Below are 57,671 nucleotides of genomic sequence, written 5' to 3'. Positions count from 1 at the left end.
CTTTATCATTCAAGCTATGCTTCCGGTCATGACTCAGACCTCTATTTTGGCTAAAGCCTATCAGGCAGATGCAGAATATGCTGCGATCATGACGACGATAACCACAATTGCATCGATTGCTGTAATCCCAGTATATATGTTGATTTTTCAGTATTATCTTTAAGCGAGTATAGTGGGTACGGAAGGTTTAATTTTAATATTTCGACTATTTTAAAAGGGTATTGCACCTCTAAAAAATATGTGCTATACTCAGCTCAAGTTCATAGGCAGGAAGCAATGAAGCTTACGAGTGGTTTTTAAACCCTTGTGAGCTTCTTTGCCTTTTTGCAAAAAAAATAAGTACATGAGCAATGGAGCTTATAAACGCATTTTCGTTTATAAGCTCCATCTGTGTTTTTCTTATTATATAAGGAGGTGGTTTTATAGTATATGTGTACAGCTTTCCTGAAAGGAAAAAATGCTTTATGGATATTTGCGGTATCCATAAAGCGTGGCAATCTTTACATTCCCCAGCAGACACCAGGGCTTATTCGATGTACCTAATCTTTATTATAATTCAAAAAAATATACTTTTCAACTATAAAGATTAGGGAATACAGATTAAGGATTAAATCCTTAGTAAATGTGTAATAGAGAAAATTGTTTACAAATATAAGGAGGTTTTTGTTATGAGACAGATTGCAATATATGGTAAAGGCGGCATTGGTAAATCTACCACAACTCAAAATACAGTAGGTGCTTTAGCAGAGGCAGGTAAGCATATTATGGTAGTAGGCTGTGATCCAAAAGCGGACTCCACTCGCTTATTACTTCATGGATTATGTCAAAAAACAGTGTTGGATACCTTACGTGATGAAGGTGACGATATTGATTTAGAAGATATCTTAAAACCGGGTTTTGGCGGTACTTTGTGTGTAGAATCAGGCGGCCCAGAACCAGGCGTAGGATGTGCAGGCCGAGGGATCATCACCTCAATTAATATGCTTGAGTCATTAGGCGCTTATACGCCAGATCTTGATTATGTATTTTATGATGTACTAGGGGACGTTGTATGCGGTGGTTTTGCAATGCCGATTCGTGAAGGTAAAGCAGAAGAAATTTATATTGTTGCTTCTGGTGAATTGATGGCTCTTTATGCAGCGAATAACATTGCCAAAGGTATTCAGAAATATGCGGTAAACGGTAAAGTAAGACTTGGCGGCATTATTTGCAACAGCCGTAAAGTTGATAAAGAGTATGAGCTGTTAAAGGCTTTTGCTGAAGAAATTGGCTCCCAATTGATCTATTTTGTTCCTCGTGACAATTTGGTTCAACGTGCTGAAATTAACAAAAAGACAGTTGTTGACTTTGATCCAGAATCAGGACAGGCCAATGAATATCGTGCGCTGGCTAAAGCCATCGATGGTAATAAGATGTTTGTTATTCCTAAACCAATGACGCAAGACAGACTAGAAGAAATCATGATGCAATATGGCTTTATGGATCTGTAATTCTAACCTGAGATAGAAACGAAAATATTGGAGGGAAAACAATATGTTATTAGTTAGAGCCATAATCAGACCGGAAAAAAAAGATGAAGTATTGGCAGAGTTATCAAGAGCTGGTTTCCATGCAGCAACCGTTGTGGATGTAGTTGGTCGCGGTAAGCAAAAAGGTATTAAAATATCAGGAATCATCTATGATGAAATTCCTAAAGCATTATTGATGATGGCAATCCGTGATGAGGATAAAGAGGATATGGTTCGTTTGATTCTAAAATATGCAAAAACAAGCGAGCAAGGTGCTTATGGTGACGGTAAAATTTTCATAAGCTCCATTGAAGAAGCGTATACCATTTCTAGTGGAATCCCAAGTCTATAAGAAGGAGGGATAAGGATGAAAGAAATTATCGCTATAGTGCGTATGAACAAAACGGGCGCTACCAAAAAAGCCTTAGTGGAAGCTGGCGTAGCTGGTTTTACGGCTTTTAAAGTAGAAGGTCGCGGTAAAATAGTAACCAATCCTACATTAATTTTGGAAAGAAAGAAAGAACTCCTTCTTATGGCTGGAGAGGATCAAACAGGGGAAGCAGAAAAACTAATAACTGATTTTTTAGTTGGTACCAGCTTGTTTCCGCGAAGGTTGTTTACCATCCTTGCTCATGATGATGAAGTGAGCAAGATTGTAGATGCTATTATTCAAGCAAATAAAACTTGTAATAATGTTGGTGACGGTAAGATTTTTGTTTTACCAGTTATGGATGCAATACGTGTCCGTACTGGGGAAACAGGCGAAAGTGCAGTTTAAAGGGAGGTAAGGGAACATGGGAATGAATGAAGCTAAACTTCAGGAAATACTAGATCAATATCCACCTAAGGTACAAAAAAATCGTAAGAAACATATATTCATTAAACGATCTGATGTGGAAAGTCAGCAGATCGAAGCCAACACCCGGACCATTCCTGGTATTATTACCAACAGAGGCTGTGCGTATGCCGGTTGTAAGGGCGTTGTGTTAGGTCCGATTAAAGATATGGTGCATATTGTTCACGGACCAATCGGTTGTGGCTATTATGCGTGGAATACGAGACGAAATAAAGCAAAATCTGACGATCCAAAACAGAATTTTATTAATTACTGCATATCTACAGATATGCAGGAAAGTGATATCGTTTTTGGCGGAGAAAAGAAACTGGCTAAGGTAATTGATGAAGTTATGGAAATCTTCAATCCTAAGGCTATTACTCTTTCTGCTACTTGCCCTGTAGGATTAATTGGCGATGATATGGGGGCTGTTGCTAAAGCGGCAGAAGCAAAGCATGGCGTGCAAGTACTGTCTTTTAGTTGTGAAGGCTATAAAGGGGTTAGTCAATCCGCAGGTCATCATATTGCCAATAACATTTTAATGGAAAAAGTCATTGGTACCGGGGAACAAGAAGAAGCTCCTGCTAAGTTCCCAATTAATCTTCTTGGAGAATACAACATTGGCGGAGATGGCTGGGAAGTAGAACGTATCCTCAAAGAAATCGGCTACCATGTAGTATCGGTTATGACAGGGGATGGCTCTTATGAAGCAATTAAAAATGCGCATACTGCAGAACTGAATTTGGTGCAATGCCACCGCTCCATTAACTATATTGCTGAGATGCTAGAAACCAAATATGGTACACCTTGGCTTAAAGTTAACTTTATTGGAATTGAAGGGACAATTGAATCCTTGCGTAATATGGCCCTATATTTTGATGACAAAGAACTGACTCTTAAGACAGAAGCAGTAATTGCCAGTGAATTGGCGAGAATTGAACCTATCTTTGACCAATATAAGAAGATTTGTGAAGGTAAAACAGCTTTTTGTTTTGTTGGCGGATCTCGTGGTCATCATTTCCAAAACTTATTTAGTGAACTTGGCATTGAAACTTTATTAGCAGGTTATGAATTTGCTCATCGGGATGATTATGAAGGACGTGAAGTCATTCCTACCATTAAAACAGATGCAGATAGTAAGAATATTCCTCACTATACAGCAGAAGTTGATGAAAAACGCTTCCGCTTGAAAGTTTCACCTGAAAAGCTGGAAGAGCTAAAAGCAAAAATACCTCTAGGTCAATATAATGGCATGCGCTTTGATATGAAAGATGGCAGCATCATTGTTGATGACTTAAATCATTTTGAAACAGAAGAATTTATAAAAGTATTGAAGCCAGACATCTTCACTTCCGGGATCAAGGATAAATATGTCATTCAAAAAATGGGTATTAACTCGAAACAATTACATTCCTATGATTACAGCGGACCTTATGCTGGTTTCAATGGTGCTGTTAAATTTGCTGAGGATATCAGCATGGGATTCGCCTCACCAACTTGGAACTTTATAACCCCACCATGGAAAAATCAACCTTTACTAGAAGGGTCAGTAACTGAGGAAGGAGTGGCATAGTATGTTAGATTGTACACCAAAGGATATAACAGAACGTAAAAGCGGCGGTATTATTAACCCTGCCAAGACTTGTCAGCCAATTGGCGCTATGTATGCTGCTCTCGGGATTCACAAATGTCTGCCTCATAGTCATGGATCACAAGGGTGCTGCTCTTACCACCGTATGCACTTAACCCGTCATTTCCGTGATCCGGTTATGGCTTCCACTAGCTGTTTCACAGAAGGATCATCCGTATTTGGCGGTGGTGCTAATTTAAAAGCATCGATACAAAATGTTTTTCACATCTATAAACCAGATGTTATGGCCATACACACGACTTGTTTAACGGAAACCATCGGCGATGATGTTTCCAGTATTATTAAAACAGCAGAAATTGCGGAGGGGAAGCTAGTCATTCATGCGAACACTCCAAGTTATGTTGGGTCTCATATCACAGGGTTCTCCAATATGACAAAAGCGATGGTGAGCTATTTAGCAAAGAGTACGTCACCAGAGAAAAAAGAACAAGCCAATATTATTCCTGGCTTTGTCAATCCTGGAGATATGCGGGAAATAAAACGCTTGGTAGAAAGTATGGGTATTGAATATATTATGTTCCCTGATACATCAGGGGTTGTCGACTCACCAATGACGGGAGAATTTGAAATGTATCCTGAAGGTGGCACAACTGTGGAACAGTTACAGGATACAGGAAACTCTCAGATCACATTGGCTCTTGGTCGCTTTGCCTCTAGTGACCCCGCTGATCTTTTAAACAAAGATTATAAAGTTCCTGTAGCTACTCTTAAAACACCCATTGGAATTAAAGCTACAGATGCGTTATTAATGACCTTGCGTAATAGTTTTGCCCGTGAAATTCCTAAAGAATTAGAAATAGAACGAGGTCAGTTGGTTGACATTATGACCGACACTCATTTCCATTTTCATGGGAAAACCGTAGCAATATTTGGCGATCCTGATATTGTAACCGGCATAACTGAGTTTGTATTAAGCTTAGGAATGGTTCCTCTTCATGTGCTTACGGGCACACCGGGCGGATCATCCAGTTCTGCAGCAGGAAGCTTTGAAGATGACATTAACGGTATGCTGAAAGGCGCTGGAATTGAGGCTAATGTAAAAAGTGCAGGAGATTTATTTACTTTGCATCAGTGGATTAAGAATCAGCCTGTAGATCTATTGATTGGCAATACCTATGGAAAATATATTGCCCGTGCGGAAGATGTTCCTTTTATGCGAGTCGGGTTCCCGATTTTAGATAGAAGTGTTCATTCCTACTTGCCGATTGTTGGTTATCGAGGCGGCATGAGGCTAATTGAGATGATCAGCAATGCGCTATTAGACAGAGCCGACCGTGATGCCAAAGATGAAGACTTTGAATTGGTAATGTAAATAGAGACTCTCTGAAATCTCTTGAATGATTGAACCACAGAGGTATGGAGAACACAGAGAAGTATTTTCTAGCCTCATAGTTAGCTTTTCTCTGTATCCTCTGTGCTTCTGTGGCTTTTCAAAATGAGTTTTTATTTTCTTTACAAATTGTTTTTTCGCACAGTTTTTAGGAGAGGAGTGAGATTACTATGGCTGCAGATCTTGCAGAAAGCATTATAGAACGAGACGAGTTTATTGTTACGAAAGGTAAGAATAAGAAACAGCTTAAATGTGATGCGGACAGTTCTGCCGGCTGTGTAAGCCAAAGAGCTTGTGTGTATTGTGGAGCCAGAGTTGTGCTCAATCCAATTACAGATGCCATACATTTGGTACATGGACCAATTGGCTGTGCCACCTATACTTGGGACATTCGCGGCAGCTTGAGCAGTGGTGCTGAATTATATCGGAATAGCTTTTCTACCGATTTAAAAGAACAAGATATTATTTTTGGCGGCGCAAAAAAATTAGCAGCAGCCATAGATGGACTGGTGGAAAAATATCAGGCAAAACTAGTATTTGTATATTCAACCTGTATTGTCGGCGTAATTGGTGATGACTTGGAAGCCATTTGCAGCGCCGCCTCTCGAAGACATAATATTGAAGTGATACCAGTAGAGTCTAGCGGATTTATTGGTAATAAGTCCGCAGGCTACAGAGCTGCAGGAGATGCATTGCTTCGTTTGATAAAACCCTTTGAGTCTACAGTAGTCGAAAAGAACAATAGTATTAATTATTTAGGGGATTTTAATCTGGCTGGTGAAGCTTGGATCATTCAAAATTATTTACGGCAGATGGGGGTAGAATTAAACGTTACATTTACAGGGGATTCCCATTATACAGCCTTGAAATCAGCCCCTAACGCTAGGTTAAACATCATACAGTGTGCTGGATCGATGATTTATCTTGCAGGAAAAATGGAAGAACTCTATCAGATTCCTTATATTCAAATATCCTTTTTAGGTATTGAGGATACGGCTGCCTCATTGCGTAATATTGCGGCTGCTTTAGGAGAAGAGTCTATGATTGTTAAGGCTGAAGAGTTGATTGCTAAAGAGACGGCTAGAGTAGAAAACATTATCAAAGGATATAGGGCTAAGCTCGAAGGTAAAAAGGCTGCTATTTTTGTTGGTGGAGGATTTAAGGCCATTTCTCTAATTAAGCAATTTCGGGAAATTGGTATTGATGTAGTGATGATTGGTACGCAAACCGGCAGAAAAGAGGAATATGAAATCATGAATGAGCTAGTGGATGACGGTACGGTGATTCTAGATGATGCGAATCCTGCTGAACTGGAAAAATTCATGATGGAAAAAGGTGCCAATTTACTAGTAGGCGGAGTTAAAGAAAGGCCTTTGGCTTATAAATTGGGTATTGCCTTTATTGATCATAATCATGATCGCAAACATCCGTTAAGTGGTTTTGAGGGTGCCGTTAATTTTGCTGAAGAAGTATATTCTACCGTCTGTTCTCCTGTATGGAAGAGCCTTACCTCATTGGGAATGGGAAGCGGGGTGGAAAATCATGGCTGAAAAAAACAAAGAGAATGTCTATTTTCGGAATGTGAATGAGAATCCCTGTAATATGTGCATGCCAATGGGCGGCATATTAGCATTAAAGGGAATCGAACAGTCTATGGTTATTGTTCATGGGTCCCAAGGTTGTAGTACCTACATGCGCAGGCATATTGCCGAACATTTTAATGAACCTGTTGATGTAGGATCTTCTTCATTAAATGAAAAAGGCACCATATACGGAGGGGAAAAGAATCTTAGACAAGCTTTGGACAATATTAGAAAGGTATATCATCCCAATTTGATTGGTATTGTAACGACTTGCTTAGCAGAAACCATTGGTGAAGATATTGAGAGAATTACGGGGCAATATCTCATTGATAAAGAGATGGAAGAGTTTCCGATTGTTACGGCTTCCACGCCTGGCTATGGCGGAAGTCACTTTGAAGGTTATTTTTTTACTCTAAAAAGAATATTGATGCAGCTAACAGAAGCTGCAGAAAAGAATAATAAAATAAATATTATTATTCCGAATATCAGTCCTGCTGATATTCGTGAAATAAAGCGTATGTTAGCTCTCATGCAAATTGAATATGTCTTATATCCTGATTTTTCCGATACTCTGGATCGCCCTTTTGCAAAGCCTTATACCAAGATGAGCAATGGTGGGACCAAAATTACGGAAATACGATCTATGGGTGGTGCTGTAGCGACCATCCAAATGGGAATCACCATAGAGGATGGGATTTCTCCAGGAAAATATTTAGAAGAACAATTTGGTATTCCTCTATATAATATAGCCATACCTATGGGTGTGGAAAGTACAGATGCATTTATCAATACCTTAGTAGAAATTACTGGTAAGAAGGTTCCGGAAAGTATGAAACAAGAGCGTGGACGTTTGTTAGATGGGATGATTGACTCTCATAAATATAATTTTCAAGGAAGAAGTGTTATTTTTGGTGAGCCGGAAATGGCTTATGCGGTAACCAAAATTTGTGTAGAAAATGGCGTTTTTCCAGCAGTCGTGGCTACCGGCAGTCAAATTGGGAAGTTCAATCAATTAGTAACAGCAGCAGTAGCTGATTGTCCAGAACAAAGTAAGATATTAATTGAAACAGATTTTTCTCATATCTTAGCTGCCAGTAAGGAAGGAAAAGTCAATATTGGAATTGGTCCTTCCGATGGTCGATATCTTACAGAAAAAGGTGGTATTCCTCTCGTAAGGCTGGGTTTTCCCATTCATGATCGGGTAGGAGGACAGAGACTTTTATCTGTAGGCTATACGGGTACAATGATGTTGTTGGATCGCATCACTAATACCTTGCTGGAAAGCAAATATAAATCATATCGAAGCTCTATGTATGAAAAATTCTATCAGCAAGGATAGCTGGCTGTAGTAAAGTGAAAAATTACCCTGCAATGCTAGGGGAAATTGAGGTGAAGGGTATGGAAGAGAGCAAACATCCTTGTTATAATGCGGATGCTCATCATAAATATGCGCGAATGCATTTGCCAGTGGCACCCCAGTGTAATATTAGCTGTAATTATTGCAATCGTAAATTTGACTGTGTAAATGAAAGCCGGCCAGGAGTAACGAGTGAAGTGCTGACACCAGAGCTTGCCAGCCAAAAATTTTCCTGGGTCAAAGAAAATATTGAAAATTTAAGTGTAGTAGGGATCGCCGGTCCTGGAGATGCTTTGGCAAATTGGGATGTTACCAAAAAATCCATTGAATTAATTCAGGCTAAAGGTGAGGATATTATCTTTTGCTTGTCAACGAATGGCTTAATGTTGCCTCACTATGCAGCAGAGCTTGTAGAACTGGGTATAAAGCATATTACCGTTACGGTGAATTGCCTTGATCCTAACATTGGGGCGCGGCTTTATAAAGTCGTGAATTATGAAGGCAAAAGCTATACCGGAGTAGCTGGGGCTGAATTGATGATTCAAAATCAATTGCAAGGCATTGCCTATTTGGTGGAGCATGGAGTGCTGGTTAAAATCAACATTGTCATGGTAAAAGGAATCAATGATCAGCATATTCCGGAAGTCGTAAAGAAAATGAAAGAATTAGGGGTCTTTATCACGAACATTATGCCGCTGATTCCGGCTCCCGGAAGTGCGTTTGAAAAATTTCCGCAAACCAGCATGAAAGAAATTAATGAAATGAGAGATCTCTGTCAGCTTGAAATGCAGCAGATGAGACACTGTAAGCAGTGCCGGGCTGATGCAGTTGGACTCTTAGGCAATGACAGGTCTAATGAGTTTCGTATGACTAAGCCAGAACCAGAAAAATCCGTGTTGCCAACTAAGCAGATTGGTAAAGAGTATAGGATTGCAGTTACCTCCAAACATGGAAAATTAGTTGATCAACATTTTGGGCATACGACAGAATTTTTAATTTACCAGGTAAATGATGAATCCTTTACCCTTATGGAAAGACGCAAAGTGGAACAGTATTGCTCTGGTGCTTCAGAATGTGATGATTCAGATTCTAAGGAGGGACAAAAGAACGCAGCAATTCAAGCGATTGAGGATTGTGATGCCGTTTTGACCATGCGTATTGGTTATCATGGACAACAAAGGCTATTAGAGCATGGCATTGTGAGTGTGGAATATTGTTATACCGTGGAAGAGGGCTTGTCTTATGTAGTAGAACAGTTAACGATGAAAAAAGCGATTTGAAAGGAAGGGTCTAATCATGATGAATAAACCAAAGTTTCATATTTTCGTATGTACCAGCTCGAGAGCAAATGGTCAACAGAAAGGTTACTGCCATACGAAGGGCGGCGTGGAATTGGTGGCAAAATTCATGGAGGAAATTGAGGATCGGGATTTAGGCGGTGAAGTATTTGTGAATAATACAGGCTGTTTTGGCATCTGCGAACAAGGGCCTGTGGTTGTTGTATATCCCGGTGGTACATGGTATAAGGGGGTCACTCCTGATGATGTAGAAGCCATTATGGAGGAGCATATTGAAGGTGGTAATATAGTAGAACGTTTAGCACTTTAATAGAAAGTAGGATCTTAGTTGTGAAAGAAAGGGGGAGGAGCTGCAATGTATCCAGAAGTCGCAGTCTGTATAAATGATGATGGCGTAACCAGTTCTTTCGATGAGGCAAAAGCTATAGTCATTTATCAAAAAGTACAGGGGTCGTGGAAGATTATCAGAGAACAAAAATTTTCATTAGACAAAGAAGCTGGATTGGTTGGTTTGCGTCGGCAGATGGCTGAAATCATTTTGTTTTTAGACCAATGTAAGATTTTTGTAGGCTGTGCTGTTGTTGGTGTACCTTACTTTGAATTAGAAAAAATTCAGTGCAGTATTTGGGAATTTGAAGGAAAGCAAAAGCCGTTATCATTTCTAGATTATGTGGCAATGCAAGAAGAAAACAAGGAAGAGGAGGAGCAATTCCAAGGCAATAATGTAATTCCTTTGCCCATAGAAAGAGGGAAGGGCGAATATTATATATCCATCAAAGAGATTCAGGAGAATTCTGGTGGGATGAGTTCTAAACAAGTGCTGCTGCCGTTCTTGCGGCAAGGGAAATTCTATCGTCTAGAGGTCCTTTGCAATCACATTCCTCCTTGGCTGGAAACAGAATTGACAGGTGGTAATTTAGTTGGTGAAATAGAAAAAACAGCACCTGCCGAAACTCACGTTTATATTAGTAAAAGAGTTTGTGAAAAATGATTTGGGCTGATCAAACGATACAAGAAGGTCTGCGAAGAGGAATGGACAATGGACAGATAAATCTCTTGCTTGAGCTTTTGCAAAAGCTTCCAGTGGATGTTGTTGATTGTAAAGTAGCTGACTGGGAGAAACATAGTTTGCCGAAGTTGGATATGTCTCAGCAAAAATATATACGCGGGAAAATTAATGGCACGTTAGCGGAAGTCACATTGGCTGACAAGTTAGGGTTTAAAAACGTTATTATTACTTGTACTCCACATTTGGGGCAAGGTCTCACAAGTACTGTTTGTACAGCCCTTTTTACTGCGCAGCGGTTAGGTATGAATATTGGATTTTGCATAGACAATGCTTCCCAATTTTCAATAGAAGAACTTTGCTTTCTCTGGAGAGATATTCCCATTGATGGAATCGATACGTTTATATATGGGGATAAAGAGAGTCTTTTGGATCCGGTAGCAGCTTCGAGAATTCTAACTGCTTTATTGATTAAGATACCTGCTTGTTTAGAATTTCATGGGCATAATGCCTATGGCCTGGCTACCGGTAATGCACTAGCTGCCTTACAAGTTGGTGTAAAACGAATTGCAGTAGCAGTAGCTGGTATCGGTCTGCAGGGGCATGCTGCTGTGGAAGAAGTTATCATGGCGCAAAAACGATTGCTAGGAGATGCAAGTAAGGAAACAAGGCATTTAGCGTTGATTTGTTCTCAAATCTTGTCTGCTATGGGGCTAATCCTGCCGAAGACAAAAGCGATCATTGGGCAGGATATTTTTGCTCATGAGTCAGGAATTCATGTAGATGGAGTAATTAAAAATCCTCAGATGTATGAAGCTTTTTCTCCAGAAGAGGTTGGGTTGACCAGACAACTAGTAATTGGCAAGCATTCAGGAAATGCATCTATCCAAGCTAAGTTTCGGCAGTGGAATGTTAGCATGTCTGATAATCACGCTCAAATTTTATTAAAACAGGTTCGAAGAATGGCAGTGAGGCAAAAGAAGCAAATAGATGATCCCGTATTATGGGAGTTGTATCAAGCAATACAGGCAAAGCAGGAAGGATAGATGATTATGAAGGATGCAAGAACAATTGAGATTGTGGATACAACTCTTCGAGATGGAGAACAGTCTCCAAGCATTGTTTTTTCTGCTCAGGATAAATTAAATATTGCTAAGGCTCTAGATAAGGCGGGAGTCACCTGGATTGAGGCAGGGGTACCTGTTATGGGAGAAGAAGAGCAAGAAGCGATGAAGATGATTTTGTCTGCTGGACTGAAAGCGAATGTAATTGCTTGGAATCGTGCCCTTAAAAATGATATTTTGTCTTCAGTTTCTTGTGGTTTTTCCCAATTGCATATTTCTGTCCCTGTTTCTGATTTGCATATTGAACAAAAATTAAAAAAAAGCAGAGAATGGGTACTGGAGAATTTAAAACAATCCATATTGTTGGCACAAAGCTTTGGCTGCATGGTTTCTGTGGGAGCGGAAGATGCTTCACGAGGGGATCGGGAGTATTTCCTGCAAGTTGCAAATATAGCGGCAGAATTAGGAGCAGTTCGTATACGTTATGCGGACACGGTAGGTTGTCTAAATCCATTAGCGGTGCATTCTATTTTTCAGGAATTGATTCCTCGCTGCCCATTGCCGGTAGAAGTTCATATGCACAATGATTTTGGTTTAGCCAATGCCAATACCTTAGTAGCACTTGCTGCCGGCGCTGAACTGGCAAGTACAACGATCGGGGGGATTGGCGAACGGGCGGGAAATGCGGCATTAGAGGAAGTGGTCACTGCATGGCAAGTGGTATATGGCATGAAATGTCATGTTAATAGAACTGATTTACCCCACTTAGGGCATTTGGTGATGCAGGCTGGCAGCAAGGATGTATTTGACTATAAGCCAATCATTGGCAATGCTTTTACTGACGCTCATGCTAATAAAATAGCTTAGTAGTCTAGTGTTTAGAAAAACTCCAAGATGACTTGCGATATGCAAGGAGTCTTGGAGTTTTTCTAATCGTCTGGAAAGTATAAGTTTGTAAGTAGAGAAATATAAGATTTATAAACCATAAAGGCGCAAGACTGTTTCCTTTGCGTCTTTGTGGTTCAAAATGGCTATGTTTTAAAGAATGCATAGCTTTTGGTTGTGCAGGAATTTGTGAATTTGGTATGGAAGTAGGGAAGGGCGATTTTGTAGAATAGGATGAAAAAGAAGCAATGGGAGTAATTATATGAAAAAAAATGATGTGTTATGTACTTCTCATAAAATACAACGGTGTGGTTGGGTAACGTCTGATGCTTTATATCAGAAATATCATGACACCGAATGGGGAGTGCCTCAATATGATGATGATAAATTGTTTGAATTTCTGCTGCTAGAAGGCTTACAGGCAGGGTTAAGCTGGATTACTATATTAAAGAGGCGTGAAGTTTATCGTGAAGTGCTGGATGGATTTTTGGCAGCCAAAATTGCTGTTTATGATGAGGAAAAAATGTTACAATTGATGTCTGACCCAAGATTGATTCGTAATTCACTAAAGATGACAGCGATTGTTAAAAATGCTAAAGCTTTTTTGCAAGTACAACAAGAAACAGGCAGTTTTTCAACGTATATTTGGCAGTTTATTGGTGGTATGCCTAAAATAAACAGATGGTCTTCTCTGGAAGAGGTTCCCACGGAGACGTTAGAATCAAAGGAAATGAGCAGGGCTTTGAAGAAAAGGGGCTTTTCTTTTGTTGGACCGACGATTTGTTATGCCTATATGCAGGCAATTGGAATGGTGAATGACCATATAATCCATTGTTATCGTCACAAAGAATTGCTGAAAGAGTAATAGAGCAAGGAGTAAATCGAATGGACGTATTAAATATTTTTGAAGTGATTGGAACCGTTGCCTTTGCTGCGGCAGGAGCTTTGACGGGGATACACAAACATTTAGATCTATTTGGCGTGTTTATGTTAGCGCTAACTACAGCAGTTGGCGGAGGTATTGTACGGGATGTTTTAATTGGGATTAATCCTCCTACGGCCTTTGTCTATCCCTTTTTTACTATTATCAGTTTGGTTACAGCTATTATTGTAAGTATCAATTATCAGTGGATTAATAAATTCAACAATGTGATTTTAATCTGTGATGCAGTAGGGCTGGGTGCCTTTACGGCAGCCGGTGCTAATATGTCATTTTTATATGAGTATCATCGGTTGTTTATCACCGTCATGATGGCCGTACTAAGCGGTGTAGGCGGTGGTGTGATTCGAGATGTATTTGTGCGGGATATTCCGTTTATTTTTCAAAAAGAAGTATATGCAGTAGCCTCTATGGTAGGCGCGATTTGTTTTTTTTATTCAAAGCCGTTCTTATTAGGAAATGGTGCGATGTATTTATGTTTTTTTGTTACAGTAAGCATTCGGATGGTTTGCATGAAATATGATATTAATTTTCCGGTACCTGCTGCAAAAGGACGAGAGAAATTTGAAAGTAAGGGAGAGTAAGGATGGAAACTAAAAAAATTAGAGATTTTCAGCCTGGTGATCTAATTCAGAGTTTTTTTCTTGTGAAGGCTGCTGAATACAAAACAACCAGTACTAATAAAAGCTATCTTGATCTAACATTAGTGGATTCTACTGGTGAAATTAATGCTAAGATCTGGGATCACAGCACAGAGACGGAACCGAAATGCAATGTAAATATGTTAGTCAGAATACGGGGAAGTGTTTCTGAATGGCAGAGCCGGCTGCAGCTTAAAATTGACAAAATCAGGGTCGCTACACAAGAAGATGCATTAAATATTGGTGATTTTGTGCCTGTTGCTCCCTATAGTCCAGAAGCGATGTATGGGGAGATTGAAAAATATATAAGCATGATTGAGAATGCTGATATTGGCAAAATTGTCAGTACTTTAGTTGCTGCTAATAAAGAGAAGCTGCTATTATATCCGGCAGCAAAGCAAAATCACCATGCTGTTCGTTCCGGCCTTTTATATCATATAACCACTATGTTGAAAATGGGTGAAAAGGTAAGCGAAGTGTATGTAAGTCTGAATCGGGACTTACTATTTGCAGGCATCATTCTTCATGATATTGCAAAAATAGCAGAAATGAATGCTAGTGAATTAGGGATTGTCTCTGAATACACGGTAGAGGGAGAGCTCTTAGGGCATATCATCCAAGGAATAAAAATGATTGATCAGACTGCTGTAGCGGTGGGAGCCGATCCGGAAGCCTCCCTGCTTTTGCAGCATATGGTCTTGTCCCATCATTATGAGCCAGAGTTTGGCAGTCCTAAAAGGCCAATGATACCTGAAGCTGAGATACTGCATTATCTGGATATTATGGATGCAAGAATGTATGATATGGGGCGAACTTTAGAAAAGATAGAAGATGGACATTTCTCTGACAAAGTTTGGCTGCTGAATAATCGTAAACTGTATAAATCTTCAGTTAAAAGCAGTAGAGTAGAGAAAGAACCAAATACTCTCTTCTAACCCAGTTAGCCATGAGCCAATCTTTTATAACAATTGTAAAAAAAGTGAAGGAACGTAATGATATGAATGCAGAGCTGTGTTTCACTCAGGGAGCTGAGCTGGCACATAAAGGAGATGCATTGCAGGCATTAGAGCTTTTTCATCAAGCAATCTCTTTAAAACCAGATTATGCTGAAGCTTACAATGGTATAGGTGCACTATTAATAAACATAAATAATCTAAATGAAGCAGAATTCTATCTTCAGCGTGCCTTAGAATTAAAAGTAGATTATCCAGAAGCTTTATTTAATTTAGGAACGCTATTTTCTAGAACAAGTCTTCTGGAAGAGGCCGAAGTTTGTCTTCGCGAGACGATAAGTTTGCAACCAGATTTTCCAGAAGCGCATTTTCGTCTTGGCATGGTGCTAAAGCAGATGGAACGCTTAGACGAGGCTGAAAAGCATCTTGTATTGTCTATCAGACTACGAACTGACTTTAAAGAAGCGGAATTTGCATTAGGCGTTTTATATTTACTTCAGGGACAGTATGAAAAAGGCTGGAAAGGGTATGAACTGCGCCGCAGAATTTTTAATACCTGTGATTCTAGATGCAATTGGAAGGTGGAAGATCTAACTGGGCAAAAAATAGTATTGTTTCATGAGCAAGGGTTTGGGGATGCAATTCATTTTGTAAGATATGTTAAAGAAATTGAAAAAGTGGCTTCCGAAGTGGTTTTGTTCATTCCAGAGCAGCTAAAACGATTAATATCTGCATCTTTTAAGAGTATTACCATTGAAACAGACGAAAAGATGGTCGGAGACTATAACTTTTCCTGTCCATTACCAAGTTTGCCATATATGTTTCGTACTACATTAGATACGATTCCTAGCCCTATTTCCTATCTAAAAGCAGATTCTAACCTGATAAGCAAATGGAGTGAGATTGTAAAAAAAGAAATAAAAGATCATTCTTTTACCATTGGAGTCGCTTGGGCTGGTAATCCAAATCATAAAAATGATAAAAATCGGTCGATTCCTTTTCATGTGTTCAAGCAGCTTTTTTCTCTTCAGACGGTAAATTGGATAAGCTTACAAATGGATGAAAAAGCTGCGGATCTACAAACGGTTTCGCATCAAGTACTTGATTTTCATGAGAATATCAGTGATTTTGCTGAGACAGCAGGGTTGATTGAGAATCTGGATTTGGTTATAACAGTAGATACGGCAGTTGCACATTTAGCAGGAGCTCTGGGGAAAGACACATGGCTGCTTTTGCCTATTGACCCTGATTGGCGCTGGCAGGTAAAAGGACAAGAGAGTCTTTGGTATCCAACGATACGAATTTTTCGTCAAATTCATAGAGGTGACTGGCAAGGCGTTTTAGCAGAGGTAATAACAAATTTGGAAGCTAAACTAAAAAGAAATAACCAATTTAACAAAATCAAAGGCAATTAAAAGAATTCAAAGAAATTTCAAAGAAAAATCTCCGATATATAAAGCAGATCGATGTATATAAAGGGGGAAAAGTTATATGTCTATTTCGTCTATTAGTTCCAGTGAAGCACTCTATTGGGCATCACTAGCCAAAGGTGCGAATACCACTGCGGCCACAACAACCACGGATGATAGTACGTCTCTGAAAAAAACGAGCAGTATTAACAGCAGTAGTACGCAAGACAATTTTGCTGAATTGATGTCTATGTTATCAGCAATATCAGCGATTTATGCTGGAAATGCACAAAGCAATGCCAGTGAAGACAATTCTGATTCGGATCTTAGAAGTTTTCTGGATAAGGTGAAAAATGGGACAGTTACAGCAGAGGATCTGACAAATATGCAGGCTCTTCTTACTGATGTTGATCTCACATCCTCCAACCAGAATACTAGTACAGGTAACGACTTTGATTCCAGCCTTACTGCTTTCTTGAACAAGGTGAAAAATGGGACGGTTACAACAGAGGATCTGACAAGTCTGCAGGCTCTCCTTGCTAATGGTCCCGCGTCATCTAACCAAACTAGTACAAGCAATGATTTTGATTTCAGCCTTACTGCCTTTTTGGATAAGGTGAAAAATGGGGTGGTTACAACGGAAGATCTGACAAGTCTGCAGGCTCTTCTTGCTAATAGTCCTACATCATCCAGCCAAAGTACTAGTACAAGTAATGACTTTGATTCCAGCCTTACCTCTTTCTTGAACAAAGTGAAAAGTGGGACGGTTACAACAGAGGATTTGACAAGTCTGCAAGTTCTTCTTTCCAATGCTGATAAAATACAACCCAATCAAAATAATCAACAACCGTATTCGCAATTGTTAGCGACTGCTGCAGATGCTTATGAAACTGATTACCAATCAAGTGATCTTATTTCCTCTGCTTGGAAGGTTTAAGTGATATAAAGGAGGTAGACGTTATGTCTATGACGATTAGTGGAAATAACCAAAGCAGTCAATCTAGTACGCAAAGTAGTGTAAGCGATTTACAAAAGCAAATACAAAGCCTTACAAGGCAAATTCAAGAATTGCAAGAGGACAATGCAGCTGAAAATGCAAAGCAGATTCAGCTGCTTCAACAACAAATGCAACAAATCCAACTGCAGATTCAGCAAGTGCAGCAAAGAGCCCAATCGAAAAGTTCAAATAATGAGCAAACTGCTTCGAGCAATGTAACTGTTGGTCCTGCATACAACCTGAGCCTTACACAGGAAAGTAAGGAAGCGAATCTTAGTTCCTCAAATGTAACAGCGGAAAAGGATACCGATGATACGATTGAGTTATAACTTCGTTTGAGTAGCTATTTTAATATTTCAATTTATAAAAAAATCAGGAAGCGGCGTAAGCAGCCGTTTCCTGATTTTTTATAAATTGTACAATGTGAAACAACAATGAATCGCAAAGGTCACAAAGGGAGTATTATAAATATTCCAAGATCGCGTAATTTTGTCATTGCGAGCATAGATCCCTCTGTGGTCTTTGCGTATTCACGGTTCAAACATTTTTATTTTTAATGACGCATTAGCGTTTTACTTATAAGCTTAATTTGTTTTTAATTCTTTCAATTGCTTCAATAGTAGCCTCTTTATTGCCAAAGGCAGTCAATCTGAAGTAACCTTCTCCAGATGGACCAAAGCCAGTACCAGGAGTACCTACAATATGTACTTCATGGAGCAGCTTGTCGAAGAAAGACCAAGAATCCAGTCCTTTTGGTACTTTCAGCCAAATGTAAGGTGCATTTACACCACCAAAGGTTTGTATGCCAATACTTTCTAGGCCTTCCTTAATGATTCTTGCATTATCCATGTAATATTTAACGACACTCTTGATTTCGGCTTGACCTTCAGGAGTATAAGTCGCTTCCGCACCTTTTTGGATAATATAAGGGGTGCCATTGAATTTTGTCGTTTGTCTGCGGTTCCATAATTTATTTAAGGGGTGTTTCTCGCCATTGGCAGTTAGGGCCAGGACGGTTTTAGGTACAACGGTATAAGCGCATCTAGTACCAGTAAATCCAGCTGTTTTGGAGAAAGATCGAAACTCAATAGCGACTTCTTTGGCACCTTCAATTTCATAAATGCTGTGAGGAAGCTCTGGATCTTGGATATATGCTTCATAAGCAGAATCAAATAAAATAATGGAGTTGTTTGTTCTTGCGTAATCAACCCATTTTTTTAATTCTTCTTTAGAAAGTGTGGTGCCTGTAGGATTGTTAGGAACACATAAGTAAATAAGGTCTACTTTTTCTGTAGGTAACTCTGGAACAAAATTATTTTCTGCATTGCAGATTAAATAGGTGACATTTTCAAAGATACCATTGGAAAAATCACCTGTTCTACCTGCCATTACATTGGTATCCAGATATACAGGATATACAGGATCAGTAATTGCAACTTTGTTATGTACACCAAAAATTTCTTGAATGTTACCTACATCGCTTTTGGAACCGTCACTGACGAAGACTTCATCTTCTTCAATTTCGACACCTCTAGAGCGATAATCAGTTTCAATGATCTTTTTGATGAGGAAGTTATAACCTTGTTCTGGGCCATAGCCTCTAAATGTTTCAGCATGTGCCATTTCATCTACAGCTTTGTGTAAACCTTCAACGACAGCAGGGGTTAAGGGCTGCGTGACATCACCAATTCCCAATCGAATGACGTTTGCTTCTGGAAACTCTGCTTTAAAAGCTGTAACTCGCTTTGCGATTTCTGCAAATAAATAACTGCCAGGGAGTTTCAAATAGTTTTCGTTAATTAAAGCCATTAATGTAAGCTCCTTCCATAATATGATACATTTTAACTAAAGAATTGTTAGTTTGATATCGTATTTACATACTTATTAATTCTATTGATTCAATAGTTACATATCGTATAGCTTTATTATACTATATATGGCTATTTTCCTGCTTATAATATGGAATGATATTTAAAAAATATCATTCCATATTATAAGCAGGAGTTTCGATTACACCATGATATATTCTATTTTCTCCAAAATGCCAGTTTTCATTACGTGAATTTTTTGACCGTGCTTTATATTATAATAGGGACTAGCATAGGTGCTACGATGATTGTAATTATACCAGCGACAATCATTGTCAAACTAGCGATTGCACCTTCAATAGAACCTATTTCATATGCTTGTGCGGTTCCTGCTCCATGTGCCCCCATTCCTAGAAGCATGCCCTTACTAACTTGATGATGAATGGGAAACCATTTTAGAATAAAAGGACCTGCAATAATTCCTACAATACCTGTTACGATTACAAAACTAGCTGTCATGGCAGGCAAACCGCCAATGGTTTGAGAAATATTCATTGCGAGGGGAGTGGTAATGGAACGTGGCGCCAAACTATCAAGCAGTTGCGGCGTTAAATGAAACAATTTGCCATACATAACGGAAGATACGATTGCAACAATCGAACCTCCGAAGACTCCAAGTGCAATCTCTACTGCATATTTCTTTAATAATGCTCGGTATTTATACAAAGGAACTGCAAAAGCGACGATTGCTGGCTGCAGCATATTTGTGATCCATTGTGTGCCTGCAGAATAGGTTTCTAAAGACACCTGAAATGATAATAGCAAACTGATTAATATAAAGGGGCAGATGACTAATGGTGATAAAAAAACAGATTGTTTTTTTCTATATAAAAGCTTTGCTCCTACATAACTAAGAATTGTAATGATAAAGCTAAATCCTGCTAACATATTATCGTCCCTTTCCAATTTTATTCAGAAATTCTGCAAGTAATCCTGTAGAAACCATTACTGTTATGGTACTAAGAAAAATAACAAATCCAAAGCTTGCTCCATTGGTTAGGATTAACTGTTTGTACTGAAGGACTCCAACGGCTGATGGAATAAAAAATAAAATTAATTCTGCAATTAAAAGATTAGCGCCTGTTTCCACCCATTTTAACGAAATGATTTTGGTTTCTAGCAAGAGAAAAATAAATAAGATTCCTAAGATACTGCCTGGAAAATGCAAATCAAATACCTGTGTTAGTTTATTGCCTAATAAGGCGATTCCTAATAAACCACCGATTTGTGCAATACATTTTAAAAGATACATTTTTTCGCCTCCATACTATATAAGCAGTATATATCATTATGAACCATGCGTAAAATTCATAATAACAATTATAATTATTGGCTGTGGCTATAAATAGTAGTGAAGAAGATTTCAAGAAATCTTATAAAAAGCATAAGAAACCGTTGAGTGTGCAGTTGCAATAGAAAAAGAGGCATCCTCCTAAAATCAGTTTTTAAAACCTATTTTAGGGAATACCTCTTTTAGTTTAAAAAATTATCTTCGACTGGCTTGTTCTCTGAGTCGTGCTACACGTTGCGCAGTAGCTGGATGAGTGCTGAATAGATTCGTCATCCATTCACCTGTTCCGCTCAAAGGGTTAATAATAAATAAGTGGGAGGTTGATGGTGTGGAAGCAGGCAGTACTTTATGTTTGGCATAATAGTCAATTTTTTCTAAAGCACTTGCTAATGCTAACGGATTATTTGAGATGGAACCACCAATTTCGTCGGCCATATATTCTCTGGAACGGGAGATTCCTAACTGGATAAGGGTTGCAGCAATTGGAGCTAATACGATGGTAAATAGCATACCTACAATACCGCCTCCATTATCCTCTTCATTGCTTCGTCCCATACCGAAGATGGCTGACCATTGAGCCATGTGGGCAATCCAAGTAATAACGCCTGCGATGGAGGCAACAACAGTACTGATAAGTGTGTCACGATTTTTAATATGAGCTAACTCATGAGCGATAACACCTGATAATTCGTCATAGGATAGAGTTTTCATAATCCCAGTGGTGACTGCAACAACACCATACTGAGGACTGCGTCCTGTAGCAAAAGCATTAGGGACATCGGAATCAATTACATAAACTCTGGGCATCGGCAAGTTTGCTCGATGAGCAAGATTGGCCACCATTTTGAACAAGTCTGGCCCTTGCTCAGATGTAATCTCTCGGGCACTGTACATACGTAGAACCAGTTTATCACTAAACCAATAACTTCCTAAATTCATAGCCAAGGAGACTATCAGCATGAAACCTACTCCGGATCTGCCGCCAAATAGACCACCAATTGCCATTAATAGACCTGTTAGGGCTGCTAACAATAAGGTTGTTTTTAGATTGTTCATTATAAAAAAGCCTCCTTTTAATTTTGCTTTACAGTAAAAATCAAGATATGGTAAACAGACCTTGCCCACATACTGTTAGATATGAGGCAAGGTCTTGCTTGCAATTATATTGCCAGTATAGCCGGGATGAATCCGTGTTGACGGCAGATACTGTACAGCTACTCCCCTTGCAGGGTATTTATATCTTTGTTTGCCTATATAATAGCATGAGATTATATAATTGTCAATAATTATTCCTTATAGAGAAAGGAACGCTTGTATACGTTCAATAGCTGCAATTTAAGTAATGAGTAATGCACAGGAAAATCTGGAGGAAAAAATCATTTTGCAAAGTGAATCGTTACGTTAATGATTTCTGGGGAGTTGCCAATACGGACGGGGGGACCCCACGTGCCGAAGCCGCAAGAAACGATCACCTGTAAGCTTTCTTTCTGCAGATATCCCCAATCGAGTTCGTAGAGTTGTCTAGTAATTAAGCTATTGGGAAATAACTGACCCAAATGAGTATGACCTGATAGCTGCAAATCAACTCCTTGATCGACTGCGTCTTGTAAATTTTTAGGTTGATGGTCAAGGAGAATAATCGGCAGACTATGATCAATGCCTTCCATGATCGTTTTTAGATCTTGCCGAGAGGAGCTTGTATAACGCATTTTCGCAAGATCATCTCGGCCTACTACATAAAAACTATTATCAACTAAGGTCCATTGATCTCGGAGTATGTGTATATTGCCCTGCTCTAGGTATTGAATAGCAAGATCTGTCTGCTGATCGAAATATTCGTGATTTCCTAATACCGCATAAGTACCTAATTTAGGTCGAAGTTTACGAAATGTCTCGATCATATTCTGATTTGGCAGAACATCGATCTCATTATCAATAATATCCCCAGGAATCAGTACAATATCAGGCTCTAGTTGATTAATTCGATTGACTAATCGTTTTAAACGACGATTATCAATAATCTCTCCCAGATGAATATCAGAAACCATGACGACTTGTAAGGTTTCTAAAGAACTTGTTCCTGCTGTTTTGGGGATTGTGATCTCATAGTTGATGGTTACAGGATGACGAGCGTTCCACGTACCATAAGCAATCAGGCAAGTTGTCACCATAAAAATAGCAGCAGCCACTAGTAAAGGGCGTTGTTTTAACTTTAGTGGTAAAAAAGGTTTGTATGTATCAATGAAACGCAGAATATCAATGCTGAGAGTAAATAAAAATAGATAATAGATCATCCCGAGCCAAAAGGAACCTGTCCAAAGAAGGGTATTCCCAAGAACTGAAGGGAAATATTTCTGGATGGAGCTTCCTAAAGGGTAACTTAATGAAAAAAGACTAAAAATAAAGAGATAACTTAAAGAAAAAGTAAGAGATGATTTCCCGCGTAAGGATTGCCATCCGCGTAGTCCAATATAAAAAATAATGACACTATAGAGTAGTAAGAAAATGATGATCATGGTAATGTCTGCGCTCCTTCATATAGTCTGCGATGCTATTTATATTAATTGAATGTGATGCATGACAGGCGTTAAATAGTAGATATGTATAAGTATTTCTTTTCGTGGTGGGTTGAGGATTTCCTGCCATAGAAAAGGATTAAGCATATTTTAACCGATGCTTAGGTATAGTTTGATAGTCGAATTTATTTTAATACGTCCTAGCACCTCGATTAGGTTTTTAGATGATACTTCTTATTATGCAGGATTTAGTGAGTATGGAATCGAATTTTATAAATTTATACTATTGTCATACTCTAACAAGATACTTAAAGTTGGGTTGACAATAAGGAGGGGGAGAATGAATCTTCAACAAATTTGCGGACCACTTGGGGCAGTTGATGAAGAATTGATTATTAAGACATGTCAGGAGTTAGTGCAGATTCCTAGTTATACAGGGCAAGAACAAGAAATTGCGGATTGGTTAGTCGAGAAGATGCTTGCTTTGGGGTATGACTCGGCTTGGATTGATGGCGTAGGCAATGTTATCGGTGAGATTCGTGGAAAACATCCAGGTCCAAAAGTATTATTTGATAGTCATATTGATACGATACCTGTAAGTGGTACTGAACTATGGATTCATGATCCTTTTGAAGGTTTGGTTGAGGATGGGCGTATTTATGGTCGCGGGGTTGTGAGCATGAAGGGCGCTTTGTCTGCAATGATATGCGGCTTATCGCCTTTTGCTCAATATAAGGAAAGATTGGCTGGATCTGTTTTTGTATCTGGTACTGTTGGTAAGGAGCAGTTTGAAGGATTGGCATTTCGCCAGGTCATTCAGGTAATAAAGCCAAATTATGTGATTACTGGGGAAGCTACTGATTTGAGGGTTTGCTATGGGCAGCGAGGGCGTTCTCAGGTAATTGTAATGACAAAAGGAAAAGCTGCTCATTCTGCTGTTCCCTTAGCAGGGAAAAATGCCGGTGATATGATGTTAAAATTGATAGAAGAAATTAAGAAGCAAATCACCTTTTCAGTTAGTTCTTTAGGATCTGGCAGTTTAGAACTGGTAAGTATAGCTTCGGCCCCCTCTCCTGGAAGTTCTACGATACCGCATACATGTTGGACTACTTTTGATCGGTATATGATTGAGGAAGAAGCAGAAGAAGATATCTTGCAGCCGATTTATGACGCGATTTCTATATTGCAGCACCAGGATGCTGAATTTATTGCAGAGGTAGGGATCGCTGAGTCTGGTTTCGAGTGTTATACAGGACAATATTTGTCGGGAAAACGATTTTTTCCTGGATGGATATTATCCCTTGAACATGAACTGGTAAGTGGCTCTCAAGAAGCCTTAGGTAAAGCTGGATTTGCGCCTGCGCTTTCCACCTATACTATTTCCACAAATGCTTGTTACTCTGCTGGGACAGCCAACATTCCTACCATCGGCTTTGGTCCTGGTTGTGAAGAAGAGATGCATACTGCAGATGAGAGTTTGGAAATCAGTCAATTAACGGCAGCAGCAGCAGGATACCAGGCGATTGCCTGTCAATTTTTGCTTATGAAAGAACAAGAAAGTAGTGAGGGGGAGCGATGAGTATTGTGGAAAGTGATAAAGAGGGATGGGAATATCTAAGAGAGATACCTGTTTTTTCGAAACTTCCGGAAAATCAACTGGAGATTATTCATAATCATACCATTGAGCGGCGCTTCCGCAAAGGCATGATTGTTTTCCATGAAGGTGATGCAGGAGAAGGCTTTCATTATGTAAAAAGCGGAAAGGTAAAAGTTCTTAGAACTTCAGATGATGGGCGGGAACATATTATTAAGATTTTAGGGGCAGGAGAGATCTTTGCTGAGGTGCTGATGTTTAATAATCAGCCTTACCCGGCAACAGCCGTGGCTGTTGAGCCTTCCTGTATTGGTATAATACGTAATGTAGACTTAGAACAGCTGGTACTTACGAATAATGAACTGGCGTTACAGCTGATTAAAGCGCTAAGTCAGCGATTAATCTATGCCCAGCAGAAAATTAAAAACTTAGCTTTGAATGATGTAATGTCACGTACCATAGAAGTATTATTGCGTTTAAGCCAGGAGCAAGGTGATATCAAAGATAATGGTATAATTGAACTTGCTCTTGATTTATCGAGGCAAGACTTAGCAAATCTGGTGGGGACAACAAGAGAAACGGTAACTAGGACGCTGAGTTCCTTAAAGAAAGATAAATACATCGATTTTGATGGTCAGAAAATAAAAATTCTGGACGTGGGTTATTTGCGGAGAGTCATTTCATAGCGTAACTAAATAAAAAATCCTGGATGAATTTCATCCAGGATTTTTTATTTAGCCAAGAATAGCTTTTAAATCTTCATCAGGAGTGGTAATCAATTGTAACCCGAAGGATTCATTTAATACTTTGAAGACATTTGGTGAAATGAAAGCCGGTGGCGTAGGGCCTATGCGAATATTTTTAACTCCTAAGTGCAGCAAAGTTAAGAGAATTGCTACTGCCTTTTGCTCATACCAAGATAAAACAAAGGAAAGTGGCAGGTCATTTACGCCGCAATTAAATGCTTTGGCTAATGCTACGGCTACTTGAATGCCTGAGAATGCATTGTTGCATTGCCCTAAATCCAAGAGGCGAGGAATACCGTCGATATCACCGAAATCCAAATTGTTAAAGCGATATTTACCACAAGCTACAGTTAAGATTACACAATCTTTAGGAACTTTTTGTGCAATTTCAGTATAATAGTTACGTCCGGTTTTTGCACCGTCACAACCACCAATTAAGAAGAAACGTTTGATTTTACCGGCTTTAACCGCTTCTACCACTTTGTCAGCTAAGCTAAGGATAACACTATGATGGAAACCGGTAGCAATTGTATAGTTACCAGCTGTTTCAGGCAAAGCTGGTAAGGATTTGGCGTGGGCAATAATTTCGGAGAAATCACGGTCAAGGATTTGTTTTCCCCCTTGCAGACCTGTAATATTACGCATATAAATGCGATCTCCATAGGTACATTTGTCAGTGAGCGGCATTACGCAATTTGTTGTAACCAAAATAGCACCAGAGAAATTTTCGAACTCGGTGCGCTGATTTTGCCATGCGGTGCCGAAATTTCCAATTAAGTGTTTGTATTTTCTAAGTTCAGGATAGGAATGCGCAGGCAACATTTCTCCATGCGTATAAACGTTGACCCCTGTACCTTCTGTTTGTTTTAATAATTCTTCAAGATCTAAAAGATCATGTCCTGTAATTACAATTCCAGGGCCAGCTTTAGTGCCTGTAAATACCTGTGCAGGGGCTGGTGATCCAAAACGAGTAACATGGGCATTATCTAATACTTCCATGATTCTAAGGTTCATTTCGCCGCATTTTAAAACCATCTCAATATGGCGCTCTAAGCTAAAGTTAACGTTTGTGAGAGTAAAGAATAAAGCATCATGCATAAAAGCGTCGACTTGTTCATCTCTAGCACCAAGTTCTCTAGCGTGGTGGGCATATGCAGAAATTCCTTTTAGTCCAAAAACAAGTGTATCTTGCAGACTGGCAATATCCTCATTTTTACCGCAAACACCCACCTTGGTACAGCCTGTACCTCCAGCGGTTTGCTCGCATTGATGACAAAACATGCTCATGAATCATATCCCCCTTACCATTTTTTATTACATAATTAGTATAATGGTATTGAGAAAGAATAAATGTGATGTATGTCACATTTTGCAAATATTTGCTAAAAAATCAATATAGTTATAGGTAATCAGCTTACTACAAGCGTAATCTCATCACCGTTTTTAACAAGAGACGTATATTCTGTTGGTTGATTATTTAAAAGGACTTTTACAATACTGCCGGAAGGAATGGTTTTGGGATTGAAATTGGCAGCCAGCAGTACATCGCTAATCATGGGATGCTCTTGCTCGGTAGAAGAAAAATGAATGATGCTTTCATTGAGAGCAATATCTGTGATTTGAGCAACTTTATCGTTCATGATGATCGTATAGCGGCGAAGGGGGATACTACATTTAACTTTATTGAATAATACGGTAATGAAATGTTCCTCATCGTTATTCAGCCCTAAGAGTTCACCCAAAGTGGGCTCACAAAGAGGTGAAATCATGATCTGGTCGTTAACGCTTACGGGGCTTGTTGCTGTCGCGGTATTTCCGTTAATGGTGTATTTACGCCAAACACTATATTCTCGGTCACTGCCATTGATAATATAGTGGTAAGGCGGGACCTCCATAGTATTTCCAGTTGCGCCCAGAACTTCTTCTAGGGTACTGGGTATACGATAAAGTACTTGATCTCTATCGGCCAGTACTGCATCTGGTTTGGCCAATTCATCATTAATCGTAATAATTGGAGATATTTCGTAGGGCTTTTCATTTATAGAGATAAGATAAGAAGGAAGAATATCAAAGATATCAGAAAGACAAAGAGAAGGCATAGTACCGCTCGTGCCTTTGGTTACCTTAATGATATCATCTTCCTGCAGCAGTTCAGAAAGAGCAGCTTTCTGACCATTTAGTTCAATAAGACTAGGAGTGCCATGGGTTCCAGGAAAGAAGTTGGTTTGGGAGTTAATATTAATGGTGATGCCAAGACCTGGTTTGCCGTGAAGGCTCCGCGTGTCAATACCTGCAGCTAACAGTGCATCTGCAACGGTTAAGTGACCCAAATTAAAGAGATGCAAGGGCTGCTCGTTTAAGGTAACATTCATAAAATTAAGTGTACGGCTGGCCGAAAGTTTCAAAATGCCAAGAGGAGTAACCGCATCAGGGGTACAAAGGTCAGCAGGAATTTGGCTAATTCCTTCAATTATATCAGGGCGGCGAACTGCTACTCGCGGCGCTGGCATGTCAAGGCATTGGGCTAATGCTTCAGAAATCATCGGGGTGAGGGAACCACCGCCAACTAAGAGAGCAGCCTGAGGGGCCGTAACATTAAGAGATACGATTTGTTCTGCAATTAACTGAGCCAATTCAGCTACATGGGGTTGAATGTTTTTAATAATTTCACTTACGGCTATTTCTTGGGGAAGACCTAATACATCGGTAAGAGTAATCGTAGAGAGTTCATTACCTGTAAGCTGGCGTTTGACCTTTTCTGCCACATTGAAATCCAAAAGATATTGCTGGGAAATAGCTTCGGTAATTTTATCACCAGCACAGGGAACCATGCCATAAGCAATAATGGAACCATCCTTTGTAATGGCTACATCCGATGTCCCTGCGCCAATGTCAACTAGGACTAGATTCAAATGTCGCATAGTTTGTGGAATTAATACATTAATTGCTGCGATAGGTTCTAAGGTGAGAGTGGCTATTTCTAAATTAACAGAAGTGATAGCTGACTGCAAAGAATCGATAACTTGCCTTGGAAGAAAAGTTGCAATTAGATCAACGGTAGCTTTTCTGCCTCGTTGTCCGACTAACGTTTTTAATGGTGTTTTATCCAGGATGAAGCTAACAACACTATAACCTACACAATAATAAGAAGCGGGATCGGATATTGTATTGGATGTAGCTAATTTATGCTGGGCCGATTGGATCGCTGCTAGTTCTAATGCATGCTCATCACTCGCGGTTAGTACACCACGATCCGACATTTCAATCTCGGCCTTAGATTGAATGGTGCATAAAGCGCGGCCAGCTGCAGCTACTGAGACTTTTTTCAAGGGACCATAAGAAGTCTCTAATGCATTTTTTACTTCAGCAATGATCGCTGCCACTTGTGGAACATCATGAATTTGGCCATCCATCATCGCACGAGTACGATGCTCCTGGCGATGAGAGGCAATGATCTGAATGCTATTATCTACTTTTTCCCCTACTAAGCCGACTACACTGCGTGTTCCAATATCTAATGCAAAGAGTAGATTTTTTTCCATTAATGTGCTCCTTTTATGTATGGTTTATTTGTACCAGAATATGAATTTCTGGAGTGCGTAAAATAGGAAGGAGTAAGCGTTTTTTTCTTACTTGATTGGGAAAGAATCTCTATAAATAGTATTACTTTCGCGTTATTCTGCTAATTTCCTTTTTGCAAAAAATAATTGCTCTGTCAACTGCTAAGATAAGTATAATCCTGTCTGGGTTAATACTTTACCTGCCATATAGTAAGAAAAAAAGTATGTATTTATAATGCATTTTTTGATAAAATGTAACATAAATATAAATATTTATATGGTAGGGCAATAGCCTGCTTAGATTGAGAGGAGTTTATCTGTGTCTCAAATACACATTGTAGTCGATAGCATTGGGCAAGTGCCTGATGAAATGCTTGCTAGGCATCTTAATTTGCATGTCGTAGCCCTTAAGGTACGGGTTGGTGATCAGGAGTGGCGAGAAAATGAGATTTCGACAAAAGAGTTGTTTCGCGTTTCTCAAGAGACGAAACAACATCCTAAAACATCACAGCCGGCACCAGGTGATTTTATAGAAATTTGTAAGCCTCTTATTGAAGCAGGTAAAGAAGTCATTATTATCAGTGTATCAGGAGGATTAAGCGGTACTGCAGAAGGTGCCAGATCCGTAGCGAATATGATCGACAGAAAGAAAATTCATGTTGTTGATTCCGGTACTGCGTCAGTTGGCATGGTGCAGATGGCTAAGGCTGCATTAGAGATGGCTTCGACCAGCTGCTCTGCTAAGGAGATTGTCGTCAGATTAGAAGCCATGGTAAAGGCGACGCATACGTTTTTAATCCCAGATACCTTAGAGTATTTATATAAAGGGGGACGGATTGGCGGCGCGTCTGCTTTATTTGGCAGTATACTGCAAATAAGACCCCTGCTATATTTAGTTGATGGTAGAGTTGATGTTATGGATAAGGTTCGTACCAAGCAGCGAGTCGTAAATCGAATGTTAGATGAGCTGCAAAAGTATCAGAATTTAGAATATATTGGCATCGGGCACATTGATGTACCGGATGAAGGAGAAGCATTGAGGGTACGAATACAGGAGCTGTATCCAGAAACTCTAATATTACCTGCAAACATTGGGTCAGTATTAGGTGCCCATTTAGGACCAGGCTTGTTAGGCTTAGTTTTCCAGGAAAAAATCTAATTCGCAATATTTTTATAGTAGGAGGATTTATGATGCAGGGGAAGACTGAATGGCTTACAGGTAATGATTTTCGTCGAATGATACTTGGGGCGTACCAGACATTTATGCGAGAGCACGAACATATTAACAGTTTAAATGTTTTTCCAGTGCCTGATGGTGATACTGGCACAAATATGTTATTAACATTAAAGGCAGTAGCCCAGGCTGTAAAAGAGGCCCCAGAGACTGGCATCGGTCCCTTGAGTAAGCGGGCAACAGATAGTGCGATTATGGGGGCACGAGGAAATTCCGGAGTCATCTTATCTCAAATTTTTCGCGGTATTGCCCGAGGATTGGCTGCAAAAGAGCAAGCTACATCTTCAGAAGTCGGCAAAGCCTTTCAATATGGTGTGCTATATGCATATCGTGCCGTATCAAAACCTGTGGAGGGTACCATTCTAACTGTGGCTAAAGGAATTGCTAAAGGTGCTCATCGGGCAGTGAGAGACGGCTTAGATTTTATGGATGTTTTAGCAGAAGCTATTAAAGCTGGTGAAGTAGAATTGGAGAAAACTCCAGATTTATTACCAATACTAAAATCTGCTGGAGTGGTTGATGCGGGAGGCAAAGGGCTTATCGTATTTTTATCGGGCTGTTTAGAAGGGTTGAGTGGTCAGTCTTCAGGACCTGAAGCTAATTTTGACAGCAATCTGCGAGTTGCGTCTCTTGAATATGCAGAAGTTGATATTACGCATCCCTATTGTACAGAATTCTTGGTAAAACATTGTAATCTCAATACCAATGAGGTAAGAGAACATCTGCTTCCGATGGGGGATTCTTTGGTCGTAGCGGCAGGTAGTGATGTTATGAAAGTGCATATTCACACCGCTCGTCCAGGAGTGGTGCTAGAGTCTGCACTGTCTTGGGGAACGCTGCATGATATAAAGATTGATAATATGGCGGATCAGCATCAGCAGCGTCATGAATTTCTAGATGTAGTACCAGGTCATAATCAAGTGGCGATCATCAGTGTAGCTGCGGGTCAAGGTTTGGCTGATATTATGAAGCAAATGGGAGCAGCAACTGTTATTATGGGTGGGCAGACTATGAATCCGCCTGTGGAGGATTTTATTGATGCAGTGCATCGGGGGAATAGTGAAAAATATATTATTCTGCCTAACAATAAAAATATTCTGTTGGCAGTGGCTCAAGCCCAAAAGTTATTAGGTGATCGAGTAGAAATTGTAGCAACTACGAATGTGCCGCAAGGTTTGGCCGCCCTAATGGCTTTTGATGCCGATCTTTCTATACAGGATAATGTCGTTCGTATGACAGATCGGAGTAAAGAAGTAAAAGGTGCAGCGGTTACAATGGCTGTACGTGATAGCGTTGTAAATGGCCGTACGGTAACGGCCGGCAAATATATTGGTGTACAGGATAGTAAAGTAATTGTTGATGCGGATAATGTAGGTACGGCACTGCGCAGCATGGTAGAGTTTTTATTGGATGATGAGGATGAAGTTGTTAGCTTGTATTATGGTGCTAACCTGAAAAAAGAGGAGGCACAGGTAATAGCTGATGATTTGTCATTCCATTTGCCTGCTGTCGAAATTGAATTATATTTAGGTGCCCAACCGCATTATGATTTCATTATTAGCATTGAATAAGGAATTTAAGTTGGCAAACCTTCTTAGAGATGTTCTAGGAAGGTTTGTTTTGAAAGGTATATGCGCCAGAGGAGGCTATACAAAGTGGATGTTTTTGTAGCGAGGCAGCCTATTTTCACAAAAAGTCAAAAGCTTTTTGCCTATGAACTGTTATTTCGAGACAGCTATGAAAACACATGCACTTGCGATGATGGTGATCAAGCGACATCTGAGGTAATCTGCAACAGCTTTTTTGCAATTGGTATGGATGTTCTTACTGGTGGTAAACGTGCATTTGTTAACTTTACAGAGAATCTCATAAAAAAAGAAATACCGCTGTTATTACCTAAAGAAGTAGTTGTAATTGAAATATTAGAGACGGTCGAGCCAACTGCAGAATTGATCAAGGCTTGTGAAAAATTAAAACAAGCAGGATATATAGTAGCATTAGATGATTTTGTCTTTCACCCTAAATTTATGCCTCTGCTGGATATTGCTGATATTATAAAAGTTGATTTTTTAACCACCATTGGGCATGATAGAAAAAAGATTATGGGCAGTGTTGGTGGACGCAGCATTAAATTTTTAGCAGAAAAAGTAGAATCGCGAGCTGATTTTGAGCAAGCTGTAAAACTAGGGTATTCATATTTTCAAGGATATTTCTTCAGTAAGCCTCTGGTTTTGAAGGGGAAATCGGTCCCAAGTAGTAAGATCAATCAATTACGAGTTCTTAGAGTGCTGCAAGAGCTGGATAAAGAAAACTTTAACTTTAACGCTATTGAAAAATTCATTATGTATGATTTAGCTCTGTCGTATCAATTGTTGCGATTTATTAACTCTGCTGCTTTTTGCCTAACAAATGAAATTTCCTCTGTGAAACATGCTTTAGTGTTAATGGGGAAAAATGAGATTGTTAAATGGGTATCTTTAATTGTTATGCGGACAGTGGGTGATAATAAAACAGATGGTATACTTGTTACTTCGTTGGTACGGGCAAAATTTTCTGAATTACTTGCTGAGCGGGTAGGATTTAAAGGGCGTGAGTCAGAATTATTTATGATGGGGATGTTTTCCTTAATTGACGTTTTTATTGGCAGACCTCTGAAAGATATTATGGCTGAGCTGCCCATTAGCGAGGAAATAAAAAGTGCTTTATTAGGAGAATATAATGATTTTGGTAAAATCTATCATTTGGTGTTATCCTATGAAAGAGCGCAGTGGGAAACTTTTATAACTTGTGCTGCTGATCTAGGTATTGAGGAGAAAACGATTCCAGATGATTATCAAAAAGCAGTAGCATGGGCTGATGAGGTTTGTGCATTATAGTAAGGTAAAGGGGGATCATTATGTCTGAAAGAATAAGTTTACAAGATGTACTGCGCGAATATGGCGTGCCATTAGTAACACTAGATATTACTGCTTCTGAAGCGGAGTGCCATAAGCTGCGGGAACACTTAAAAACCCTCACCAAAACTAAAGAACAGGGATATCTAGAAGTAAATTGTTCCTTCTTTGTCGATATTCATGATATTGATCGTTATTTAAGTGGAGAGCTGCCTAATTTGTCGGCTATATATGCTTTTCCAGGAGATGTGAAAGTTCATAAGGAGGAGTAAAAATTTCAGTGAGAAAGATTATAGCATTTACATTATTGTTTGTTTTTCTTAGTACAGTATGTTTTGCTGCAGTAAGCAGCTCAGGGTCAAAGTCGTCTTCAGGTTCTAAATCGTTTTCAGCGCCGTCTTCCAGCAGTTCGCCTAGTAAATCGGCAGCGCCGGGAAATACGGGAAGCAATTATAAACCGTCGGCACCTGCCAACAGTTTTAGTGATAAGGCACCTGCAAAACAGACAACACCTGATGTACAGCAAAGCAATCCATCCCAATCCACTGGCGGCTTCTGGCGAAATGCCAGTATGATCGGAGGCGGATTTTTAGCAGGAAGCTTATTTGGCAGTCTGTTTGGTGGACATATGGGAGGTATGTCGGGCATCTTCAGTATGTTACTCAATTTATTGGTCATTGGTGGAGTGGTTATACTGGTTCGTAATGTATGGGATAAATATAAGAACAAAGGAAAAGATAAGGATCGATACAGCTAATAAAAGCCGATTGCAAATGCAATCGGCTTTTATCTGTATAGCGTTCTATTTCTTATCTCCTGTTGCTGCCACTTGTTTTAGACTTAGGCCAATGCGATTTCGATTTTCGTCTACGTTCAAAATCATAACATCGACGATATCGCCCACTGAAATAACATCTAGTGGATGTCGAAAGGGTTTGTAACTGAGCTCTGAGCGATGGATAAGGCCATTGGTTTTAATACCAATATCTACAAAAACACCAAAGTCAGTTACATTATGTACAGTCCCTTTTACAATCGTTCCAGCTGTCAGTTCTGATAATTTAACAATATTTTTACGAGTCATAGGAGCTGGCATATCTTCTCTAGGATCACGACCGGGTTTGGCTAGTGCTGACAAGATATCACGAACAGTAGGTTCGCCTGCTTCCAGCTCGGCTGACAAAGCAGCAGCGTTTGCTTTTTGTGCTTCTTCTTGAATGGTTTGCAGCGTGGATTTATCTTTTAAATCTTTTGGCGAGAATCCCAGTTTGGATAAAATAGCAGCTGCTAACTTATAGGATTCTGGATGAACAGGAGTATTATCTAGTGGTGTCTCTCCATCTTGAATACGCAGGAAACCAGCGCATTGGATAAAGGTGGATTGTCCTAAACGAGCAACTTTAAGCAGCTGAGATCGACTTTTAAAAGTTCCATTTTCTTCTCGGTAAGCGACGATATTCTTGGCTACTGTGGCATTAATTCCTGATACATGTTTCAATAGTTCAACTGAGGCAGTATTTAACTCGACACCAACATGATTTACAGCAGATTCGATTACATTAGCAAGAGTGGTACCCAGTTCTTTCTGGTTTACGTCATGTTGATATTGACCAACGCCAATAGATTTCGGATCAATTTTTACTAATTCAGCTAAAGGATCTTGCACTCTTCTTGCAATCGATACGGCACCTCGCAAAGTGACATCCAAATCAGGCAACTCATCTTTTGCCAGCTTAGAAGCAGAATAGATAGAAGCACCGGCTTCATTGGTAATTAAATAATTTACTGGCAGTTGGTGGGCATTAATCAGCCCGGCTGTAAATTCTTCTGTTTCATAGGATGCTGTACCGTTGCCAATTGCAATGAGGGTTACACCAAATTGCTTTATGGCTTCTAAAGCAATTTGGGCTGATTTTTCTTTTTGTCCCTCTCCCATAGTCACATACAGTACATTTGTCGTGAGGACAGAGCCTGTAGGACTAACGACGGTCATTTTACAGCCTGTGCGATAACCTGGATCAAGTCCCATGACGGTATGTCCAGCAAAAGGGGGTTGGAGAAGTAATTGTCGCAGGTTAAGGCTAAAGACACGGATTGCCTGCTTTTCCGCATTATCTGTTAGAAGAGAGCGAATTTCCCGATCAAGAGCAGGAAATAATAGACGCTTATATCCATCAGTGATTGCTAATAAGATGCATTCGCTGAAAATAGAAGTATTGTTATTGATTTGACGATTGATTAGTTCTATATTGGTATCGTGTGGGGCTTCTAAGGTTACTTTAAGTAGTTTCTTATCTTCCCCCCGATTGACTGCTAAAATGCGGTGAGAGGGAATGCGGTTAACTGGTTCTTTATATTCTTTATAAGTAAGAACTTCTTTACCTAGTTCTTCTGCTACTGCCAGCTCTGTACGAATTTCGGCTGTTCTCCATAGCTGCTTTCTCATGTTGGCTCTGATATCGGCTGTTTCACTAATTGTTTCAGCAATAATATCAAGAGCTCCTGTTAAGGCATCTTCAGCAGTATCCACTTTATTTTCATGGGATACAAAATCTGCTGCAACTGTAAGAGGTGTACCTATCGTCAGTTGTTGAGACAGGATAATCTCGGCTAAAGGTTCGAGTCCTTTTTCCCGGGCAACTTGGGCACGAGTACGTTTCTTTTGTTTAAAAGGAAGATATAAGTCTTCTAACTCTTGCAGTTTAGTAGCGGCAATAATGGCCGCACTTAATTCGGGGGTCAATTTGCCTTGTTCTTCAATCGTAGCAAGGATGTCTTCTTGCCGTTTCACCAGATTACGCAAATATTGCAGACGTTCTTCTGTAGTGCGAAGTTGTTCTTCATCCAGTTCTCCAGTGGCTTCTTTACGATAGCGAGCAATAAAAGGAACCGTATTGCCTTCGTCTAATAGATTAATAGCAGCAATTACCTGAGGAACTTTGATAGCAAGTTCCTTGGCGATTACGATAGGAATATCAGTATATAACATATTGCACCAACTTTATGATTTTTAGATGGTTTTTATTATACCATAAAAAATTATAAATAGAATAATATATAGGGGAAGAATATGGGAAAAAATGAGATTTTTAGTATTCAATTACTTTACTGATTGCTAGATTTGGCTCTTGTCGCAAATTGACAATCACTTTACCTAGTTTAGTATTGAGTTTGATTTCAGGACGCAGCAGATGACTTTTATGATTTTTGGTTACATGAGCCACTTGCTTTGTATTTAAGAGGACTAAGCTGCCTACAGGATAAATGGGTATAGTATGAATGAATATAGTGAGAAGATGTACATCAAAAATGGTATTGCTTTTTGCTAACATCCCTTCAATGACTTCTAACTGAGAGGTGTTTTCAATAACGGCTTTTGTGATGGCTTTATCAAAATAATTAGCAATCGCTACAATTTTTGAAAATAAATGAATTTTATTGTTAGTGAGACCTAATGGCAGTCCTGATCCGTCTAACGCTTCATGATGTTCCGACACAATTCGTGCAACTGTCGGTGATAATTTATTGCGCAGCAGTAAATTGCGTCCATATAATGTATGTAATTTGGCACTATCAAATAATAAACCATTGATGCGAGGAAGAGTGGCCTTTCCAATGTCATGTAATAGGGCTCCTAAAGCCAGTTCATAAAGATCATCCTTGCACATCTTCAACTGAAAACCTGTTAGTAATGAAAGTAAACAAACATTGATGGAATGAACGAGTTCTTGCTGATTAGGATAATAAATTTGTGTATTAATCATTGTGGTTGCTTGTTGTGAGGCTTGGTCAATAATATTGTTAATTAAACTACCGATTTGTTCCAAGTATAAAAAAGTAAGTTTTTCATTTGCCAGAAAACTAGTTTGTAGTGAAGATAAAGCCTGAAAGCAAAGAGACAACTCAGTACGCAATTCGGACGGAATTACTTGCTGCTGCTTTAATAGAGTTGCCTCTTGGTCAAAAATGCGAATGGTATGAATACCAAATTTTTTTAAGCGCTTAATATAGCTTTCTGTTAAAGTAATTCCTTTTTCAAGTAAAAGTTTTCCATACTCGTCTATAACGTCCTGCCCTAATATCATTCCAGGTTCAGCATAGTCAATGATCATTAAAACAACTCCCAGTACAAAAACGTTTCTGTAATATTTTGTAGTATTGTATGTATTATTGTAATGGATTTTTCAGGAAGGAATAAGGTACTATAGTCCTATTAATCTAGGGAATTAGACCCTGTTACGATGTTGATCTAGGAAAAGAGTATTGGTAAATCAATAATTCTACTATGGACAATCGGTCTACGTTGTAGTTGCTTGCTAAATTTAAACGTGTTATTCTTTAATGAGAATAGGATCGGGCCTTATGTACGTTGAAGAAATATGAAAATTGGCATCATTATGAGGTGAGGGCTTTGACTGATTTTTTATTATGGGAAATGATCGAGCGAATGAGTGTGGCTGCTACGCTTGCGTTTCTATTGTCTCAATTTTCAGTGTTTCGAAGGATGATTTACCGACAAGGCAATTTTAGTGAAAAAGCCGCGATCACTATTGTTTTTGGTATTATCGGCATTTTAGGAACCTATGCTGGTATTCCTGTTAGCGATGCATTGGCGAATTCTAGGGTTATTGGTGTAATGGCTGCTGGGCTTATTGGCGGCCCTATTATGGGGACAGCCGCTGGAATTATTGCTGGCGGCCATCGTTATTTATTAGGTGGCTTTACAGCATTTTCTTGTGGAATTTCTAGTATTTGTGAGGGATTGCTAGCAGGGTTAATTCACCGCTATTATCATGAGAAACTCATTCCTTGGTGGATCGCTCTTGTTGCAGGCGTCGTAGGGGAAGTCATGCAGATGATTATTATTTTACTTACTGCTCATCCCTATGATATGGCTAGGAATTTGGTAGATGCCATTGGAATGCCAATGATTCTAGCCAATTCTTTAGGTGTTGCTATTTTCATGCTGATTATAAAGACTGCGATATATACCCAAGAGCAGGTTGGCGCTGAGCAATCTCATAAAGCTCTTGATATTGCAACCAAGACTTTGCCCTATCTGCGGCATGGCTTAGATCGCAGCTCTGCTCAGGCAACAGCTCAAATTATTTTTAACGCAGGAAGTTATGATGCAGTTGCCATAACGGACACGGAGCAGGTGCTGGCATTTGTCGGGGTGGAGTCAACGCATCATTCTGCCGATACGTTAGGGCTAACTCTTGCCACCAGTCAAGTGCTCTCTAGGGGAGAGATGCACATTGCGCAAAATGCTTTTGAAATTGGCTGTTCTTGTAAGAATTGCAAATTGGCTAGTGCTATTATTGTGCCATTAAAACGTGCAAATCGTGTTATAGGTACTTTGAAGTTATATTATACAAGAGCAAATGCTGTAGGACATGGGGACAGAGTTTTTGCCTCTGGTATCGCCCATTTATTTTCCACCCAATTGGAATTAACAGAAATTGATCGTCAGGCTAAATTAGTTGCTAGGGCAGAACTTAAAGCACTTTATGCACAAATAAATCCCCATTTTTTATTTAATACTCTTAATACGATTACTTCTTTAGTGAGAACAAAGCCAGATTTAGCAAGAGAGCTTTTGCTAAAGTTGGGAGCTATGTTTCGGCATACGCTGCATAAAACAGGACGTAATATAACTCTTAAAGAGGAACTATCCCAGGTACGTGCGTATTTAGCCATTGAGCAAGCCAGACATGGTGAAAAATTGGTTATTCAAGAGATGATATCCCAAGATGTAGAAAAATATTTGATTCCTACATTAACGATACAGCCTTTAGTAGAAAATGCGATAAAACATGGATTGCAGCCCAAGGAAAATGGTGGTTGTATTATAATCAGTGCCAAGGAAGAGGGTCCCGATATTGTGATTACAATTTGTGATGACGGTGTTGGCATGGATGTTGAAGGACGGTGTCCTTTGACGGTACCTGCTCCAGAATGCATTGGCCTATCCAATGTTCATGAACGTTTGCGAGGACAATATGGCACAGGATATGGTTTATCTCTCATGAGTGCCCCAGGAAGTGGAACAACAGTAACTTTGCGAATTCCAAAGCGTATGCATGATGAGGGGGAAGAGTGTGCTTAGCATTTTAATTGTAGATGATGAGAGGCCAGCTCGTGATGAATTAAAGTATTTATTATCATTAGAAAATGATGTGGAAATTGTGGGCGAAGCAGATAGTGGGGCTGCTGCGATCGGTTTAGCAGCTCAATTAAAGGCAAATGTTATATTTATGGATGTGCAAATGCGGGGTATGGATGGTTTGGAAACTGCAGCTATACTACGTACGATCGTTCCGGAAACAATGTTGGTATTTGCTACTGCTTATGACGAGTACGCTGTTCGCGCTTTTACAGTTGGAGCAGTCGATTATCTTTTAAAGCCTTTCGAAAGAGAACGTGTACAGATGGCAATCGAGCGGCTAAAGAATTATCATGGCGATGAATGGCGGGCTGCCATTGGTCGTGTGGATACGGCATTAAATAAATCTAAGATTGTTGTGCAAAAACTTCCAGTGGAAAAGAACGGGAAGATTATTATGGTGCATTACAATGATTTGATTTATGTGTATACTCAAAAAGGTACTGTTACAGTCGTTACGATTTATGGTGAATTTAGCTATGCAAGTACTTTAACAGAATTAGAGGAGCGTTTAGCTCAAACTAATTTGGTGCGTGTGCACAAGAGTTATATTGTCAACATGGATAAGGTAAAAGAGGTAGTACCTTGGTTTAAGGGAACGTATTGGCTAAAAGTTGAAGGAGATGTGGAAATACCAATTAGCAAAAGCCGAGTTAGAGAGATCAAAAATATCTTAGGATTAAAATAAGAAAATATCACTACGGTCTGATAGAAAGAGTTGCTGCAGCTTTTTTATCAGGCTATTTTTTGTATAGTTGGTATTTTTATGGTGCATGCTATAGTCAGCGAGTGTGAGATGCATGCATTTCGCCGAAAGCTAACTTACATAGGAGAAAGGAGGGATGGTCATGCTAACATCCAAAGAAGTAATGCAATTGGAAGATTTTCTGGGAATGGAGCAGAATTCAGTGCAATGCCTGAATCACTTTGCTAGCACCATTCAGTGCAAACAAACCAAACAACTTTTTCAACAAATGGCACAAAAAAATCAGCAACATTTTCAAACTCTTAGTAAGCATTTGAGTATGAGTCAAACATTACAATAAAGAATAGGGGTGATATTGTGGCACAAGCAGGTCAACAAAACCAACAACAAAATCAACAGCAGCAGCAAGGCCAAATGAATGGACAAGGCAGCCAGTTTGCGGATCAGGACATACTGCAATTGGCTTTAAATGAAAGCAAACATATTGCAGAATCGATTAATTCATACATTCTGGAAGCTGCCAATGAACAGCTTCGCAAGGATTACATGAATGTTCTTGGGGATGTATATAGTCAGCAAAAACAAATCTTTGATGTCATGCAGCAAAAAGGCTTCTACAATGTTGAAAATGCAACTGCTCAGCAGATCAATAAAGCCCAAAGTAAGTTCAGCAGTTAAAATAAGCGGTCTTTGCGTAATGGAAGAGTCTATGCGATACTTCGCATAGACTCTTCCATTTTACGTTAAATTAAGATGGAGATTTTTCTTGACAATAGTTTTTAATATATATTAAAATAAAGATAAAATTACTCGATAATTGTTTTCTATAAAAAATAAATTGGAATTGGTGGTGAATATATGGAAGTCTGTATCACTTCTTTGCTCAGAGATAAAGGATTTAAGGTTACCCCTCAACGGTTGGCTATTTATAATATGTTATCTTCTACAAGGTCTCACCCAAATGCAGAAATGATTTTTAATGAATTGCAGGCAATGTATCCTACGATGAGTTTAGCGACTGTTTATAAAACCATGGAAATCCTTAAAGAAATTGGTCTAGTGCAAGTACTAAATGCTGGTGAAGATAGTTTTCGCTATGATGCTGTTATGACGAATCATCCGCATGTGAGATGTACGGAATGCGGTAAAGTTGAAGATGTTTATGATGTTAATATTGATGCATTTGTCAATGAAGTCTCCCAAGGTACTAAATATCAGATTATGGGACAACAGTTCTATTTTCATGGAATCTGCCCGAATTGTCAACGTAAAAATAGCAATTAAATCATAATTTTGAAAAATTAGTAAAGACTTGGCGAAAGCTAAGTCTTTTTATATTACGCTGAAATATCTTTAGTTTAAAGGTATTTAGTGATATAGTGCGAAATATGTATCAATTAGGAACGGAATTATACTTCACAAGTAAAGGAGAATTAAAATTGAATACCTATATTGATCATACACTTTTAAAACCAGATGCAACGCCTCATGACATTCGTTGCTTATGTAGAGAAGCAGCAGAATATAAATTTGCTGCTGTGTGTATTAACCCATGCTATGTAGATTTGGCAGTCAGTTTATTGGTCGGAACGGGTGTCAAGGTGGCTACGGTGATTGGCTTTCCCTTAGGAGCAAATTTGTCGATTGTCAAGGCCTTTGAAGCGAAGCAAGCTGTTTTGCATGGTGCAGATGAATTAGATATGGTGATTAATATTGGTGCCGCCAAATTAGGTCTCTGGGAGGCTGTATTATATGATATACAGCAAGTACTTGCAGAAGGGCAAGGTAGGATTGTTAAGGTGATTGTAGAAACTGGTTTGTTAACAGAGGAAGAAAAAGAACGGGTTTGCCATATTGTTTTAGAAAGTGGCGCACAGTTTATCAAAACATCTACAGGATTTGCAAAAGGCGGTGCCACTCTTGCAGATATTAGGTTATTTAAGTCCATTATCGGAGAGCGAATCGGGATTAAAGCATCAGGTGGAATTCGTACATCGGAAGAAGCCGCAGCTATGATTGCTGCTGGAGCTACGCGAATTGGAACCAGTAACGGAATTGCAATTGTAAGTTAGTTTACATAAAATACCGATAGAAAGTATGTTAAGCCTATGCTATAATTAGCACCTGTAACTCTTAGAAGGGGAGGAGGGTGCCTTATGCGTAAAGTACTAATAGGCGAAGCGAATACCATTATAATGATTGCTGGATTATTCTTTATTTTAATGCTGGTTTTTGCGATGCCTACTAAACCTCGTATGTGGCTTTATCCTCTGGTGCGCCAAGCAGTACAGATAAAGGTTAATTACGAAACAAGGAATATGGCAACTTACGAAACTGCCCATTTTAGAATTAAATACGCTCCAGTAGATGCTGATACGGTAAGTATGATTGGACAGGCTGCTGAAGCAGCATATGATCCTGTAGTTGAAACGCTGCAGTATGCGCCTGCTGGTAAAACCTTAATTCTTATTCATTCAAATAAAAGCCAGCTGCGTAAGGCTTTTGGCTGGTCTGGGAATGAAAGTGCAATGGGAGTATACTGGGGTGGAACGATTCAGCTCTTATCACCTCATGTATGGTTAAATGATGGAGAGTCTGTAGAGGAATTTATTCATTCAGGTCCGATGGTGCATGAATACACTCATTTGGTATTTGATCATATAACCAATGGGAACTATCCTCGCTGGTTTACAGAAGGTTTGGCTCAATATGTGGAGTATCGTGCAAATCGTTATGAATGGATTACTGCTGATAATGTATTAGATGATAAGATGTACAGTATGAGAGAGTTGGAAGACAGCTTTGATGAGCTGCCTAATCAGTCATTAGCATATCGCCAATCACTAGCTGCGGTACGTTATATTGCCGAAGTCTATGGGGATGATACGCTGCAAGAAATTGTTAAGAGTTTGAAAACTGGTAAAAGCTTAGAGAAAGCGATTGGTACAAATGTAGGCATGGATTATGCCACTTTTGAAAATTCGTGGAAGCAGTGGGCTGTAGTGCATATGAATACAAATATAAAAAAATAGCAAGCGATAGAAATTCAATATCGCTTGCTATTTTTTATATTTACAAGATTTGTTTTCTATTCTTCCTCATCTTCCTCTTCCGATTCCGCTCTGGAAATACGAATTTGTTCTAATAATTCGATGACCTGCTTGTTTTGAATAATAAGGATTTCCTGATTTTTTACGATAGCAGCTAATGGTATTGTAATTTGATGAATTTCCTCAAGCAGCATTTTAATCATTTTTTCAGGACTAGCCAATCTGATTCCCCCTACTGTTTTAGTTAAATCTTTTGTATATCCTATGTTAAAAGATAGAAAGAGTGACAGTAGATTGTACTTACTTGTCCTTAAATGCTACAATAGCCATAATAATGTTCTGAAGGGAGAATACTTGATCTATGAAAATTTTCCATGCATGTGACATTCGGGGGATTGCAGGTACTGAATTGACAGAGGAGATTGCCTATAAGATCGGTTTGGCAGTGGGCGTTAAATTAACTGGCAAAAAAGTAGTAGTAGGCGGTGATGTTCGTTTATCCACGCCAACTTTAAAAAATATTCTTATCAAAGCACTGGTGGGATCAGGTTGTGACGTCATTGATATTGGGACGGTGGCCACCCCTGTTTTTTATTATGCGCAAAAAGTGATGCAGGCGATGGGAGGAGTCATGGTTACTGCTTCCCATAATCCTGCTCCTTATAATGGTTTTAAACTAGTATTTGGTGATCAACCTGTAACAGAAGACGACATTCTAGAAATAAAACAAATGGTGGAAGATAATGTGAGTGTCACAGGTAAAGGCACAGTGACACTCACATTATCCATTGTGGATGAGTACATAGCGTCTACTGCACTTTTAGCTCAGAAAAGTAAATTGCGAGTGGTCGTTGATGCTGGTAATGGAGCTACCTCTCAGATTGCACCACAATTATTTAAGCAATTAGGTTATGATGTAATCGAATTATATTGTCAGCCCGATGGCAATTTTCCAAATCGTTCTCCTAATCCAGCCTTGGCTGAAAATTTGCAGGGACTTGGAGAAAAGGTTCGAGAAAGCCGTGCAAACCTAGGTGTAGCCTTTGATGGTGATGGAGATCGAGTCGCTTTTGTTGATGAAGACGGACGTGCCGTTGATAATGATGATATCATTGTCCTGATCGCTCAATATTATCTTGAGAAACAGCCAGGAACGATTATTTATGATGCAAAATGTTCGATGGTTGCACCAGAAGAAATTAGCAAGCTTGGTGGCAGACCTGTCATGGCAAGAGCCGGACATACCTTTAGTAAAGCTGCTTTTATACAAGAGAAGGCGTTATTTGCCGGGGAAATCAGTGGACACTTCTTCTTCCGTGAACTGGGCTATGATGATGGTATGTTTGCTGGATTAAAGGTATGTGAATTTGTTTCTGCTCATGGTTCCCTGGCGAAACTTGTGGATGAAATTCCTAATTATATTCTTACCCCTGATATTCGGATTACGTATAAGGGAATGGATAAAGAAGCAGTTTTAGATGCTGTAGCCGAAAAATTAGCGGCGTATAAACCGAATCGTATTGATGGTGTACGAATTGAATTTCAAGATGGTTGGGGGATGATTCGCGCCTCTGTTACAGAGCCGTTATTTACGTTGCGTTTCGAATCAAAGTCAGCAAAGCGTCTGAGGGAGATTATTGACACATTAGTATGCGCCCTGCCAGAAACTATAAAAACGGCAGTAATGAATGCATTACCACCGCAATATAAAGAAGACTTGATTCAGGCGGAGTTATAAACTCCATCTGAATCTTAGTCGCACGTATCCAGGGAATTAGCTACTTTGGAGCTTCCACTTATATAAGTGATCCTTGGGTCCGAAGACCCTTAGAGCGAACTTAGTTCGAGTTCTACAGACTGTTATCCTGACCAGAGGGAAAGGTATTACAGGCTGTTAACGAGATAGAAGATGGGAGTCTTAGAGTAACTTGATCATCGGATAATTACTGATTAAATTTAATAAAAAAAGTAGTTCCCTGAGAGCAAGTATCAATTTCAATGGTTGCTTTGTGTCTGGCCACAATACGGTAGCAAACTGCTAATCCCAGACCAGTCCCTTTTTCCTTAGTCGTTAAGAAGGGCGTTCCTAGCTTTCCGATCAATTCTGGTGGTATGCCCGTACCTTCATCCTGAACCGCTAATATGACCTGACCTTTTTCTATGAAGGATTTTATAGTGATATTTCGATTTGGCGGCATAGCGTCTAACGCATTATACACTAGATTTAAGAGCAATTGACGGATTTCCTTGGAATCAAGGGGTAGATCCGGTATGGGATTTAGGTCTAAATGAAGAGACTTATTGGAGATCATCGCATTGGATTGCAGTAAAGGAGCAATGGTCTTAATAATTTTATTCAGATTTTGAATTTCTAACTTGACCTGCTTATTCTTAGCCAAGGATAAAAAATCACTAATAATAGAATTGGCACGGTCTAATTCTTCCATCATAAGTTGAAAATAATTTTTAAAGCTTTGACATTCTTCCTTATAACTCAAAAATTGTAAAAAGCCTCGAACACTTGTCATTGGGTTTCGTACTTCATGACCAATTGTAGCTGCCATCTCTCCTACTAAGTTGAGCTGATCAAGGCGGGTAAGTTCTTGACGGAGATGTTTCAATTCTGTAATATCTCTGACAATGACCAAGACACTGTTTTTGTCATAGGCCATGATACGTGCCTCCAGTGAACAGATTGTATCATTGATAGGCAATTGGTACTCAATACTCTTCATTTTTCCGCTTTTGATGGCACGTTTTATTTCAGACATGAATTGCTGAGCCTGCTTAGCAGGGAGTACTTCTGTTAAGTGCTTACCGATGCGGCTATTATGAGGCTTATATAATAAGTGGGGATTGGTCACATGATAATCTAAATAAACCCCTTCATTTGTGAGATAAAATAAGAAATCGGGTAAAGATGATAAAAGCTTGTGATTGCGAGATTCACTAGCTCGTAATTCTAATTCCGTTTTCTTTAATTCATCAATATTACGTAAGGTGCACAAAACGGATACAACAGAACCGTCTGCAGAAAATTCAGGAACAAGACGTGCGTGATAGTAAAAGAGAAGTTCCTTGCTATTCGTAAAATCCGCTTCAAATTTTACTTGCTGTCTGGTTTCAAATATGGTTTCAATCTGGGTCTTCCACAGCTTATAATATTTCTTATGTAATTTTAATTGATTGACGGTTTTTCCTAGACAAGTTTCTTGTGATATTCTCATTGCTTTTAGGGCAGCCTTGTTTGCATATAAAAATCGCAAATCTTTGTCAAAGCGAATAATTGCATCAGGAGAGCTTTCTACTAAGGATTTAAATTCCCCTTCCCATAAGCAAGTATGCGTTTTTTGAGGAAAGGTTACTGTATGGTGTGACTCATTTGTACTAGGATAAGGGCAGGAGGGAGTTGGTGCAGCGCCGCTCCATTTTGCAAGCTGCTGACGTAATGAAATCAATTCCTCTATCAGCTGTTTTTTAGCTTTATGTTGATCATTCATTATATAAAATCCCTCTTTATATAGAATTGCAGGTTAAATCATAAGAACTTTTCTGATATAATACTATATAGTTTTTAATGTAATTTTACAAGTAGTGTCATGGAAATACTCAAATAATATGTAAAGTAGAATTAAAGGAGAATGTATGCAAGTTCATGTTTTGGCAAGTGGCAGCACAGGAAACGCCATTTTTTTAGATTTTAAACATACTAAAATATTAGTGGATGCGGGGATCAGCACAAGGCGCATTAAACAAAGTTTAGCGGCATTAGGTACCGATATCGAAGAGCTGGATGGGGTATTTATTACTCATGAGCATAGAGATCATATTAGTGGCTTGCCGACTATGACTAAAAAGTACAATTTGCCTGTATATGCCAGTCCCTATACCTGGCGGGCTATGTACTGTCGTGCTGTTATACCTGATATTTGCTGCCAGAATTTATCTGAGAAAGTTACTATTGGACAAGTCAGAGTAGAGCCATTTAGTATTTCTCACGATGCAGCAGATCCAGTTGGTTTTCGCTTTTATCATGGAAGTAGTAAATGCAGTGTTGTTACTGATATTGGTTTTGTTACTGATGCAGTAAAAGACGCGATTTCTTTGAGCGATGTATTAGTTTTAGAATGCAATCATGATTTAGATATGCTGGAAAATGGTGCATATCCTTGGCATTTAAAACGGCGTATTAAGAGCAATCGCGGACATTTGTCGAATGTAGATGCTGCGTGGACGCTGGCTCGGCTAAAAAGAAAACCGACAATGCAAGTATTCTTGGCTCACATGAGCAAAGAAAATAATAATCCAGAATTGGCAAAAAACACGGTAAGTGCTATATTAGAAGAACAGGGTTTAAATCTTGGCTCAGAAATTGAATTGCATATTACCTATCCTGATCGTACAGTGAGTAGTAACGTCTAAGGGGGCAGGATGATGAATAGAAAAATTGGACAAGTATTCTTAATCGCTGTGATTGGAGCGCTGATTGGCGGCGGCCTAGTATTAGGCTATGGCGGCAGATTTATATCGAAATCCACACCGCAAAATAGGACGCCGATTCAAAGTTTACTACAGGAACCTGCAGCGCAAGCACAAGTATCTGAAGCACGTAATACGCCTTTGGTAAGAGCCGCACAAACTGTTGGTCCAGCAGTAGTGGGGATTACGAATAAAGCTTATGCTCGAAACTCTTTTAACCGTAAAGAACTTGTAGAGCAAGGTGTAGGTTCAGGAGTAATTTTTGATGCCAATGGATATATTGCCACCAATAATCATGTTGTAGAAAATGCTCAGGAAATTACAGTGTCCCTAGCGGATGGTCGGGTGCTTGCTGGACGAGTATTGGGAGCTGATCCTGCTACTGATCTAGCAGTCGTAAAAGTAGATACTACGGGTTTACCCGCAGCTGTCTTGGGGGATTCAGATAGTCTATTAGTTGGTGAACCAGCGCTTGCCATTGGTAACCCTCTTGGCTTGGAATTCAAGGGGAGTGTGACTGCTGGTGTTATCAGTGCGCTGAATCGCTCTATTGAGATTGGCGAACGAAAATTTAAACTGATTCAAACAGATGCGGCTATTAATCCTGGAAATTCGGGTGGAGCATTGGTAAATGCTGATGGTCTAGTCGTTGGAATTAACAGTGCAAAAATATCAGTTGCAGGTGTGGAAGGTATTGGTTTTTCCATTCCGGTTAATACTGCCAGACCTATCTTGCAATCTCTTATTGAAAAAGGACGTGTGGTAAGAGCTTATCTTGGGGTAGGTATACTTGATCGCAATACAGCTGCTGCTTATGGATATGAGCTCGCCATTGATAAAGGCGTCTATTTACTGCAGATTGCAAAAGGAGGACCAGCAGCTAAGGCTGGTCTTAGGGAAGGTGATGTTATATTGAAGATAGGAGACACTGAAGTGAATAGCGTGGCTGATCTAAGAGGAGCAGTGGATGGCCAGGCAATTGGCAATACGATTAGTGTGACAATTCTTCGTAAAGGCAATCAACAGACTGTAAATGTACTTTTAGAAGAAATGCCGACTCAGCAGTGATGAAAATTACAATTATTGCTGTTGGCAAAATCAAAGAAAAGTATCTGACCATGGGTATTGCTGAATTCGTCAAGCGTCTTACACCCTATTGTCGTTTGTCGATTATAGAAGTTGATGAAGAACGTATGCCTGAACATCCTTCTGATGCTGAGAAAACAAAAGTACTGCTCAAGGAAGGAGAGCGCATGCTAAGATACGTGAAAGAAAGCAGCCACCTCATCGTTCTTGACGTCATTGGCAAGCAAGCGTCTTCAGAAGAGCTTGCAGAAAGAATAAGTGCTTTAGGCGTCTCTGGGAAAAGTGATATTACCTTCATCATCGGAGGTGCCTTTGGTCTTTCTCCCGACTTATTAAAAGCTGCAAAAGAAAGATTATCTTTCTCTAAAATGACATTCACTCACCAAATGATACGGTTGCTGTTAGTAGAACAGATCTATCGGGCATTTAAGATTAATCGGGGAGAACCGTATCATTGGTAATGGCAGCAATGGCCTGGATATTTATGAATGAAGATCAGGTTATTTTTAAGAGAGAAATAAGGAAGCAGGGTATTAGTGAAAAATGGCAGGAAGGCAGTAAAGATTGTGGAATATAGAACATGTAATCAATAGAATCGTCACCTTGGGACGGTGTGAGTGTTGGTGCGGAGGGGGATTTTTTTGGCAGAGGATAAGAAAAAGCAAGAATTTCTTGTGACAAAAGATAGCTTGATTGTAGGTGGTAAGAAGTATCCAAAAGAACAGCCACCACCAGAAGTTGTGCAAGACTTGGCGAAAGCGATTCAGGCAATGCTGAAAAAAGATTTACATTAAATAATGGGAAAAGGGATGTCTTTTCACATTGATATTTCTAAATACGAATTTACCGTTACCAGTGATATGCAGAACCATATCACTGGTAACGGTAAAAAGGCTTCAATTCAACTATGGATTGAAGCCTTTTATAATTTTTTTGCATAATTATTAGAGTGAAGAAATGATATTGATATAATTGGCCTAAGGCTGGGTACTACTAATAATATAATGAAGAAAAAAGACTAGATTGATTAGGGAAGATCCTTGAGAAAACACATTCCGAAGATGAAGTTGTCGGGAGAATCAGGAAACGGTATATAGATTATTTATTACGCCATAACTGATCAGCAAAACCAGACAGAGAAGCTTTTGTATCTTCAGTCAGCGCAGTCAGTGGTGCTTTGCAGTTCTCTTGCATACCCAAACCTAACTCTGCCATAGCCCATTTCATTACAGGATTGAATGGTGTATAGACTTCGTAAAAACGCATTTTTTCATCGATCGATCGTTGAGACTTTACAATTTGATTCAAATCTTCCTTGCGAAGAGATTCTACGACTTCAGCACATAGAGATGGATATACATTCGATAACGCACCGATGCAACCGTCGCCGCCAGAAATAACCGATGGAATGCAATTATTATCGTATCCAGTATAAACAATGAAATCTGGATACTTAGATTTTACAAGCTGAATATATTTCTGTGTATGCCGAAGCATGGCATGCGTATCTTTCATGCCTTCTAGATGCTTATGCTTAGCTAGTAGGCGCAAAAAGGTGTCGACGGTAACATCATAACCAGTACGGTCTTCATAATTGTAGATATAAAGTGGCCCGTTTACATCGGTTAATAGATTGTCATAATAGTTAAAAACATCTTCCTGGTTGCAGGCACTATAATATGGACCTACTACGAGTACTGACGTTGCACCGGCTGCTAAAGCCAAATTTGATAAATCCACCGTTTCCTTGTATGCCATACGTCCTGTACCTGCCATTACAATTGCTCGATTGCCAATATATGAAATCGCATCTAAGATAAATTCTTTAATCTCTTCATACGTAAAAGCATAGAACTCGCCCGAACTCCCTCCGACCAAAATTCCATCAATTCCTGCATTAATCAACGTGTCGTACAGCTTATGCATCGTCTCATAATCTACCGTTCCATCTGCATTGATGGATGTTAAAATTGGACTAATGTAATTACACTTCATTTCAAATTCCTCCTATATTATATAAATAATAACGGTTAAATTTGTCTCCGGGTTGTTATCGATTTCGCTGTTTACTTTTTTGATCTGCTAAAACCTTCTTTCCAGCTTCAATAACTTCGATGATTTTATCCACATCATAGACACACCCTCTCCATATTCCGCCACTAATAGACTGAAGTTCTGCCCACAATTTAGTATCATCAGGTAAGGCCGGATTTGGCTGTAATCCTAAATGGATCTCGCGCTTTTTTAATACTTCAGCAGCCTCATCATAGGAAAGTCGATTTTCTTCCGTTCCAATGAAGTTAAGTGAGCCTTCAAACTGATTTCCATCAACAATAATCTCTATTAAATCCCCATCTCGCAATTTTCCCAGTGGTCCGCCAGCCAATGCTTCAGGTCCTACGTGTCCAAAACACGCTCCTGTAGAAACACCAGAAAAACGAGCATCTGTAATCAAAGAAACGTGTTTGCCAAAAGATAGTTTTTTCAATGCTGAAGTCAATTGGTAGGTTTCCTCCATGCCGGTTCCTTTAGGACCTCCACCCATAACAATCATAATATCGCCTGATTGTATTTTTTTATTTTTTATTGCTGCAATTGCTGACGTTTCGGATATAAACACTTTAGCCTTTCCAGTGTGTCTAAAAACGCCATCTTCATCAATAACCGTTGGATCAATGGCTGTAGATTTGACAACCGATCCCTCTGGAGCAATGTTTCCAACAGGAAATGTAACCGTAGATGTTAACCCTCTCTCCTTAGCTTTGGTAGGAGTCATAATTACATCGTCAGGATTTATCCCATCTAATGATTCTAATCGCTCCCTGCATTTTTGACGTCTCGCCGATTTTTCCCACCAATCTAAGTTAGCTCCTAATGTATCACCCGTAACTGTCATAACATCTTCATGCAGCAAACCTAGTTCTCTTAAACGAAGCATCACTTCTGGAACTCCACCAGCTAAAAAAACACTTACTGTTGGATAGTTAACCGGGCCAATTGGCATGACACTGACTAAACGAGGAACTTTTTTATTAACGGCAGCCCAGTCATCTACTGTAGGCACCCTACAATTTGCTGAAAAAGCAATAGCTGGCAAATGAAGAAGTAAATTTGTCGAGCCGCCAAATGCCGCATGTAGAACCATTGCATTTTCAATTGCCTTATCAGTAATAATATCCTTTGTTGTAATACCCTTTTCTTTTAATTCCATTACAGCTCTAGCAGACTGTCTTGCAATTTCTTCCCAAATTGGCTGACCCGAAGGCGCTAAAGCGGAATGTGTAATTGCGAGCCCCAATGATTCCGCTATGACCTGGGAAGTCCCTGCCGTTCCGAAAAATTGACATCCGCCGCCAGCAGATGCACAAGCACTGCAACCTACTCTTGCCGCTTCATCAAAAGAAATTTCATTACTGGCAAACCGAACCCCGATTGTCTGAACCGTTCCAGCATCTTCACCTTTTACAGGTTGAAGCGTTGCACCTCCTGGGACAAGAACAGTCGGAAAATCATGCATTGATGACAATGCCATCATCATTGCTGGCAATCCCTTATCGCAAGTAGCAATACCCATTACTACTTTTCTTGTTGGAAGAGACCGTGCCAATCGTCTCAGCACGATTGCAGCATCATTGCGATAAGGCAATGAGTCAAACATGCCCGTTGTTCCTTGGCTTCTCCCGTCACAAGGATCGGTAACACATGCTGCATATGGTATGGCACCATGGCGTGCTAGTTCATCAGCGGCTGCACGCATCTGCAAACCTAATTCAAAGTGGCCTGTATGTAGCCCCACAGCTATGGTGCTGCCGTCTTCACCACGGATTCCTCCTTGAGTGCTTAAAATAAGTACGTCATCATCATTAAGCCTTTCCGGATTCCAGCCCATACCAGCATTTAGAGTCATTCCAAAAATATGTCCACTTGGTGATTTTCTTAAGAACTCTTCCGTAAAAGGCAGCTTTCCTTTCGGTCCCTCAGCATGAGTGAAAATGTCATATAAAGATACATCTTTTACATCATAAATTGAGTTCATTGACATAAACAGTTCCTCCTTAGAATTTCATTGCATTGAAAAATGACAAAAATCTAAAGGATGAGATTTATTTTTCTGCGAAACACCCCTCATTGTATCAATTTCAATAAAATCACCGTAATTATGCGCATATTTTATTCTTATATACGAACTTAATTCTATTATCGGAATTATTAATTTGATAATAACACAGTTATGCAATTATTCGCAATCATTTTTCATTCGTCCAATTAGGTTAAGCAAGTAATTTGCAATTCATATTTCAGTAGACAATCTTTTTTAAAATCAATAAAATAGTAATGATATAAATTTTATTACTATAAGGAGTATTTATGTCTCATAAACCTACAGAACGAGTATTAAATATATTAAATCTTTTATCTATAAATGTAGAAGGATTAACTCTTACCGAAATATCCAAGGCTATCTCGGTTCCCAAGAGTACACTGTATCCTATTTTACAAACGATGACTAATATGAATTATATCCAACTGGATACGGGGTCTCTTCGTTATAAATTAGGAATCTCTACTTTCTGCATTGGATCTTCTTATTCTCAAGATGAATACATGCTTGAATTTACCAAGTCGATCATGAAAAATATCGTTGCTGAAATTAAAGAAATCTGTCAAATGGGAGTTTTGGAAGGAAACAATGTTCTATACGTCTTAAAAGAGGAACCTGAAGTAGGCTTGGATATTCGCATCATCTCTCGTGTCGGAAAGCGAATTCCTGCATATTGCACCGCATTAGGAAAAGCTTTGTTAAGCAACTATGACATTGAAGAAGTTAAAAAATTATATCCAAAAGGCTTGATTCCTTATACGGAAAATACAATCACAGATTTCGATATTTTAAATAATGAATTATTAACCATTCGAAAAGAGCATATTGCTAAGGAACACGAAGAAATTACCAAAGGGTTATGGTGCTATGCAGTGCCTTTAGAGTCCAACGGCACTATTATTGCTGCCCTCAGCGTTAGTATTCCAAATTTTCGAGCGACAAAAGAAAAGTTGAATTTAATAACCGAATTGTTATTAGATGCCCGCAGACAGTTCGGTAATGTTAATTTCAAGTAAAAGAGAAACTGTGTTGAATCATGAGAAGGTCTTTACTTGAATACGATTAGAATAATTCGCCGTCTGTGTAATGTGTAGAACCGTACCACTTATAATGTTGAGAAATGGCTATTAATAAACCTTGCTAATATAGCAGATTTACAATAAAATATATCACAATAACAAAAAGAAAATGATATGTAAATTAATAGGAGGATGTACATAGTGAAGGTATCTTCGAAAAATTATTATCTAATACTAGTTCTTATTTTGATGACAGGTTTACTTTCTGGTTGCACAGATAGTGCAAGCAAAGATATTAAAATCGGCATGGTATATGAGTTAACAGGAAACACTGCGTCTTATGGTACTTCAGCCGCAGATGGTGCAAAATTAGCCTTTAAAGAAATAAATGCGAATGGTGGAGTTTTAGGAAAACAAATTAAAATAGTTACAGCAGATAATAAAGGTGAGCCTTCTGAATCTGCTAATGCTATGACGAAACTTATTACCCAGGACAGAGTGATCGCTGTGACTGGTTTTACCGTTAGTTCCTGTGGAATTGCTGGTTCAGCTGTTGCTGAAGATAATAAGATTCCCCTTGTAGCTGCAGCTACTGTCAACCCAAGAGTAACAGTTGACGAAAAAACTGGTAAGGTGAAGGATTACACATTTCGGGCCTGTTTTATTGACTCTTTCCAAGGTACAGTAAGTGCCAATTTTGCTTTAAACAGCCTGAAAAAATCAAATAGCGCTATTATGATTGATAATTCCAGCGACTATAGTAAAGGGCTAGCGCAGATCTTTAAAGATGTATTTACAAAAGGAGGGGGCCGAGTCGTTGCAGAAGAGGCATACCTCCAAAAAGACCAGGATTTTAAAGCTATCTTGACTAAGATCAAGGCGCAAAACCCAGAACTAATATATCTTCCTGGTTATTATGATGATGTAGGTAAGATTATCAAACAGGCTCGTGAACTAGGTATTACGGCACCGATTCTTGGTGGTGATGCTTGGGATTCACCTAGATTAGTTGAACTCGGCGGAGCACAAGCTTTGAATGATACGTATTTTACTAATTTTTATTCCGTACAAGATACCAATCCGGCATCTCAAGCATTTGTTGAAGCATACAAGAAAGAGTATGGCCAACCGCCCGATTCTATGGCTGCTATGGGATATGACGCTGTTTATTTGCTGGTTGATGCAATCAAGCGGGCTAATAGTGAAGAGTCTGCTAAAATACGTGAGGCACTGGCTGCAACGAAAGATTTTAAAAGTGTAAGCGGAAATATGAATCTGAGCTCTACTCATGATGCCATAAGAGGTGTAGTCATTATCGAAATGAAAGATGGCAAGCAAGTTTATAAAGAAACGATAAAGCCATAGACTATGTAGTGTAAAAAAGCAAATATAAATATTAGAAAAGAATTAAGCTAGTGAAAGTCAGCAATGAGCAGATTGTGTTCTTTTTGGAAATTTCATAAGAAATAGCCTAATAAATCTTCCAGGGGCAATACAGTGAACATATATTGTATAAACCAACGTGGCACAACACATATCAAGCTTTATATGAAATGTACCTAATGTCCAGCGCCTTTTAAATTAAGTAATACTACACCAATAATGATGAATACCATACCAGCAAAAGTATAAATATTCATTGATTCCTTCCAAACAAATAAAGCTACTAGGGATGTCAATGCTGTTCCTAGTCCTGACCAAATGGCATAAGCGATGCTTAGTGGGATTTGAATCAATGCTTGTGAGAGTGCATAGAATGAAGCTCCCATGACTACGACAAATAAAATACTAGGTATGATCTTTGTGAAGCCTGCAGAGGCCTTCATCATTGAGGTTGCAAAAATTTCACAAATGATAGCTGCTGCTAATAATACGTATCCATTCATTTTGTATCCTCCAATGTAAATAATAAAGCGGTCATTATGCTTTAGTATAGCTTTAACTATGCTATTTGATGCGTTACTTACAATATAAACGATACAGCAGCTGAATAGTCAAGAAGAATGGAACTGACATTAGGAGTGTGCGTCTAAAAATTACAGCCCAAGGAAGAGGGGCTAATCCACGATCTTCCACTTATCCAGGTAAAAACGCCTTTTGTCAAAAAATCAATATAACCAGTGAATTTTTTTAAAAAAATTTCACTGGTTATATTGAGAAAAATTAAGAATTGCGTCATTTCAATAAAATTGAAATTTTAGCTTCACAATAGTAAGAGTCTTCAACTGCTGCCGTGTCATCCAGGATATTTTCCAGATAGGCGCTTCCGGTGAATACGAGTCCGTGACTATTTGCATAGTCTGTGAGTTGTTGAAGGGTTGGGTCCATATCCGTCCAAGATCCTCTGTAATAGCCAACAAGGTAACGGCCTGCAGGCTTATACGTCCAATTCACATCTTCGCTGTTAGTTTCATCGATATGATAAAAGCAATTGGTCAACTGACTGAAATCTCCCTGCTGCATTTTTTCGGCATCCATCATATAGCCAAGGGGGTATCCATTGTAGGTTCGTGTATGATAGCAGTCACGCATAAATTTCAGCGTAACTTTCATTACTTGCTCCATTGATATTTCGGAAGTTGGTTCACTGGTTACGATTGCTTGGGCTTTGGATTCAATCATTTCAATTTTAGAGTAATCCATTTCCAGTTTTGCTTCCATCCTGCTGATCTTATTCTGTACAACCCTTTGCAGCCACATAAGCTCGGCAATTTCTTGCTCGAGCATTTGACTTTGATTATACAGCAGTGTACTAGTCTTTTGTGGAGTACAATGTGCCAAATGCTTTTTGATTTCTTCCAATGGAAGCCGGAGTTTGCGCAATAACTGAATCACATCAAAAATAACGCTTTGTCCATATGTATAATAGCGATAGCCGTTTTTTTTCACAATAGCCGGCTTAAATAAATCAATGCTGTCATAATACATTAAGGTACGTTTGTTAACACCGTACAGAGCAGCAAATTGGCCAGTTGTAAATTCTTTCTGAAAAAAATCATTCATGATGTAACTTCCTTTTTTTCTTGACTATACAGTTACTGTATAGTTTATTATAAATCAATAGCTCTAAAACAGTCAATTTTACGTAATTAAGATGGGATCATAGGACGCGGTGGCGCAGCGAACAATGCTGTAATACCGTTATACATGAGGGGGGAGAATTGTGCTTTCAGCAAAAGGCAGAAAGAGCTGCTGCGTAGGATTAGGCGCTATAATGATTGGTTTGATCATTACGGGATGTGGCAGTACGAAGACGATGGTACAGGAAAAAGCAGTGCCGGTTAAAGCAATAAAGGTTATCCAGCAGGATGTAACGAGATCGAATGAATATGCAGGACAGGTACAAGGGAAAAATGAAGTGAAGATACAGGCGCGTGTATCAGGCAATATTGTGGAGAAAATGGTATCCGGCGGTGACGTGGTTAAAAAGGGGCAGCCCTTGTTTCGCATCGACAGTATTCAATATGAAAGTGCATTGCTTTCTGCCCAAGCGCAGCTGGTACAAGCTGAGGCCAATTGGGAAAATTCACGGATTGATACGGAAAGGTATCAAAATCTGCTGAATGCGGCAGCTATTTCGGAACAGAGGCTGACTACTCAGAAAGCGACTGAGAGGCAGAATGAAGCTGTTGCGGCATCTTACCGTGCATTAGTAAAAAAAGCCCAGGATGATGTAAACAGTACTTTAGTTGTTTCGCCAGTTGATGGCCGTATTGATGTAAATGATGTCAGTGTGGGAACCTATGTGCAGGCAGGCAGTACTACATTAGTGACAATGGGTGCTTTAGACTCGGTATTTGTGCAATTTAACATGAGCGAAAATGAATACCTTAGCTTGCGGCAGGTTTCGCAGAATCATATTGCCAACAGCGGCTGGGGTGATGATGTTATGATTACATTAAG

General features: G+C 39.3%; 57 protein-coding genes (2 of these 57 cut by a window edge). 42 read left to right on the top strand and 15 right to left on the bottom strand.

Annotated features, from left to right (window positions below):
• From BMZ99_RS07200 to BMZ99_RS07110, 19 genes are all read left to right on the top strand, one after another.
• Positions 1-163, top strand: the 3' end of a protein-coding gene (locus BMZ99_RS07200) for an AEC family transporter (RefSeq protein WP_090934564.1). 785 nt of this gene lie to the left of the window's left edge; only the last 163 of its 948 coding nucleotides appear in the window; its start codon lies beyond the left edge, outside the window; the stop codon is at positions 161-163.
• A 505-nt stretch (positions 164-668) separates the two neighbouring features.
• Entirely contained in the window at positions 669-1,490 is an 822-nt protein-coding gene (gene nifH / locus BMZ99_RS07195; RefSeq protein ID WP_090934561.1) for a nitrogenase iron protein, read from the top strand.
• 43 nt (positions 1,491-1,533) lie between these two features.
• A complete protein-coding gene (locus tag BMZ99_RS07190; protein ID WP_090934558.1) occupies positions 1,534-1,860 on the top strand; it encodes a P-II family nitrogen regulator in 327 nt (108 codons plus the stop codon).
• A gap of 15 nt (positions 1,861-1,875) precedes the next feature.
• Positions 1,876-2,286 (top strand): P-II family nitrogen regulator, encoded by a 411-nt coding sequence (locus BMZ99_RS07185; protein WP_090934555.1) that lies wholly within the window; start codon positions 1,876-1,878, stop codon positions 2,284-2,286.
• A gap of 16 nt (positions 2,287-2,302) precedes the next feature.
• Positions 2,303-3,916, top strand: a complete 1,614-nt coding sequence (gene nifD, locus BMZ99_RS07180; protein ID WP_090934551.1) for a nitrogenase molybdenum-iron protein alpha chain — start codon at positions 2,303-2,305, stop codon at positions 3,914-3,916.
• A gap of 1 nt (position 3,917) precedes the next feature.
• Positions 3,918-5,306, top strand: a complete 1,389-nt coding sequence (gene nifK / locus BMZ99_RS07175) for a nitrogenase molybdenum-iron protein subunit beta (RefSeq protein WP_090934547.1) — start codon at positions 3,918-3,920, stop codon at positions 5,304-5,306.
• A 188-nt stretch (positions 5,307-5,494) separates the two neighbouring features.
• The gene (nifE, locus tag BMZ99_RS07170; protein ID WP_090934544.1) at positions 5,495-6,874 is read left to right on the top strand and encodes a nitrogenase iron-molybdenum cofactor biosynthesis protein NifE; all 1,380 of its coding nucleotides are present in this window, start codon (positions 5,495-5,497) and stop codon (positions 6,872-6,874) included.
• Entirely contained in the window at positions 6,867-8,246 is a 1,380-nt protein-coding gene (locus BMZ99_RS07165) for a nitrogenase component 1 (protein ID WP_090934541.1), read from the top strand. The genes nifE and BMZ99_RS07165 overlap by 8 nt, the downstream gene beginning before the upstream one ends.
• Positions 8,247-8,305: 59 nt before the next feature.
• Positions 8,306-9,544 (top strand): nitrogenase cofactor biosynthesis protein NifB, encoded by a 1,239-nt coding sequence (gene nifB, locus BMZ99_RS07160; RefSeq protein WP_090934620.1) that lies wholly within the window; start codon positions 8,306-8,308, stop codon positions 9,542-9,544.
• Between the two features lie 16 nt (positions 9,545-9,560).
• Positions 9,561-9,872: a 2Fe-2S ferredoxin gene (locus tag BMZ99_RS07155; protein WP_090934538.1), complete on the top strand. Its 312-nt coding sequence runs from the start codon at positions 9,561-9,563 to the stop codon at positions 9,870-9,872.
• Between the two features lie 45 nt (positions 9,873-9,917).
• Entirely contained in the window at positions 9,918-10,553 is a 636-nt protein-coding gene (locus BMZ99_RS07150; RefSeq protein ID WP_090934535.1) for a Fe-only nitrogenase accessory AnfO family protein, read from the top strand.
• Positions 10,550-11,614, top strand: coding sequence for a homocitrate synthase/isopropylmalate synthase family protein (locus BMZ99_RS07145; protein WP_090934533.1), 1,065 nt, complete (start codon positions 10,550-10,552; stop codon positions 11,612-11,614). The genes BMZ99_RS07150 and BMZ99_RS07145 overlap by 4 nt, the downstream gene beginning before the upstream one ends.
• 6 nt (positions 11,615-11,620) lie before the next feature.
• A complete protein-coding gene (locus BMZ99_RS07140; RefSeq protein WP_090934617.1) occupies positions 11,621-12,499 on the top strand; it encodes a beta/alpha barrel domain-containing protein in 879 nt (292 codons plus the stop codon).
• Between the two features lie 280 nt (positions 12,500-12,779).
• Positions 12,780-13,382, top strand: coding sequence for a DNA-3-methyladenine glycosylase I (locus BMZ99_RS07135; RefSeq protein WP_090934530.1), 603 nt, complete (start codon positions 12,780-12,782; stop codon positions 13,380-13,382).
• A 20-nt stretch (positions 13,383-13,402) separates the two neighbouring features.
• The gene (locus BMZ99_RS07130; protein ID WP_090934527.1) at positions 13,403-14,041 is read left to right on the top strand and encodes a trimeric intracellular cation channel family protein; all 639 of its coding nucleotides are present in this window, start codon (positions 13,403-13,405) and stop codon (positions 14,039-14,041) included.
• 2 nt (positions 14,042-14,043) lie between these two features.
• The gene (locus BMZ99_RS07125) at positions 14,044-15,033 is read left to right on the top strand and encodes a 3'-5' exoribonuclease YhaM family protein (protein WP_090934523.1); all 990 of its coding nucleotides are present in this window, start codon (positions 14,044-14,046) and stop codon (positions 15,031-15,033) included.
• 11 nt (positions 15,034-15,044) lie between these two features.
• Positions 15,045-16,466: a tetratricopeptide repeat protein gene (locus BMZ99_RS07120; protein ID WP_245754868.1), complete on the top strand. Its 1,422-nt coding sequence runs from the start codon at positions 15,045-15,047 to the stop codon at positions 16,464-16,466.
• A 76-nt stretch (positions 16,467-16,542) separates the two neighbouring features.
• Entirely contained in the window at positions 16,543-17,397 is an 855-nt protein-coding gene (locus tag BMZ99_RS07115; RefSeq protein ID WP_090934517.1) for a hypothetical protein, read from the top strand.
• Positions 17,398-17,420: 23 nt separating this feature from the next.
• On the top strand, positions 17,421-17,786 hold the full coding sequence (locus tag BMZ99_RS07110) for a FlxA-like family protein (RefSeq protein WP_090934514.1): 366 nt from the start codon (positions 17,421-17,423) through the stop codon (positions 17,784-17,786).
• Between the two features lie 247 nt (positions 17,787-18,033).
• Here the strand turns inward: BMZ99_RS07110 and BMZ99_RS07105 are convergent, their stop codons facing one another.
• The 5 genes from BMZ99_RS07105 to BMZ99_RS07085 form a co-directional block, all read right to left on the bottom strand.
• Entirely contained in the window at positions 18,034-19,266 is a 1,233-nt protein-coding gene (locus BMZ99_RS07105) for an LL-diaminopimelate aminotransferase (protein ID WP_090934512.1), read from the bottom strand.
• 269 nt (positions 19,267-19,535) lie between these two features.
• Positions 19,536-20,213, bottom strand: coding sequence for an LrgB family protein (locus BMZ99_RS07100; protein ID WP_090934509.1), 678 nt, complete (start codon positions 20,211-20,213; stop codon positions 19,536-19,538).
• 1 nt (position 20,214) lies between these two features.
• A complete protein-coding gene (locus BMZ99_RS07095) occupies positions 20,215-20,577 on the bottom strand; it encodes a CidA/LrgA family protein (RefSeq protein ID WP_090934507.1) in 363 nt (120 codons plus the stop codon).
• A 234-nt stretch (positions 20,578-20,811) separates the two neighbouring features.
• The gene (locus BMZ99_RS07090) at positions 20,812-21,672 is read right to left on the bottom strand and encodes a zinc metalloprotease HtpX (RefSeq protein WP_090934504.1); all 861 of its coding nucleotides are present in this window, start codon (positions 21,670-21,672) and stop codon (positions 20,812-20,814) included.
• A 320-nt stretch (positions 21,673-21,992) separates the two neighbouring features.
• A complete protein-coding gene (locus tag BMZ99_RS07085) occupies positions 21,993-22,910 on the bottom strand; it encodes a metallophosphoesterase (RefSeq protein WP_245754867.1) in 918 nt (305 codons plus the stop codon).
• A 562-nt stretch (positions 22,911-23,472) separates the two neighbouring features.
• On the opposite strand from BMZ99_RS07085, the gene BMZ99_RS07080 reads away from it, so the two are divergent.
• Together BMZ99_RS07080 and BMZ99_RS07075 are read left to right on the top strand one after the other, a co-directional pair.
• On the top strand, positions 23,473-24,711 hold the full coding sequence (locus BMZ99_RS07080) for a YgeY family selenium metabolism-linked hydrolase (protein ID WP_090934497.1): 1,239 nt from the start codon (positions 23,473-23,475) through the stop codon (positions 24,709-24,711).
• Positions 24,708-25,412, top strand: a complete 705-nt coding sequence (locus tag BMZ99_RS07075; protein ID WP_090934495.1) for a Crp/Fnr family transcriptional regulator — start codon at positions 24,708-24,710, stop codon at positions 25,410-25,412. Before BMZ99_RS07080 ends, BMZ99_RS07075 begins: the two co-directional genes overlap by 4 nt.
• Positions 25,413-25,460: 48 nt before the next feature.
• On the opposite strand, the gene hcp is transcribed toward BMZ99_RS07075, so the two are convergent.
• Together hcp and BMZ99_RS07065 are read right to left on the bottom strand one after the other, a co-directional pair.
• Complete coding sequence (hcp, locus tag BMZ99_RS07070; protein WP_090934492.1) at positions 25,461-26,759, bottom strand: hydroxylamine reductase; 1,299 nt, start codon at positions 26,757-26,759, stop codon at positions 25,461-25,463.
• Between the two features lie 122 nt (positions 26,760-26,881).
• Complete coding sequence (locus tag BMZ99_RS07065; protein ID WP_090934490.1) at positions 26,882-29,014, bottom strand: cell division protein FtsA; 2,133 nt, start codon at positions 29,012-29,014, stop codon at positions 26,882-26,884.
• Positions 29,015-29,351: 337 nt separating this feature from the next.
• Between BMZ99_RS07065 and BMZ99_RS07060 the strand changes: the two genes are divergently transcribed.
• The 5 genes from BMZ99_RS07060 to BMZ99_RS07040 all read left to right on the top strand — a co-directional run bounded on the left by BMZ99_RS07060 (position 29,352) and on the right by BMZ99_RS07040 (position 33,917).
• Positions 29,352-30,191, top strand: a complete 840-nt coding sequence (locus BMZ99_RS07060) for a DegV family protein (RefSeq protein ID WP_090934487.1) — start codon at positions 29,352-29,354, stop codon at positions 30,189-30,191.
• A gap of 29 nt (positions 30,192-30,220) precedes the next feature.
• Entirely contained in the window at positions 30,221-31,837 is a 1,617-nt protein-coding gene (locus BMZ99_RS07055; RefSeq protein ID WP_245754866.1) for a DAK2 domain-containing protein, read from the top strand.
• A gap of 84 nt (positions 31,838-31,921) precedes the next feature.
• The gene (locus tag BMZ99_RS07050; RefSeq protein WP_090934481.1) at positions 31,922-33,142 is read left to right on the top strand and encodes an EAL and HDOD domain-containing protein; all 1,221 of its coding nucleotides are present in this window, start codon (positions 31,922-31,924) and stop codon (positions 33,140-33,142) included.
• Between the two features lie 20 nt (positions 33,143-33,162).
• Positions 33,163-33,432 carry a hypothetical protein gene (locus tag BMZ99_RS07045; protein ID WP_090934478.1) on the top strand — a complete coding sequence of 90 codons (270 nt, stop codon included), beginning with the start codon at positions 33,163-33,165 and terminating at the stop codon, positions 33,430-33,432.
• A gap of 8 nt (positions 33,433-33,440) precedes the next feature.
• Positions 33,441-33,917, top strand: coding sequence for a hypothetical protein (locus tag BMZ99_RS07040; RefSeq protein ID WP_090934475.1), 477 nt, complete (start codon positions 33,441-33,443; stop codon positions 33,915-33,917).
• 45 nt (positions 33,918-33,962) lie between these two features.
• Here BMZ99_RS07040 and BMZ99_RS07035 read toward each other — a convergent pair whose 3' ends face one another.
• Together BMZ99_RS07035 and BMZ99_RS07030 are read right to left on the bottom strand one after the other, a co-directional pair.
• Positions 33,963-36,149 (bottom strand): Tex family protein, encoded by a 2,187-nt coding sequence (locus tag BMZ99_RS07035; RefSeq protein ID WP_090934472.1) that lies wholly within the window; start codon positions 36,147-36,149, stop codon positions 33,963-33,965.
• A gap of 100 nt (positions 36,150-36,249) precedes the next feature.
• Positions 36,250-37,272 carry an HD-GYP domain-containing protein gene (locus BMZ99_RS07030; RefSeq protein WP_090934470.1) on the bottom strand — a complete coding sequence of 341 codons (1,023 nt, stop codon included), beginning with the start codon at positions 37,270-37,272 and terminating at the stop codon, positions 36,250-36,252.
• A 299-nt stretch (positions 37,273-37,571) separates the two neighbouring features.
• Here BMZ99_RS07030 and BMZ99_RS07025 point away from each other — a divergent pair, with 299 nt between their 5' ends.
• The 7 genes from BMZ99_RS07025 to BMZ99_RS06995 all read left to right on the top strand — a co-directional run bounded on the left by BMZ99_RS07025 (position 37,572) and on the right by BMZ99_RS06995 (position 43,064).
• A complete protein-coding gene (locus BMZ99_RS07025) occupies positions 37,572-39,269 on the top strand; it encodes a sensor histidine kinase (protein ID WP_090934467.1) in 1,698 nt (565 codons plus the stop codon).
• Positions 39,262-40,014 carry a LytR/AlgR family response regulator transcription factor gene (locus BMZ99_RS07020; protein WP_090934465.1) on the top strand — a complete coding sequence of 251 codons (753 nt, stop codon included), beginning with the start codon at positions 39,262-39,264 and terminating at the stop codon, positions 40,012-40,014. The genes BMZ99_RS07025 and BMZ99_RS07020 overlap by 8 nt, the downstream gene beginning before the upstream one ends.
• 160 nt (positions 40,015-40,174) lie before the next feature.
• Entirely contained in the window at positions 40,175-40,372 is a 198-nt protein-coding gene (locus BMZ99_RS07015; protein WP_090934462.1) for a ferritin family protein, read from the top strand.
• A gap of 17 nt (positions 40,373-40,389) precedes the next feature.
• Positions 40,390-40,710 (top strand): spore coat protein, encoded by a 321-nt coding sequence (locus tag BMZ99_RS07010; protein WP_090934458.1) that lies wholly within the window; start codon positions 40,390-40,392, stop codon positions 40,708-40,710.
• 180 nt (positions 40,711-40,890) lie between these two features.
• Positions 40,891-41,316, top strand: coding sequence for a transcriptional regulator PerR (locus BMZ99_RS07005; protein WP_090934455.1), 426 nt, complete (start codon positions 40,891-40,893; stop codon positions 41,314-41,316).
• A gap of 155 nt (positions 41,317-41,471) precedes the next feature.
• On the top strand, positions 41,472-42,104 hold the full coding sequence (gene deoC / locus BMZ99_RS07000) for a deoxyribose-phosphate aldolase (protein WP_090934452.1): 633 nt from the start codon (positions 41,472-41,474) through the stop codon (positions 42,102-42,104).
• An 84-nt stretch (positions 42,105-42,188) separates the two neighbouring features.
• Positions 42,189-43,064 carry a peptidase MA family metallohydrolase gene (locus BMZ99_RS06995; RefSeq protein WP_090934450.1) on the top strand — a complete coding sequence of 292 codons (876 nt, stop codon included), beginning with the start codon at positions 42,189-42,191 and terminating at the stop codon, positions 43,062-43,064.
• A 56-nt stretch (positions 43,065-43,120) separates the two neighbouring features.
• Here BMZ99_RS06995 and BMZ99_RS06990 read toward each other — a convergent pair whose 3' ends face one another.
• The gene (locus BMZ99_RS06990) at positions 43,121-43,303 is read right to left on the bottom strand and encodes a hypothetical protein (protein WP_090934447.1); all 183 of its coding nucleotides are present in this window, start codon (positions 43,301-43,303) and stop codon (positions 43,121-43,123) included.
• A gap of 140 nt (positions 43,304-43,443) precedes the next feature.
• Between BMZ99_RS06990 and BMZ99_RS06985 the strand changes: the two genes are divergently transcribed.
• Positions 43,444-44,820 (top strand): phosphomannomutase/phosphoglucomutase, encoded by a 1,377-nt coding sequence (locus BMZ99_RS06985; RefSeq protein WP_090934445.1) that lies wholly within the window; start codon positions 43,444-43,446, stop codon positions 44,818-44,820.
• 205 nt (positions 44,821-45,025) lie between these two features.
• On the opposite strand, the gene BMZ99_RS06980 is transcribed toward BMZ99_RS06985, so the two are convergent.
• Positions 45,026-46,582: a PAS domain-containing protein gene (locus BMZ99_RS06980; protein WP_090934442.1), complete on the bottom strand. Its 1,557-nt coding sequence runs from the start codon at positions 46,580-46,582 to the stop codon at positions 45,026-45,028.
• Between the two features lie 145 nt (positions 46,583-46,727).
• On the opposite strand from BMZ99_RS06980, the gene BMZ99_RS06975 reads away from it, so the two are divergent.
• From BMZ99_RS06975 to BMZ99_RS26705, 5 genes are all read left to right on the top strand, one after another.
• Positions 46,728-47,504, top strand: coding sequence for an MBL fold metallo-hydrolase (locus tag BMZ99_RS06975; RefSeq protein WP_090934439.1), 777 nt, complete (start codon positions 46,728-46,730; stop codon positions 47,502-47,504).
• 12 nt (positions 47,505-47,516) lie between these two features.
• Positions 47,517-48,629 carry a S1C family serine protease gene (locus BMZ99_RS06970; RefSeq protein ID WP_090934436.1) on the top strand — a complete coding sequence of 371 codons (1,113 nt, stop codon included), beginning with the start codon at positions 47,517-47,519 and terminating at the stop codon, positions 48,627-48,629.
• Positions 48,629-49,108: a 23S rRNA (pseudouridine(1915)-N(3))-methyltransferase RlmH gene (gene rlmH, locus BMZ99_RS06965; protein WP_090934433.1), complete on the top strand. Its 480-nt coding sequence runs from the start codon at positions 48,629-48,631 to the stop codon at positions 49,106-49,108. The genes BMZ99_RS06970 and rlmH overlap by 1 nt, the downstream gene beginning before the upstream one ends.
• A 180-nt stretch (positions 49,109-49,288) precedes the next feature.
• Complete coding sequence (locus tag BMZ99_RS26240) at positions 49,289-49,441, top strand: hypothetical protein (protein WP_175490494.1); 153 nt, start codon at positions 49,289-49,291, stop codon at positions 49,439-49,441.
• Positions 49,442-49,444: 3 nt separating this feature from the next.
• Entirely contained in the window at positions 49,445-49,588 is a 144-nt protein-coding gene (locus BMZ99_RS26705) for a hypothetical protein (protein ID WP_217645060.1), read from the top strand.
• 157 nt (positions 49,589-49,745) lie between these two features.
• Here BMZ99_RS26705 and BMZ99_RS06960 read toward each other — a convergent pair whose 3' ends face one another.
• Positions 49,746-50,642: a dihydrodipicolinate synthase family protein gene (locus tag BMZ99_RS06960; RefSeq protein ID WP_090934430.1), complete on the bottom strand. Its 897-nt coding sequence runs from the start codon at positions 50,640-50,642 to the stop codon at positions 49,746-49,748.
• Positions 50,643-50,697: 55 nt separating this feature from the next.
• Positions 50,698-52,689, bottom strand: a complete 1,992-nt coding sequence (locus tag BMZ99_RS06955; protein WP_090934426.1) for a YjhG/YagF family D-xylonate dehydratase — start codon at positions 52,687-52,689, stop codon at positions 50,698-50,700.
• 326 nt (positions 52,690-53,015) lie between these two features.
• Between BMZ99_RS06955 and BMZ99_RS06950 the strand changes: the two genes are divergently transcribed.
• Positions 53,016-53,765, top strand: a complete 750-nt coding sequence (locus tag BMZ99_RS06950) for an IclR family transcriptional regulator (RefSeq protein ID WP_090934423.1) — start codon at positions 53,016-53,018, stop codon at positions 53,763-53,765.
• Positions 53,766-54,017: 252 nt separating this feature from the next.
• Positions 54,018-55,133, top strand: coding sequence for an ABC transporter substrate-binding protein (locus tag BMZ99_RS06945; protein WP_245754871.1), 1,116 nt, complete (start codon positions 54,018-54,020; stop codon positions 55,131-55,133).
• A gap of 194 nt (positions 55,134-55,327) precedes the next feature.
• Here BMZ99_RS06945 and BMZ99_RS06940 read toward each other — a convergent pair whose 3' ends face one another.
• Complete coding sequence (locus tag BMZ99_RS06940; protein ID WP_090934417.1) at positions 55,328-55,654, bottom strand: DMT family transporter; 327 nt, start codon at positions 55,652-55,654, stop codon at positions 55,328-55,330.
• Between the two features lie 289 nt (positions 55,655-55,943).
• Positions 55,944-56,771: a MerR family transcriptional regulator gene (locus tag BMZ99_RS06935; protein WP_090934413.1), complete on the bottom strand. Its 828-nt coding sequence runs from the start codon at positions 56,769-56,771 to the stop codon at positions 55,944-55,946.
• Positions 56,772-56,931: 160 nt separating this feature from the next.
• On the opposite strand from BMZ99_RS06935, the gene BMZ99_RS06930 reads away from it, so the two are divergent.
• Positions 56,932-57,671: the 5' portion of an efflux RND transporter periplasmic adaptor subunit gene (locus BMZ99_RS06930; RefSeq protein WP_090934410.1), read on the top strand. Its footprint extends 421 nt past the window's final position; only the first 740 of its 1,161 coding nucleotides appear in the window; it begins with the start codon at positions 56,932-56,934; the stop codon falls past the right edge of the window.

Source organism: Pelosinus propionicus DSM 13327, assembly GCF_900114615.1.
Lineage (GTDB): Bacteria > Bacillota > Negativicutes > DSM-13327 > DSM-13327 > Pelosinus > Pelosinus propionicus.
This window is presented reverse-complemented; position numbering and strand designations above follow the sequence as displayed.

Excerpts from the sequence above, each read along its gene's own strand:
- nifH (WP_090934561.1), top strand. The coding sequence starts at position 669 with ATGAGACAGATTGCAATATATGGTAAAGGCGGCATTGGTAAATCTACC.
- BMZ99_RS07190 (WP_090934558.1), top strand. The coding sequence starts at position 1,534 with ATGTTATTAGTTAGAGCCATAATCAGACCGGAAAAAAAAGATGAAGTA.
- BMZ99_RS07185 (WP_090934555.1), top strand. The coding sequence starts at position 1,876 with ATGAAAGAAATTATCGCTATAGTGCGTATGAACAAAACGGGCGCTACC.
- nifD (WP_090934551.1), top strand. The coding sequence starts at position 2,303 with ATGGGAATGAATGAAGCTAAACTTCAGGAAATACTAGATCAATATCCA.
- nifK (WP_090934547.1), top strand. The coding sequence starts at position 3,918 with ATGTTAGATTGTACACCAAAGGATATAACAGAACGTAAAAGCGGCGGT.
- nifE (WP_090934544.1), top strand. The coding sequence starts at position 5,495 with ATGGCTGCAGATCTTGCAGAAAGCATTATAGAACGAGACGAGTTTATT.
- BMZ99_RS07165 (WP_090934541.1), top strand. The coding sequence starts at position 6,867 with ATGGCTGAAAAAAACAAAGAGAATGTCTATTTTCGGAATGTGAATGAG.
- nifB (WP_090934620.1), top strand. The coding sequence starts at position 8,306 with ATGGAAGAGAGCAAACATCCTTGTTATAATGCGGATGCTCATCATAAA.
- BMZ99_RS07155 (WP_090934538.1), top strand. The coding sequence starts at position 9,561 with ATGATGAATAAACCAAAGTTTCATATTTTCGTATGTACCAGCTCGAGA.
- BMZ99_RS07150 (WP_090934535.1), top strand. The coding sequence starts at position 9,918 with ATGTATCCAGAAGTCGCAGTCTGTATAAATGATGATGGCGTAACCAGT.
- BMZ99_RS07145 (WP_090934533.1), top strand. The coding sequence starts at position 10,550 with ATGATTTGGGCTGATCAAACGATACAAGAAGGTCTGCGAAGAGGAATG.
- BMZ99_RS07140 (WP_090934617.1), top strand. The coding sequence starts at position 11,621 with ATGAAGGATGCAAGAACAATTGAGATTGTGGATACAACTCTTCGAGAT.
- BMZ99_RS07135 (WP_090934530.1), top strand. The coding sequence starts at position 12,780 with ATGAAAAAAAATGATGTGTTATGTACTTCTCATAAAATACAACGGTGT.
- BMZ99_RS07130 (WP_090934527.1), top strand. The coding sequence starts at position 13,403 with ATGGACGTATTAAATATTTTTGAAGTGATTGGAACCGTTGCCTTTGCT.
- BMZ99_RS07125 (WP_090934523.1), top strand. The coding sequence starts at position 14,044 with ATGGAAACTAAAAAAATTAGAGATTTTCAGCCTGGTGATCTAATTCAG.
- BMZ99_RS07120 (WP_245754868.1), top strand. The coding sequence starts at position 15,045 with ATGAGCCAATCTTTTATAACAATTGTAAAAAAAGTGAAGGAACGTAAT.
- BMZ99_RS07115 (WP_090934517.1), top strand. The coding sequence starts at position 16,543 with ATGTCTATTTCGTCTATTAGTTCCAGTGAAGCACTCTATTGGGCATCA.
- BMZ99_RS07110 (WP_090934514.1), top strand. The coding sequence starts at position 17,421 with ATGTCTATGACGATTAGTGGAAATAACCAAAGCAGTCAATCTAGTACG.
- BMZ99_RS07105 (WP_090934512.1), bottom strand. The coding sequence starts at position 19,266 with ATGGCTTTAATTAACGAAAACTATTTGAAACTCCCTGGCAGTTATTTA.
- BMZ99_RS07100 (WP_090934509.1), bottom strand. The coding sequence starts at position 20,213 with ATGTTAGCAGGATTTAGCTTTATCATTACAATTCTTAGTTATGTAGGA.
- BMZ99_RS07095 (WP_090934507.1), bottom strand. The coding sequence starts at position 20,577 with ATGTATCTTTTAAAATGTATTGCACAAATCGGTGGTTTATTAGGAATC.
- BMZ99_RS07090 (WP_090934504.1), bottom strand. The coding sequence starts at position 21,672 with ATGAACAATCTAAAAACAACCTTATTGTTAGCAGCCCTAACAGGTCTA.
- BMZ99_RS07085 (WP_245754867.1), bottom strand. The coding sequence starts at position 22,910 with ATGATCTATTATCTATTTTTATTTACTCTCAGCATTGATATTCTGCGT.
- BMZ99_RS07080 (WP_090934497.1), top strand. The coding sequence starts at position 23,473 with ATGAATCTTCAACAAATTTGCGGACCACTTGGGGCAGTTGATGAAGAA.
- BMZ99_RS07075 (WP_090934495.1), top strand. The coding sequence starts at position 24,708 with ATGAGTATTGTGGAAAGTGATAAAGAGGGATGGGAATATCTAAGAGAG.
- hcp (WP_090934492.1), bottom strand. The coding sequence starts at position 26,759 with ATGAGCATGTTTTGTCATCAATGCGAGCAAACCGCTGGAGGTACAGGC.
- BMZ99_RS07065 (WP_090934490.1), bottom strand. The coding sequence starts at position 29,014 with ATGGAAAAAAATCTACTCTTTGCATTAGATATTGGAACACGCAGTGTA.
- BMZ99_RS07055 (WP_245754866.1), top strand. The coding sequence starts at position 30,221 with ATGATGCAGGGGAAGACTGAATGGCTTACAGGTAATGATTTTCGTCGA.
- BMZ99_RS07045 (WP_090934478.1), top strand. The coding sequence starts at position 33,163 with ATGTCTGAAAGAATAAGTTTACAAGATGTACTGCGCGAATATGGCGTG.
- BMZ99_RS07035 (WP_090934472.1), bottom strand. The coding sequence starts at position 36,149 with ATGTTATATACTGATATTCCTATCGTAATCGCCAAGGAACTTGCTATC.
- BMZ99_RS07030 (WP_090934470.1), bottom strand. The coding sequence starts at position 37,272 with ATGATCATTGACTATGCTGAACCTGGAATGATATTAGGGCAGGACGTT.
- BMZ99_RS07015 (WP_090934462.1), top strand. The coding sequence starts at position 40,175 with ATGCTAACATCCAAAGAAGTAATGCAATTGGAAGATTTTCTGGGAATG.
- BMZ99_RS07005 (WP_090934455.1), top strand. The coding sequence starts at position 40,891 with ATGGAAGTCTGTATCACTTCTTTGCTCAGAGATAAAGGATTTAAGGTT.
- BMZ99_RS06995 (WP_090934450.1), top strand. The coding sequence starts at position 42,189 with ATGCGTAAAGTACTAATAGGCGAAGCGAATACCATTATAATGATTGCT.
- BMZ99_RS06985 (WP_090934445.1), top strand. The coding sequence starts at position 43,444 with ATGAAAATTTTCCATGCATGTGACATTCGGGGGATTGCAGGTACTGAA.
- BMZ99_RS06980 (WP_090934442.1), bottom strand. The coding sequence starts at position 46,582 with ATGAATGATCAACATAAAGCTAAAAAACAGCTGATAGAGGAATTGATT.
- BMZ99_RS06975 (WP_090934439.1), top strand. The coding sequence starts at position 46,728 with ATGCAAGTTCATGTTTTGGCAAGTGGCAGCACAGGAAACGCCATTTTT.
- BMZ99_RS06970 (WP_090934436.1), top strand. The coding sequence starts at position 47,517 with ATGAATAGAAAAATTGGACAAGTATTCTTAATCGCTGTGATTGGAGCG.
- rlmH (WP_090934433.1), top strand. The coding sequence starts at position 48,629 with ATGAAAATTACAATTATTGCTGTTGGCAAAATCAAAGAAAAGTATCTG.
- BMZ99_RS26705 (WP_217645060.1), top strand. The coding sequence starts at position 49,445 with ATGGGAAAAGGGATGTCTTTTCACATTGATATTTCTAAATACGAATTT.
- BMZ99_RS06960 (WP_090934430.1), bottom strand. The coding sequence starts at position 50,642 with ATGAAGTGTAATTACATTAGTCCAATTTTAACATCCATCAATGCAGAT.
- BMZ99_RS06955 (WP_090934426.1), bottom strand. The coding sequence starts at position 52,689 with ATGTCAATGAACTCAATTTATGATGTAAAAGATGTATCTTTATATGAC.
- BMZ99_RS06950 (WP_090934423.1), top strand. The coding sequence starts at position 53,016 with ATGTCTCATAAACCTACAGAACGAGTATTAAATATATTAAATCTTTTA.
- BMZ99_RS06945 (WP_245754871.1), top strand. The coding sequence starts at position 54,018 with ATGACAGGTTTACTTTCTGGTTGCACAGATAGTGCAAGCAAAGATATT.
- BMZ99_RS06940 (WP_090934417.1), bottom strand. The coding sequence starts at position 55,654 with ATGAATGGATACGTATTATTAGCAGCAGCTATCATTTGTGAAATTTTT.
- BMZ99_RS06935 (WP_090934413.1), bottom strand. The coding sequence starts at position 56,771 with ATGAATGATTTTTTTCAGAAAGAATTTACAACTGGCCAATTTGCTGCT.